Genomic DNA, 57,432 nt, shown 5'->3' on the forward strand with positions numbered 1-57,432 from the left:
TGGAGCGTGGACGTGCCGAAGGGACGGGTGTCTCACTTGCCCTGACATCCTCACGGCATATTCCCGCTCAGGCGATGACCGCGCCATCAACTGACTTACTTTATCGTGTCCCCGATCAGCCCTCGCTTGATGGCAACACCGTCGACATGGACCGGGAACGCACACAGTTTGCCGATAACAGCCTGCAATACCAGACAGGCCTGACGCTACTCGGCGGGCAAATCAAAGGCATGATGACCGTCCTGCAGGGGGGCAATTAGTAAATGGCCTTGCTGAATATTTTTGATATCGCCGGTTCGGCATTAACGGCGCAGTCCAAACGACTGAACGTGGCAGCCAGTAACCTGGCCAACGCCGATAGCGTGACCGGCCCTGACGGACAACCGTATCGCGCTAAACAGGTCGTCTTCCAGGTTGATGCTGCACCGGGTGCGGCAACGGGCGGCGTGAAAGTGGCGGACGTGGTTGAGAGCCAGGCGCCCGACAAGCTGGTTTACGAGCCAGGCAACCCGCTCGCGGATGCCAGCGGCTACGTGAAAATGCCGAACGTGGATGTGGTCGGGGAGATGGTGAACTCCATGTCCGCGTCACGCAGCTACCAGGCAAACGTCGAAGTGCTTAATACCGTGAAGAGCATGATGCTCAAAACACTCACTCTCGGCCAGTAAAGGAGACACGCATGTCCATCGCCGTAAACGTGAATGACCCGACAAATACCGGCGTCAACAGCACCAGTAGTGCAACCGGTTCCAGCTCTCTCACCGGGAGCAATGCCTCCGATTTACAGAGCAGCTTTCTGACCCTGCTGGTGGCACAGCTGAAAAATCAGGACCCGACCAATCCGATGCAGAATAACGAACTGACCACGCAGCTTGCGCAGATCAGTACCGTCAGCGGCATTGAGAAACTGAACACCACGCTCGGCTCGGTCTCCGGTCAAATCGATAACAGCCAGTCCTTGCAGGCCGCCAACCTGATCGGTCACGGGGTGATGATCCCGGGGACCACGATTCTGGCGGGCACCAGCACCACCGATGGCACGTCCACCACTACCACAACGCCGTTTGGCGTTGAGTTGCAGCAACCGGCCGACAAAGTCACCGCCACCATCAAAGACGCCAGCGGCAACGTGGTGCGCACGATTGAGATTGGCGAGCTTAAAGCGGGCGTTCATACCTTTACCTGGGATGGCAGCCTGACCGACGGCACTAAAGCGCCTAACGGCTCGTATCAGGTTGCGATTAGCGCCAGCAACGGCACCACGCAGCTGGTGGCTCAGCCGCTACAGTTTGCCCTGGTTCAGGGCGTCATCAAAGGTAGCGATGGCAACAAACTGGATTTGGGTACCTCCGGTACCACCACACTCGACGAAGTTCGGCAGATTATCTAAGCCTTCATACTTATCAGGAGTAAGTCATGGCCTTTTCTCAAGCGGTCAGCGGCCTGAATGCTGCGGCCACCAACCTGGACGTCATTGGCAACAACATCGCCAACTCCGCGACCTATGGTTTTAAATCCGGTTCTGCATCTTTTGCAGATATGTTTGCAGGCTCTAAAGTGGGCCTGGGCGTGAAGGTTGCGGGTATCACCCAGGACTTCACCGACGGGACGACCACCAACACCGGTCGTGGTCTGGATGTCGCCATCAGCCAGAACGGTTTCTTCCGTATGGTGGATGCCAACGGTTCCGTGTTCTACAGCCGCAATGGCCAATTCAAGCTGGATGAAAACCGTAACCTGGTGAACATGCAGGGGCTACAGTTAACCGGTTATCCGGTTGCCGGCACGCCGCCGACGGTGCAAACCGGTGCGAATCCGCAGGCGATCACCATCCCAACGACGCTGATGGCGGCGAAGTCCACCACCACGGCCTCTCAGCAGATCAACCTGAACTCCACCGATACCGCGCCAACCGTCGCATTCGACCCGGCCAACCCTGACTCTTACAACAAGAAAGGCACCGTGACGGTGTTTGACAGCCAGGGTAATGCGCACAACATGAACCTGTTCTATGTCAAAGACGCTACTCCAGCTAACTCCTGGAAGGTGTATTCACAGGACGGCAGCGTAGCGGGAGATGCAGCGAAACTGGCAACCACATTGGTCTTTAATGAGAGCGGTGTGTTGACCGGCGGTGGGGAAGTCGATATCGAGACCGGGGAGATCACTGGTGCAACGGCGGCAACCTTCAAAATGAGTTTCGCGAACTCCATGCAGCAGAACACCGGTGCGAACAACATCGTGGCGACGAGCCAGAACGGTTATAAGCCGGGCGATCTGGTGAGCTACCAGATCAACGATGACGGCACCGTTGTCGGTAACTACTCCAACGAACAGACCCAGGTGCTGGGCCAGATCGTGCTGGCAAACTTTGCCAACAACGAAGGCCTGAAGTCCGAAGGAGATAACGTCTGGTCCGCCACGCAGTCTTCCGGTGTTGCCCTGCTGGGTACCGCGGGTTCCGGTAACTTCGGCACGCTGACCAACGGCGCGCTTGAAGCCTCCAACGTCGATCTGAGTAAAGAGCTGGTGAACATGATTGTCGCGCAACGTAACTACCAGTCCAACGCGCAGACCATCAAAACCCAGGATCAGATCCTCAACACGCTGGTTAACCTGCGTTAAGCGGCTGACGGGAAAGCGCAATGGATCACGCAATATATACAGCGATGGGGGCTGCAAGCCAGACGCTCAATCAGCAGGCTGTTACCGCCAGCAACCTGGCGAACGCCTCCACGCCTGGTTTTCGTGCACAGCTCAACGCACTGCGTGCGGTGCCGGTAGAAGGGCTGTCATTGCCCACGCGTACGCTGGTCACCGCCTCCACGCCGGGCGCCGACATGACGCCAGGCCAGATGGATTACACCGCGCGTCCGCTGGACGTTGCCCTTCAGCAGGACGGCTGGCTGGCGGTGCAAACGGCTGACGGCGCAGAAGGGTATACCCGCAACGGTAACATTCAGGTGAGCGCCACCGGACAGTTGACGATTCAGGGGCATCCGGTGATGGGCGAAGCCGGTCCGCTGACGGTGCCGGAAGGGTCAGAGCTGACCATTGCGGCAGACGGGACGATCTCGGCGTTGAATCCGGGCGACCCGGCGAACACCGTTGCGCCTGTCGGTCGTCTGAAGCTGGTGAAAGCGGAAGGCAACGAAGTGCAGCGTGGTGATGACGGGATGTTCCGTCTGACCCAGGCGGCGCAGGCCACGCGTGGCGCCACGTTACAGGCCGACCCGACCATCCGCGTGATGTCCGGCGTGCTGGAAGGCAGTAACGTCAAACCGGTCGAAGCCATGACCGACATGATCGCCAGCGCCCGCCGCTTCGAAATGCAGATGAAAATCATCAGCAGCGTCGATGAAAACGCAGGCAAGGCTAACCAACTTCTGGCTATGAGTTAACAGGACTCCCTATGATCAGTTCTTTATGGATCGCGAAAACCGGTCTGGACGCACAGCAAACCAATATGGATGTAATTGCCAACAACCTGGCAAACGTCAGCACCAATGGTTTCAAGCGCCAGCGTGCGGTTTTCGAAGATTTGCTTTATCAAACGATTCGTCAGCCAGGGGCGCAGTCTTCTGAGCAAACCACGCTGCCGTCCGGTCTGCAAATTGGTACCGGCGTACGCCCGGTCGCCACCGAGCGTCTGCACAGCCAGGGCAACTTGTCCCAGACCAACAACAGCAAAGACGTTGCCATCAAAGGTCAGGGTTTCTTCCAGGTGCAACTGCCTGACGGGACCTCCGCCTATACTCGCGATGGTTCGTTCCAGGTGGATCAAAATGGTCAGCTGGTGACGGCGGGCGGCTTCCAGGTTCAGCCTGCGATCACCATCCCGGCGAACGCGCTGAGCATCACCATTGGCCGTGACGGTATCGTCAGCGTCACTCAGCAAGGTCAGGCCGCGCCGGTCCAGGTTGGTCAGCTCAACCTGACGACCTTCATGAACGATACCGGACTGGAAAGCATCGGTGAGAACCTCTACACCGAAACGCAGTCTTCCGGCACGCCAAATGAAAGTACCCCCGGCCTGAACGGTGCGGGGCTGCTGTACCAGGGGTATGTGGAAACCTCGAACGTTAACGTGGCGGAAGAGCTGGTGAATATGATCCAGGTCCAGCGCGCCTATGAAATTAACAGTAAAGCAGTGTCGACGACCGACCAGATGCTGCAAAAACTGACGCAACTCTAAGGTGTAGCCCGGTGCGGTAAACGTCGCACCGGCTCCCTGTTTTCGAAGATGAAGGCAATGCAAAAAAACGCGGCGTTTCGTTATCCGATCCTGACTGTTCTGGCTGTCACCCTCAGCGGGTGTGCCTGGATCCCGTCTAAACCATTGGTACAGGGTGCGACTACCGCCCAACCCGTTCCCGGCCCCTCGCCGGTGGTGAACGGCTCTATTTTCCAGACCGCGCAGCCGATTAACTACGGTTATCAGCCGCTGTTTGAAGACCGTCGTCCGCGTAACGTCGGCGATACGCTGACCATTGTGTTGCAGGAAAACGTCAGCGCGAGCAAGAGCTCGTCGGCGAACGCCAGCCGCGACGGCAAAACCAATTTTGGCTTCGACACCGTACCGCGCTATCTGCAAGGGCTGTTCGGCAACGCCCGTGCGGATGTGGAAGCCTCCGGCGGCAACACCTTTAACGGTAAAGGTGGCGCGAACGCCAGCAATACCTTCAGCGGAACGCTGACGGTAACGGTTGACCAGGTTCTGGTGAACGGCAACCTGCACGTGGTGGGCGAAAAACAGATCGCCATTAACCAGGGTACGGAATTCATTCGCTTCTCCGGTGTGGTTAACCCTCGCACTATCAGCGGCACCAACACCGTACCGTCCACACAGGTGGCGGATGCGCGCATTGAGTACGTCGGCAACGGCTACATCAACGAAGCGCAAAATATGGGCTGGCTGCAACGCTTCTTCCTTAACTTATCGCCGATGTAAGCGAGGTGACCTATGTATAAATTTCTCTTCGCCGTGGCGCTGTCGCTGGTCGCTACCGTTGCGCAGGCCGATCGCATTCGCGATCTCACCAGCGTGCAGGGCGTGCGCGAAAACTCCCTGATTGGCTACGGCCTGGTGGTGGGGCTGGATGGGACGGGTGACCAGACGACCCAGACGCCGTTCACCACCCAGAGCCTGAACAACATGCTCTCTCAGCTCGGTATTACCGTACCGGCGGGGACCAACATGCAGCTGAAAAACGTGGCGGCGGTGATGGTGACCGCGTCTTATCCGGCCTTTGCGCGTCAGGGGCAAACCATCGACGTGGTTGTCTCGTCGATGGGTAACGCCAAAAGCCTGCGCGGCGGTACGTTGTTGATGACGCCGCTGAAAGGCGTCGACAGCCAGGTGTATGCTCTGGCGCAGGGCAACATTCTGGTTGGCGGGGCAGGTGCGTCGGCGGGCGGCAGCAGCGTGCAGGTGAACCAGCTGAACGGGGGACGTATTACCAACGGCGCGATCATCGAACGTGAGCTGCCGACCCAGTTCGGCACCGGCAACACCATTAACCTGCAACTGAATAACGAAGACTTCACGATGGCGCAGCAGATTGCTGACACCATCAACCGCAGCCGGGGTTACGGCAGCGCCACCGCGCTGGATGCCCGCACCGTGCAGATCCGCACGTCAACCGGTAGCAGCAACCAGGTGCGGATGCTGGCCGATATCCAGAATATGGAAGTGAACGTGTCGGTGCAGGATGCAAAAGTCATTATCAACTCCCGTACCGGATCGGTGGTGATGAACCGCGAAGTGACGCTGGACAGCTGCGCCGTGGCGCAGGGCAATCTCTCCGTCACGGTTAACCGCTCGGCCAACGTCAGCCAGCCGGATACCCCGTTTGGTGGCGGTCAGACGGTAGTGACCCCGCAAACGCAGATAGATTTACGACAGAGCGGCGGATCGTTGCAGAGCGTGCGCTCCAGCGCCAACCTGAACAGCGTGGTGCGTGCCCTGAACGCGCTGGGTGCAACGCCAATGGATCTGATGTCCATTCTGCAATCCATGCAAAGTGCAGGCTGCCTGCGCGCTAAACTGGAAATCATCTAAATGCTGACCGATAGCAAACTGTTGACCAGTGCCGCCTGGGATGCCCAGTCGCTCAACGAGCTGAAAACCAAAGCGGGCAAGGATCCGGCGGCGAATATCCGCCCGGTTGCCCGTCAGGTGGAAGGCATGTTCGTGCAGATGATGTTGAAAAGCATGCGTGAAACCCTGCCGAAAGATGGCATGTTCAGCAGCGATTCCACACGGCTTTACACCAGCATGTACGATCAGCAGATTGCCCAGCAAATGACCGCCGGAAAGGGGCTCGGCCTGGCGGACATGATTGTGAAACAGACCGCAGCCGCTCAGGGGCTGCCACCTGAAGAGGCTCCGCCGCAGGTGCCGCTGAAGTTTGATCTGGAAAAGGTGACCAGTTATCAAAATCAGGCGCTGACCCAGATGGTGCGTAAGGCAATGCCAAAGCCGGCAGAAACGCGTGACGAGCCGCTCTCCGGCGACAGCAAAGACTTCCTGGCGCAGCTCTCCCTGCCGGCGCGTCTTGCCAGTGAAGAAAGCGGCGTGCCACACCATCTGATTCTGGCGCAGGCGGCGCTGGAGTCGGGCTGGGGGCAACGTCAGATCCGCAGGGAGAACGGCGAGCCGAGCTTCAACATCTTTGGCGTGAAGGCCACCTCCAGCTGGAAGGGGCCGACCACGGAAATTACCACCACCGAATATGAGAACGGTGCGGCAGTGAAGGTGAAAGCCAAATTCCGCGTCTACAGCTCGTATCTGGAAGCGTTGTCGGATTATGTCGGGCTGTTGAGCCGGAATCCGCGCTACACCGCCGTGACCCAGGCCACCACGCCAGAGCAGGGCGCTCAGGCATTGCAGAATGCCGGCTACGCGACCGATCCAAACTATGCACGCAAGCTGACCAGCATGATCCAACAGCTGAAATCCATGTCTGAGAAGGTCAGCAAAGCGTATAGCACAGATCTCGAAAATCTGTTCTGAAAGTTCTCAAGTCCCGGTGGAGGTTGCCGATAACCTTCATCAGGACTCGTGTCTGAACGTATAAAAGGAACCCCCATGTCCAGTTTGATTAACAGCGCCATGAGTGGCCTCAGTGCTGCGCAGTCGGCACTCAATACCGTCAGTAATAATATTTCAAGCTACAACGTGGCAGGTTATACCCGCCAGACTACCATTCTGGGCGCATCAAACAGCACCCTGACCGGCGGCGGCTGGGTGGGTAACGGGGTCTATGTCTCCGGCGTTCAGCGTGAATATGATGCATTTATTACCAACCAGCTGCGCGCGGCGCAGAACCAGAGCAGCGGCCTGACCACGCGCTACCAGCAGATGTCGAAAATTGACGACGTGCTGTCGGATACCACGAACTCGCTTTCTGCCAACCTCCAGGATTTCTTTAAAAGCCTGCAAACGCTGGTGAGTAACGCAGAAGATCCGGCTGCACGCCAGACGGTACTCGGGAAGGCAGATGGTCTGGTAAACCAGTTCAAAACTAACGATCAATATCTCCGCGATCAGGATGCGCAGGTCAATACGGCGATTTCTACCAGCGTCGATCAGATCAATAACTATGCGAAGCAGATTGCCAACCTTAACGATCAGATTTCCCGGCTGACTGGCGTAGGGGCGGGCGCATCCCCGAACGAACTGCTCGATCAGCGCGATCAGCTGGTGAGCGAACTGAACAAAATTGTCGGTGTGGACGTGACCGTACAGGACAGCGGCACCTACAACATCTCTATCGCCAACGGCTACACCCTGGTACAGGGCAGCAACGCCAGCCAGCTGGCTGCGGTGAAATCCAGCGCGGACCCTGCACGTACAACGATTGCGTATGTGGATGCCGCAGCAGGCAACGTGGAGATCTCAGAAAAACAGATCACCACGGGGTCGCTTGGGGGGCTGTTAACGTTCCGTTCTCAGGATCTGGATCAGGCGCGAAATACGCTTAACCAGATGGCGCTGGCGTTTGCGGATGCCATGAATACCCAGCACCAGGCGGGCTTTGATGCCAACGGGGACGCAGGCGGCAAGTTGTTTGATTTTGGCTCCCCGGCAGTGCTGAGTAACGGTAAGAACACCGGAAGCGCGTCCGTGACGGCAACGATGACGGACAGTACCAAGGTCCAGGCGACAAACTACAAAGTTGAGTATAACGGTACTGACTGGACCATCACCCGTCTGTCAGACAACACCAGCTTCACGGCTATGCCGGATACCAGCGGTAATCTTTCGTTTGATGGCCTCAACGTCAACATTAGCGGCTCGGCCAATAATAAAGACAGCTTTATCGTGAAGCCGGTGAATGACGTTATCGTGAATATGGACGTTGCGATCAGCGACGAATCCAAACTGGCGATGGCCTCCGCGCAAGGAAGCGGCGAAAGCGACAATACCAATGGCCAAAAGCTGCTGGATTTGCAGAGCGCCAAGCTGGTGGGGGGGAACAAAACCTTTAACGATGCTTATGCCGCGCTGGTCAGTACGGTGGGCAGCACCACGGCGTCGCTGAAAACCAGCAGCGAAACCAAAGTTAACGTTGTTACGCAGCTGACCAAACAACAGCAGTCAATCTCCGGGGTTAACCTGGATGAAGAGTATGGCAACCTGCAACGCTATCAGCAGTACTATCTGGCGAATGCGCAGGTGCTGCAAACGGCGAGCACGCTGTTTGATGCATTGATCAATATCCGCTAAGGCTGAGGCATAAAAAATGCGTATTAGTACTCAAATGATGTATGAGCAAAGCATGCGCGGCGTGACGAACTCCCAAAGCCTCTGGCTCAGCTACGGCGAGCAGATGTCTACGGGGAAGCGTATCAACCGTCCGTCTGACGATCCGATTGCCGCTTCGCAGGCCGTTGTGCTCTCTCAGGCCCAAACGCAAAATAGCCAGTATGCGCTGGCGCGCTCCTTCGCTACGACGAAAGTCTCGCTGGAAGAAAACGTGTTATCGCAAGTGACAACCGCTATCCAGGCTGCTCAGGAAAAGATTGTCAATGCGGGCAACGGTACGTTAAGTGACGATGACCGCGCTTCGCTGGCAACGAACCTGCAAGGTATTCGCGATCAGCTCATGAACCTGGCTAACAGCACGGACGGTAACGGTCGCTATATTTTTTCCGGTTACAAAACCGAAGCGGCGGCTTTCGACCAGGCTACGGGTGATTATAAGGGCGGCGGAACGCCAATCAGCCAGCAGGTTGACTCTGCGCGCACGATGCAAATCAGCCATACGGGCACTGAAGTTTTCGATAGCTTCACCAGCAATGCGAAGCCAGAGCCAGATGGTAGTACGCCGGAAACGAATTTGTTCAAGATCCTCGACTCCGCAATTGAAGCGCTGAATAAGCCGATTGGCGATGACGAAACGAAGGCTGAAGCATTTACGGCGGCTATTGATAAAGCCAACCGTGGCCTGAGCAACTCCCTCAACAACGTGCTGACCGTGCGCGCCGATCTCGGCATCAAGCTGGACGAGCTGGGCAAGCTGGACGCTCTGGGTGAAGACCGCGCGCTGGGTCAGACCCAGCAGATGAGTAACCTGGTTGACGTAGACTGGAACTCGGTGATTTCGTCCTACACCATGCAGCAGGCGGCGTTGCAAGCCTCGTATAAAGCCTTTAGCGATATGCAGGGTATGTCTTTGTTCCAGATGAACAGATAAGACTCTGACCTGTTTGACATGTCTTGAAACTGGGCATGTTTTGACTGCCCAACCCGTCCGGGTTGGGCATTTTTTTTACACACTTTCTGCCTGAGCGGACACTACCCGGGCGCTTTCAATCACTCTGATAGCCAGCGCAATGGCACCACACAGGGTTGCCAGTGCTACCACGCCCGTCCAGCCTGCCAGCGTATAGATATTGCTGCCTAATGCCGAACCCAGCGCCATTCCGATGAAAATGACGGTAAACAGCAGGGCGTTAAGGCGCCCACGGGCCTGCGGCTCAAGGCTGTAGACCAGGTTCTGGTGCGCCACGAGGCTGGACTGCAAACCGAGATCGAAACCGACCGCGGAGAGGGCAATCAGGAGCAACTGGCCGTGTACACCCAGGGCTGGCATCAGGAACATCAGGGCAAACGAGAGGGTCACCAGCGCGGCACCCAGTTGGGTCACTTTACCGGCGCCCAGCTTATCGGCCAGACCGCCTGCCAGCGGTGCGGCCAGCGCGCCTGCGGCTCCGGCAATACCAAACCCACCCGCCACGGCGCTGCCAAGGTGATACCGTTCCAGCAGCATGACCGCCAGCGTCGACCAGAACGCACTAAAAGCAATCGACAGAAAACCCTGAGCCAGCGCAGCCCGACGCAGCGCCGGGTAGCGACGCCAGAGGTGTTCCATGGAGCGCATCAGTGCCGGGTAGCTCAGCGTGGAATGAACGGCGAAGCGGGGAAGTACGGCCCACATCACCACGCCGATAAAGGCAATGCTTGCGGCGGCCAGCTGATACATCACTCGCCAGCCAAAGGCTTCACCCACCACGCCGCTCACGGTTCTGGAGAGCAAAATCCCCAGCAGCAGGCCGGTCATCACCGTGCCGACCGTTTTTCCCTGTTTGCCTTCCGGCGCGAGGATCGCTGCGGCCGGGACAATATCCTGCGCCATGGTGGCGGCCATGCCAATCAGCAGGCTGGTGAGCAGCAGGGAGTGCAGTTGTCCGGTCAGGCTACAACCCAGCAGGAACAGCGCCAGAGCTGCACTTTTTATCAGGATCAACGTTCTGCGGTCATAACGATCGCCGAGCGGGAGCAGAAACAGGATACCTAAGGCATAACCCGCCTGGGTGAGTGTCGGGACCATGCCCATGCCTTCGATGCTCAGGTGCAGGTCTGAGCCCATCAGCGGCAGCAGAGGCTGGGCATAATAGATGGATGCCACGCTGAAGCCCGCACCGAGCGCCAGCATTAAGATTACCCAGCGGCTTATGGCCCGGGTGGCAGTTGTGTTCATAAGATGTTCCTCATTCGTCGTGTGCGGCTATTTTTTATCAGTACGCCTTGCGACGGTAGCGGGCGCGGTGGTAAAACGCTTATACGTGTAGCGTATAGGTGCAAATGATATGAAACGGACTGAGCGTATAGATCGTGTAGAACTGATGCGAACCTTTGTTCGCATTGTGGAGGCGGGGTCCCTTTCTGCGGCGGCACGTCAGCTGGCAACAACCCAGGCCACGGTGAGCCGACGGTTGCAGTCGCTTGAAACCATGCTGGGCGTGCGCCTGATGCTGCGCACAACCCATACGACACGGCTGACCGATGACGGTGAACGCTGCTATCAGCATGCCAGACGGGTGATTGACAGCTGGCTGGCGCTGGAAGACGAGGTGGGGCAGACGGAAGATGAACCGGTCGGGGTGCTGAGGGTGCGCGCCCCTCACGCGTTTGGCCAGGATCAGCTACTAAAACCGTTAACCGAATTTTTGCAGCGCTATCCGCTACTCTCAATCGAATGGATGCTTAACGATCGCTCGGTTGATTTCCTCGGCGACAACCTTGACTGTGCTATTCGGGTGGGCGTGGAAGTCGATCCGGCAACCGTGTCTGTGCTACTGGCTGAAGTGCCGCGCTCGGTGGTAGCGTCACCGGCACTCCTTGCCCGTTTTCCCGCGGTTAACACGCCGGACGATCTGCAACATCTCCCCTGGATTGCCATCAGCTCTTTTTATCAACGCCATGTGGAGCTCTTCCACGAGGCAACACCCACCCCGGCGAGAGTTACCATTACGCCACGCCTGAGTACCGACAGCCTGTATGTAGCGCGCAATACGGCACTCACCGGGCTAGGCGTGGCGGTGGTATCCAGCTGGACGGTACAGGATGATATTCGGGAAGGGCGACTGGTGCATTTACTGCCAGAGTGGCAGCCAGCAGCGCTACCGGTACATCTGGTTTATCCCTGGTCACGCTATTATCCGGCGCGCTTGCGGCGTTTTCTGGAGCTGATGCGGCAGATAATGCCGGAGGTCACCGGTATGAGAAAGCCGCTGCAACAGCCATAAAAAAGCCGACCCGAAGGTCGGCTTTCAGTCTTAGCGTGCGTTATTCAACAGGCTGAGGACGAGTAGCTGGGGCAGTAGCCATGTGCGTCGCACTGTGACCACCGGCAGCACCTTTACCTTCGAAGTTGAATTCCGGACGAACCCAGTCACTATGGCGTGGTGCTTCAGGCACGTACTCAGGTGCCGGGGCACGAGTCATTGGCGCGGTAGCAATGTGAGCAGGCGCTACAGCTTCAACGATCTCAACCGGCTCAGATTTCACTTCAGGCGCTTTGACCTCTTCGACAACAGGTTCAACCTGAATCTCGACGTCCTGAACAACCTCTTCCGTCACCGTTTCGACGGCAACGTCTGCGGGCTCTTCTGCTGCGGATACAGGCTTAGCGTCTTCCGCGACTTCTTCAGCCACCACGGTATCTTCTTCGGCAATGATCTGCGGTGCGGCATCAACCGGCGCAGCAATCACTTCAGGATGGGTCGTTTCCACTTCCACAGCCTGCGGCGGCGCTGTTTCAACAACCTGCGGTTCGACCACGGTTGCCGCTTCAGTCACGACGTCTTCCACCGCGACGACCGGTGCAATCACCTCTTCGGTAACAGCCTGTTCTTCAACAGCCTGCTCCGGACGTGCAACCGGATAACGGATCCAGACTTTACCGGATGCCATCTCAGGTGACGCGCACGCCACGGTTATTGGCATTGGAGACTGGGTCGGGTAACGCTCGTCACGATAACGACGGCGACGCTGACCGCTCACGCGCAGATGGCGTGGAGAACGGCGGGAGCGACGCGGCATACCTGCGTTATCACGGTTTTCGCTGCTTTCGTCCTGCTCAACCTGATTTTCCACTACGGCTGGCAGGTCAACTTTCGCAACCTGAGTACCCGTTGTGCTTTCAACCGCTTCAACCGCGATAACGTCGTTTTCTTCGGCCTGAACAACACCCACACGTACTTTCTGGGTCAGCTGGCGCTGCTTACGACGCGGCATAACCTGAGTACGCTCTTCCTGCTCAGTGTCCTGCTGTTCTACAGGCGCTTCGCGATTCAGGTTTTTGACTTCCTGCTGAGCCTGGCGTTTGTCATCGTTACGACGACGGTTACGCTCGCGGCGAGGCTGCTGCTCGTCACGCTGTTTGCTCTTCTCGGACTCATCGCCCGCCTGCTGGCGAATCTCACGATCTTCAACGTTCTGCTGTTGCTTCTCGCGACGGTTGCGACGGTTGTCCTCGCGCTGTTCACGGCCTTCGTTGTTATCGGAACGATTATCACGGCGCTCATTACGATCGCCACGGTCGTTGCGGTCGCGACGGTTGTTCTGACGCTTACGACGGTCCTGCTGACGCTCTGGTTTCGCTTCTTTTGGCGCTTCTTTCGGCTCCTCAGGCTGAACTTCTTCGGCGGCAAACATTTTTTTCAGCGCACCGATGATGCGGCTCAGGAGACCAGGCTGCTCAGGCTGCGCTTTTGGCGCGGCAGGAGCCACTTTCTGCACAGCAGGTTTTTCCGCTGGTTTTTCCAGCGTCGCTTCTGGCGGTGCTTCCGGCATGATGAAGGTCGCTAAAGCTGGCTGCTCAGGCAGTTTACGCTCGGCAGGCTCTTCATCAGACGGCAGCGCCATTTCTTCTTCATGCAGCTTCGGCAGCAGGTAGCTGAGGGTGCTTGTCTCTTCGCCTTTGCGCACGCGCAGCACGTGATAGTGCGGGGTTTGCATCTCGTCGTTTGGCACGATGATGCAGCGAACGCCGCCCTGACGCGCTTCGATTGCGCTCACCGCTGCACGTTTTTCGTTCAGCAGGTAGGAGGCAATCGGCACTGGAACAATAGCGTGAACCTCTTTGGTGTTCTCTTTCAGCGCTTCTTCTTCAATCAGACGCAGAATAGAGAGGGAGAGAGATTCATTGTCACGAACGGTACCTGTACCGGAACAGCGCGGGCAGACGTGATGGCTGGACTCACCCAGAGACGGGCTGAGGCGCTGACGGGACATCTCCAGCAGGCCAAAGCGAGAAATATGGCTGATCTGGATACGCGCGCGATCCTGGCGCACCGCTTCACGCAGACGGTTTTCAACCGCACGCTGGTGGCGAACCGGGGTCATGTCGATGAAGTCGATAACGATCAGACCACCCAGGTCGCGCAGGCGGAGCTGGCGGGCGATTTCATCAGCGGCTTCAAGGTTGGTGTTGAAGGCGGTCTCTTCGATGTCGCCGCCGCGGGTTGCTCGCGCGGAGTTGATGTCGATGGCGGTCAACGCTTCGGTGGTATCGATAACGATAGAACCGCCGGACGGCAGACGCACTTCACGCTGGAAGGCAGACTCGATCTGGGATTCAATCTGATAATGGCTGAACAGCGGGATTTCACCGGTGTACAGTTTAATTTTGCTGGTGAAATCCGGGCGACCCAGTGCGGCGATGTGCTGGCGAGCCAGCTCAAGCACTTTCGGGTTATCAATCAGAATTTCACCGATGTCCTGACGCAGATAATCACGGAAGGCACGCACGATGACGTTGCTTTCCTGGTGGATCAGGAACGGCGCAGCACGGCTTTCTGCCGCTTTCTTGATGGCTTCCCAGTGTTTCAGGCGGAAGCTCAGGTCCCACTGCAACGCTTCGGCAGATTTGCCAACGCCTGCGGTGCGCACGATAAGGCCCATGCCGTCTGGCAGTTCAAGACTTGCCAGTGCTTCTTTCAGCTCGGTACGGTCATCGCCTTCGATACGGCGAGAGATGCCACCCGCACGCGGGTTGTTTGGCATCAATACCAGATAGCTTCCTGCCAGACTGATAAAGGTGGTCAGCGCGGCGCCTTTGTTGCCACGCTCTTCTTTATCGATCTGGACGATAACTTCCTGACCTTCACGCAGAACATCTTTGATGTTCGGACGGCCATGGGAGTTGTAGTTTGCAGGAAAATATTCGCGGGCGATTTCTTTGAGAGGAAGGAAACCGTGACGCTCAGCACCGTAATCGACAAATGCAGCTTCAAGGCTTGGTTCAATGCGGGTGATTTTGCCTTTGTAAATGTTCGCTTTTTTCTGTTCGTGTCCAGGACTTTCGATATCCAGATCGTACAGGCGCTGCCCATCCACAAGGGCGACACGCAACTCTTCTTGCTGAGTTGCGTTGATTAACATTCTTTTCATCGTAACTTACTCGTTATTCTTACATTGACGACAAAGCTGCGGGCAAGGTGACGCTTTCCGGGGTATGAACCGATGGCCTCGTGTCTATTCACGTCGCCAACCTCACGGTTGTCGCTCGCTTAAGAGGCGCAGAGTGTCGGTTGCCTGTATTTCATAGGGAAACACAGCGCAATTATCAGGGGAATTGCCTGGGAAAACTCTCCAGAGAACAATCCTTATACCGGGAAGTACTGCAACCCGCAGCCCGCTAACTGCCTGAAAGATCAATACGTCTTACGCCATTGCTGCGTGGATGATCGGTCAGACAAAATTGGTCATTCCGTCGACATCCTTACAAAACCCGGATTTAACGCGGAAAACGGATTCATTATTCCACTGCTCGCCGGGTTATAGCAAGATGACTTTTACCAATTATCACCCGGTTACTCACAGTTTCTTCACTTCAACGGGGTGATTGGTTTAATAACCACCAAATCGATTGCGCGAAAGGGGAGTGGTCCGGATAAAAGTAAATATAAGCATAGAAAAATGAGTGGCGCTAATGTCAGACGCTATTTAGAATCGCCAACCATGAAAACAGAGACTCCAGCCGTAAAAATGGTTGCCATCGCCGACGACGAGGCGGGGCAACGTATCGATAATTTTTTGCGCACCCAATTGAAGGGTGTGCCAAAAAGTATGATTTATCGCATCTTGCGTAAGGGTGAGGTGCGGGTGAACAAAAAACGTGTGAAGCCCGAGTACAAGCTCGAGGCGGGCGATGAAGTCCGCATTCCACCGGTACGTGTTGCAGAGCGTGAAGAAGAGGTCGTTTCTCCGAAGCTGCAAAAAGTCGCGGCCCTGAGCGACGTTATCCTTTATGAGGACGACCACATTCTGGTGCTGAATAAACCGTCCGGAACGGCGGTACACGGGGGGAGCGGTCTGAGCTTCGGCGTGATCGAAGGTTTACGTGCGCTGCGCCCGGAAGCGCGTTTCCTCGAACTGGTTCACCGTCTTGACCGTGATACCTCAGGCGTGCTGCTGGTGGCGAAAAAACGTTCTGCACTGCGTTCCCTGCATGAACAGCTGCGCGAAAAAGGGATGCAGAAAGATTATCTGGCGCTGGTGCGCGGCCAGTGGCAGTCCCACGTGAAAGTGGTGCAGGCGCCGCTGCTGAAAAATATTCTGCAAAGCGGTGAGCGCATTGTTCGTGTAAATCAGGAAGGGAAACCGTCTGAGACGCGATTTAAAGTAGAAGAGCGCTACGAATTCGCCACGCTGGTGCGCTGTAGTCCGGTGACGGGGCGTACTCACCAGATTCGCGTCCATACCCAGTTTGCAGGCCATCCGATTGCGTTCGACGATCGCTATGGCGATCGCGAGTTTGATAAGCAGTTGGCGGGTACGGGGCTGTCGCGTCTGTTCCTGCATGCGGCAGCGCTGAAGTTTACCCATCCTAATACCGGTGAAGTTATCCGTATTGAAGCGCCGCTGGATGAGCAGTTGAAACGCTGCCTGAAAGTTCTGCGCGGTTGATTATGTGCCGGGTGGCGCTGCGCTTACCCGGCCTACGAAATCCGTAGGCCCATGCAAGCGAAGCGCCGCTGGGCAAAAATCACATCGTCAGCGGATTACACTCTTCTCGCCTTAACATCTGGCACAGCGCAATCAGCGGCAACCCCACCAGCGTGTTGGGATCCCGCCCGTCCAGCTTGTCGAACAGTGCAATTCCCAGTCCTTCACTTTTGAAACTCCCTGCGCAGTTCAGAGGACGTTCCCGACGCACGTAATCCATAATCTCCTCCTCACTGAGATGACGGAAGTGCACATCAAATGGCTCGCACTCGGTTTGCAGATGACCGGAGGCGGAATTATAAAGCGCCAGGCCGGTATAAAAGGTCACGATACTGCCTCGCGCACGCAAAAGCTGCTGGCAGGCGTTTTCTTCCGTATGCGGTTTACCGGTGATTTCGCCGCCCAGCACACAAACCTGATCGGAGCCTATAATCAGATGAGCGGGGTAACGTACGGCCAGCGACTGTGCTTTCTCTTTCGCGAGACGGGTCACCAGATGACGCGGTGACTCGCCCGGCTGTGGCGTTTCATCCACCTCCGGCGCGGCGCATTCAAACGGGATCCCGAGCTTTTCCAGCAGCATTCGGCGATAAGGTGAAGTGGAAGCAAGGACGAGATTTGGCATATTTTTATCACCAGATATAGCGTATCGATGCCAGCCATTTTAAACTACAGGCCGCAATGTGTGCGAATAATTGGCAAAAGGCAGCTCTGGTTGCCTTTTTCTTTGACTCTATGACGTTACAAAGTTAATATGCGCGCCCTATGCAAAAGGTAAAATTACCCCTGACTCTTGATCCGGTTCGTACGGCTCAAAAACGCCTCGATTACGAAGGAATCTATTCTTCCGATCAGGCTGAGCGTATTGCCGAATCTGTAGTCAGTGTGGACAGTGATGTAGAGTGCTCCATGTCGTTCGCTATCGACAACCAGCGCCTCGCCGTTTTAACCGGTGATGCAAAGGTGACGGTAACGCTCGAATGTCAGCGCTGCGGGAAACCGTTTGTACAGCATGTTCACACAACGTATTGTTTCAGTCCGGTTCGTTCTGACGAACAGGCTGAAGCACTCCCGGAAGCGTATGAACCGATTGAGGTTAACGAATTCGGTGAAATCGATCTTCTGGCGCTGGTTGAAGATGAAGTCATCCTCTCCCTGCCAGTCGTTCCGGTGCATGATTCTGAACACTGTGAAGTGTCCGAGGCGGACATGGTCTTTGGGGAACTGCCTGATGAAGCGCAAAAACCAAATCCATTTGCCGTATTAGCCAGCTTAAAGCGTAAGTAATTGAGGAGTAAGGTCCATGGCCGTACAACAGAATAAACCAACCCGTTCCAAACGTGGCATGCGTCGTTCCCATGACGCGCTGACCGCAGTTACCAGCCTGTCTGTAGACAAGACTTCTGGTGAGAAACACCTGCGTCACCACATCACCGCTGACGGTTTCTACCGCGGCCGCAAGGTTATCACTAAGTAATCACGCGTCAGCGTGATTAGGCTTAGTGAGGAACTTCCCCGTGAAAACGGGGAGTTTACCGAACCAGGCTGCGACGATACCTTGACACGTCTAACCCTGGCGTTAGATGTCATGGGGGGAGATTTTGGCCCTACCGTGACAGTGCCTGCAGCATTGCAGGCACTGAATTCTAATTCGCAACTCACACTTCTATTAGTCGGTAATCCCGACACAATCACGCCATTACTTGCAAAAGCTGACTTTGAACAACGTTCGCGTCTGCAGATTATTCCTGCGCAGTCAGTTATTGCCAGTGATGCCCGGCCATCGCAGGCTATTCGTAATAGCCGCGGCAGCTCTATGCGAATGGCGCTGGAGCTGGTGAAAGAAGGGCGAGCGCAGGCTTGCGTCAGCGCGGGAAATACTGGCGCGCTGATGGGGCTGTCGAAATTATTGCTCAAGCCGATTGAGGGCATTGAGCGTCCGGCGCTGGTGACGGTGTTACCGCATCAGCAGAAGGGCAAAACGGTGGTGCTCGATCTGGGCGCTAACGTAGATTGTGATAGTACAATGCTGGCTCAGTTTGCCGTGATGGGGTCGGTGCTGGCAGAAGACGTGGTCGGGATTACCAATCCCCGCGTTGCGTTATTGAATATTGGTGAAGAAGAGACCAAAGGCCTGGACAGTATCCGCGACGCTGCGGAAATACTCAAACAGGTTCCCTCCATCAACTATATTGGTTATCTCGAAGCCAATGAGTTGCTGACGGGCAAAACGGATGTATTAGTGTGTGATGGCTTCACCGGAAACGTGACGTTGAAGACCATGGAAGGGGTCGTACGAATGTTCCTTTCTCTGCTGAAATCGCAGGGAGAAGGTAAAAAAAGGTCCTGGTGGCTGATTTTATTAAAGCGTTGGTTACAAAAAAGCCTGACGCGGCGATTCAGTCACCTCAACCCCGACCAGTATAATGGCGCCTGTCTGTTAGGATTGCGCGGCATCGTGATTAAGAGTCATGGCGCCGCCAATCAGCGAGCATTTACCGTCGCGATTGAACAGGCAGTGCAGGCGGTGCAGCGACAAGTCCCTCAGAGGATTGCCGCTCGCCTGGGATCTGTATTAGCTAAAAGTGACTGAGCGTACATGTATACGAAGATTTTAGGTACCGGCAGCTACCTGCCAAAACAAGTGCGTACCAACGCCGATCTTGAAAAAATGGTAGATACGTCTGACGAGTGGATTGTCACGCGCACAGGTATCCGTGAACGTCGTATCGCCGCGCCAGACGAAACTGTGTCCACCATGGGCTACGAAGCCGCTCAGCGAGCGCTTGAGATGGCTGGCATTGATAAAGAACAGATCGGGCTTATTGTGGTGGCGACAACATCTGCCACGCATGCCTTCCCAAGCGCAGCGTGCCAGGTGCAGAACATGCTCGGCATCAAAGGCTGCCCGGCATTTGATGTTGCAGCGGCGTGCGCGGGTTTCACCTATGCGCTGAGCATCGCCGATCAGTATGTTAAATCGGGTGCCGTAAAATATGCGTTGGTGATCGGTGCTGATGTGCTGGCGCGTACCTGCGATCCAACCGATCGCGGCACAATCATTATTTTTGGCGATGGCGCGGGCGCGGTGCTGCTGGGGCAGTCCGAAGAACCAGGCATCATCTCCACGCACCTGCACGCTGACGGTCGCTACGGCGAGCTGTTAACGCTGCCTAACGCCGATCGCGTTAATCCGGACAGTTCGATTTACCTGACAATGGCGGGTAATGAAGTGTTCAAGGTGGCCGTGACCGAACTCGCTCACATTGTTGATGAGACGCTGGAAGCGAACAATCTGGATCGCGCCGCACTCGACTGGCTGGTACCGCATCAGGCTAACCTGCGTATTATCAGCGCGACGGCGAAGAAGTTGGGCATGTCTATGGATAACGTTGTGGTGACGCTTGATCGCCACGGCAACACCTCTGCGGCATCGGTACCGTGCGCATTTGACGAAGCGGTACGCGATGGACGAATTAAACGGGGCCAACTGGTCTTGCTTGAAGCCTTTGGTGGCGGGTTCACCTGGGGTTCCGCGCTGGTTCGTTTCTAGGATAAGGATTAAAAAATGACGCAATTTGCTTTTGTGTTCCCGGGACAGGGCTCACAAACTGTTGGGATGTTGTCTGAAATGGCAGCAAACTATCCGGTTATTGAAGAGACTTTCCGTGAAGCTTCTGACGCGCTGGGTTATGATCTGTGGGCGCTGACCCAGCAGGGCCCAGCTGAAGAGCTGAACAAAACCTGGCAGACTCAACCGGCACTGTTGGCAGCCTCCGTCGCATTGTGGCGCGTATGGCAGCAGCAGGGCGGCAAAACGCCGGCGCTGATGGCGGGTCATAGCCTGGGTGAATACTCTGCGCTGGTCTGCGCAGGGGTGATTGCCTTCGCTGACGCGGTCCGTCTGGTTGAATTGCGTGGTAAGTTTATGCAGGAAGCGGTGCCAGAAGGCACGGGCGGCATGTCTGCCATCATCGGTCTGGATGATGCTTCTATTGCTAAAGCCTGTGAAGAATCTGCTGAAGGTCAGGTCGTTTCTCCGGTAAACTTTAACTCGCCAGGCCAGGTAGTTATCGCGGGTCATAAAGAAGCGGTTGAGCGTGCAGGCGCTGCCTGTAAAGCTGCGGGTGCAAAACGTGCACTGCCGCTGCCGGTGAGCGTGCCGTCTCACTGTGCGCTGATGAAGCCCGCTGCCGATAAACTGGCGGTTGAGCTGGAAAAAATGACCTTTAACGCACCGACGATTTCCGTTGTGAATAACGTCGATGTGAAGTGCGAAACCGCGCCGGAGGCTATCCGTAACGCGCTGGTTCGCCAGCTCTACAGCCCAGTTCAGTGGACCAAAACCGTTGAATTTATGGCGTCTCAGGGCGTTGAACATCTGTATGAAGTCGGTCCAGGTAAGGTACTTACCGGTCTGACAAAACGTATTGTAGACACCCTGACTGCCTCGGCGATTAACGAGCCGGAAGCAATGAAAGCGGCACTCTCGCAATAAAAGAGGAATACCATGAGTTTTGAAGGAAAAATTGCCCTGGTGACCGGCGCAAGCCGCGGTATCGGGCGTGCTATTGCTGAAACACTGGTTGCGCGCGGCGCGACGGTGATCGGGACTGCGACCAGCGAGAATGGCGCACAGGCCATCAGCGAGTATCTGGGTGCGAACGGCAAAGGTCTGGTACTGAATGTGACTGAACCAGCATCTATCGAATCTGTTCTGGAAAATATTCGCGCAGAGTTTGGCGAAGTGGATATTCTGGTCAATAATGCCGGGATCACTCGCGACAACCTGTTGATGCGAATGAAAGATGATGAGTGGAACGATATTATCGAAACCAACCTGTCATCGGTATTCCGTCTGTCAAAAGCGGTAATGCGCGCTATGATGAAAAAGCGTCATGGACGTATTATCACTGTAGGTTCTGTGGTTGGTACCATGGGAAATGCTGGTCAGGCTAACTACGCTGCGGCGAAAGCAGGTCTGATCGGTTTCAGTAAGTCGCTGGCGCGCGAAGTCGCGTCCCGCGGAATTACTGTAAACGTTGTTGCTCCGGGCTTTATTGAAACGGACATGACGCGTGCGCTGACCGATGATCAGCGTGCGGGTACGCTGGCGGCAGTTCCAGCGGGTCGTCTTGGCGACCCTAAAGAAATCGCCAGCGCGGTTGCATTTTTAGCCTCTGACGAAGCGGGTTACATCACTGGTGAAACCCTCCACGTCAACGGCGGGATGTACATGGTTTAATCACGATCGAAAATATTTGCGTTATTTGGGCAAATGGCCTCAAAATAACGTAAAATCGTGGTAAGACCTGCCGGGATTTAGTTGCAAATTTTTCAACATTTTATACACTACGAAAACCATCGCGAAAGCGAGTTTTGATAGGAAATTTAAGAGTATGAGCACTATCGAAGAACGCGTTAAGAAAATTATCGGCGAACAGCTGGGCGTTAAGCAGGAAGAAGTTGTGAACTCCGCTTCCTTTGTTGAAGACCTGGGCGCAGATTCTCTTGACACCGTTGAGCTGGTAATGGCTCTGGAAGAAGAGTTTGATACTGAGATTCCGGACGAAGAAGCTGAGAAAATCACCACCGTTCAGGCTGCCATTGATTACATCAACGGTCACCAGGCGTAAGTGAACATCTCCAGGCGGTCATTCGACCGCCTGAGTTTTATCTTTTGTAGTCCCACGAATCTCTTTTTTTATCCCTCCCTGGAGGACAAACGTGTCTAAGCGTCGTGTAGTTGTGACCGGACTTGGCATGTTGTCTCCTGTCGGCAATACCGTAGAGTCCACCTGGAAAGCTCTCCTTGCCGGTCAGAGCGGCATCAGCCTAATCGACCATTTCGATACTAGCGCCTATGCAACGAAATTTGCTGGCTTAGTAAAGGATTTTAACTGTGAAGAGATCATCTCGCGCAAAGAACAGCGCAAGATGGATGCCTTCATTCAATATGGAATTGTCGCTGGCGTTCAGGCCATGCAGGATTCTGGCCTTGAGATTACGGAAGAGAACGCTACCCGTATCGGCGCTGCTATCGGCTCCGGGATTGGCGGTCTTGGCCTGATCGAGGAAAACCATACATCTCTGGTGAATGGCGGCCCGCGTAAAATCAGCCCGTTCTTCGTTCCGTCTACGATTGTAAACATGGTGGCAGGTCACCTGACCATTATGTTCGGCCTGCGTGGCCCAAGCATCTCAATCGCGACAGCCTGTACGTCTGGCGTGCATAACATCGGCCAGGCCGCGCGTATCATCGCGTACGGCGATGCAGATGCTATGGTTGCGGGCGGTGCTGAAAAAGCCAGTACCCCGCTGGGCGTCGGTGGCTTCGGTGCAGCGCGTGCGCTCTCTACCCGAAACGATAATCCTCAGGCGGCGAGCCGTCCGTGGGATAAAGACCGTGATGGTTTCGTGCTGGGTGACGGTGCAGGCATGATCGTACTGGAAGAGTACGAACACGCGAAAAAACGTGGCGCGAAAATTTATGCTGAAGTTGTTGGCTTTGGCATGAGCAGCGATGCTTACCACATGACGTCTCCTCCAGAGAACGGCGCAGGTGCTGCTCTGGCGATGGAAAACGCCATCCGTGATGCGGGCATTACGCCGGCACAGATTGGCTACGTTAACGCGCACGGGACATCTACCCCTGCGGGCGATAAAGCAGAAGCGCAGGCGGTTAAGTCTATCTTCGGCGAATCTGCCAGCCGTGTACTGGTGAGCTCCACGAAATCCATGACCGGTCACCTCCTGGGTGCGGCGGGTGCAGTAGAATCAATCTACTCTATTCTCGCGCTGCGCGATCAGGCTGTACCGCCAACCATCAACCTGGATAATCCAGATGAAGGTTGCGATCTGGACTTCGTTCCCCACGAAGCGCGCCAGGTTAGCGGTATGGAGTACACCCTGTGTAACTCCTTCGGCTTCGGTGGGACTAACGGTTCTCTGATCTTCAAAAAGGTCTGAGTCTGGTTAGTCGCTGACGATAATAAAGGTCCGCTTGCCGGGCCTTTTTTATTAGGTGATATCCCCTTGTCCGGCTAACCACATCCTGCCAGACTGAGCCTCCATGCATAAGGAGCCACTATGTTTTTAATTAATGGCCTTGAGCAAGAAATGCTGCCGGCAAGCGACAGGGCGACCCAGTTTGGCGATGGCTGTTTCACGACCGCGCGTATTCTCGACGGTGGCGTGTGCCTGCTCGGGGCCCATATCCTTCGTTTACAAAAAGCCTGTGAAGCATTACTGATCCCCTTCTCGCAGTGGGACATTCTTGAAAGTGAAATGCGTCGGCTGGCGTCAGAGAAAGCAAGCGGCGTCCTGAAAGTCATTATCAGCCGCGGCAGCGGTGGTCGGGGCTATAGCGGTTCTGCCTGCCAGCATCCTGCGCGGATCCTTTCCGTTTCAGATTATCCTTGCCATTACGCGCACTGGCGTGAAGAGGGCGTAGTCCTGGCGCTTAGCCCGGTACGTCTGGGGCGAAACCCGATGCTCGCTGGCATAAAACATCTTAACCGTCTTGAACAGGTGCTTATTCGTACTCATCTTGAGCAGACGGAGGCCGGGGAGGCGCTGGTTCTTGACAGCGAAGGGTACATTACGGAATGCTGTGCGGCTAATTTACTCTGGCGGAAGGGCAGTGACGTATTCACGCCTTCGCTGGAGCAGGCCGGAGTCAACGGCATTATGCGGCAGTTTTGTTTGCAACAGCTGGCACGCGCAGGCTTTCGCGTTGTCGAAGTTAACGCTAAGGAAGAGGCGCTGCTGGCTGCCGAAGAAGTTGTTATCTGCAATGCGCTGATGCCCGTTGTCCCCGTTCGCGCTTATGACCGCAAGTGCTGGTCATCCCGCGAGCTGTTCCAGTTTCTGGCCCCGTTATGTGAGCAAACCAGGTAGTCATGAAGAAAATGTTACGCTTTGTCCTCCTTCTTATCGTTGCGTTCGGAATCGCTGGCGGAGCGGGAGTGTGGAAAGTCCGTCAGCTGGCTGAAAGTCAGATCCTGATTAAAGACGAGACGATTTTTACCCTGAAAGCGGGGACCGGGCGGCAGGCGCTTGGTCAGCAGCTGTATGACGACAAAATTATCAATCGTCCACGCGTATTCCAGTGGCTGCTGCGTATTCAGCCGGACCTGTCCCATTTCAAGGCCGGTACCTATCGTTTCACCCCTGGCATGACCGTGCGCGAGATGCTGCAACTGCTGGAGAGTGGTAAAGAAGCCCAGTTCCCATTGCGTTTTGTGGAAGGTATGCGTCTGAGCGATTATCTCAGGCAACTGCGTGACGCGCCGTACATCAAGCATACGCTGAAAGATGACCGCTACCAGACCGTGGCAGACGCCTTAAAATTCGAACATCCCGAGTGGGTGGAAGGCTGGTTCTGGCCCGATACGTGGATGTATACGGCAGGCACGACGGATGTGGCAATTCTGAAGCGAGCGCACAACAAAATGGTCGCGGCGGTAGACGCTGCCTGGAAAGGGCGAGCAGAGGGCCTGCCTTATCAAGATCAAAACCAGTTCATGACGATGGCCTCGATCATCGAGAAAGAGACGGCCGTTGCTGCCGAACGTGACCAGGTTGCCTCGGTGTTTATTAACCGTCTGCGCATCGGCATGCGTTTGCAAACCGATCCTACCGTCATCTACGGCATGGGCGAAAACTACAACGGCAGGATTTCCAGAAAAGATCTGGAAACGCCAACGGCGTATAATACCTACGTGATTAGCGGCCTGCCGCCTGGACCGATTGCGACGCCAAGTGAAGCATCATTGAAGGCCGCCGCGCACCCGGCCAAAACGCCGTATCTCTATTTTGTGGCTGACGGAAAAGGGGGGCATACGTTCAATACCAACCTGGCCAGCCACAATCGCTCCGTTCAGGACTATCTGAAGGCACTTAAGGAAAAAAATGCGCAGTAAATACATTGTCATTGAGGGACTCGAAGGGGCGGGCAAAACCACCGCCCGTAACGTGGTGGTGGATACGCTGAAATCTCTTGGCGTCGCCGACATGGTCTTCACCCGCGAGCCGGGCGGTACGCAGCTGGCGGAAAAACTGCGCAGCCTGGTTCTGGATATCAAATCCGTTGGCGATGAAGTTATTACCGACAAAGCGGAAGTGCTGATGTTCTATGCGGCGCGCGTTCAGCTGGTGGAGACGGTGATCAAACCCGCTCTGGCAGAAGGCAAATGGGTGATTGGCGATCGCCACGATCTCTCAACCCAGGCGTATCAGGGCGGTGGACGGGGTATCGATCAGGCCATGCTGGCTACGCTTCGCGACGCGGTTCTGGGCGATTTCCGTCCTGACCTGACGCTATATCTGGACGTGACCCCTGAGGTGGGCCTGAAGCGCGCCCGTGCCCGCGGCGAACTGGACCGCATCGAACAGGAGTCTTTTGATTTCTTTAACCGCACCCGTGCGTGTTATCTGGAACTGGCCGGGCAGGACAAGACCATTCGTACCATCGATGCGACGCAATCCCTTGAAGACGTTACATGTGATATTCAGCAGACCGTTACGCAGTGGCTACAGGAGCAGCAGGCATGAAATGGTATCCATGGTTGCGCCCACACTTTGAACAGCTGATCGGCAGCTATCAGGTTGGTCGGGGGCATCATGCGTTACTGATCCAGGCGCTGCCGGGAATGGGTGATGATGCGTTGATTTACGCCATCACCCGCTTTCTGATGTGCCAACAGCCGGAAGGACATAAAAGCTGCGGTAAGTGCCGGGGTTGCCAGCTCATGCAGGCGGGCACGCATCCTGACTATTACACCCTCGAACCTGAGAAGGGCAAAAATACGCTCGGTATCGACGCGGTGCGTGAGGTCAGTGAGAAACTGTACGAATATGCGCGTCTGGGGGGGGCGAAAGTGGTGTGGCTGAAAGACGCCGCGCTGCTCACGGAAGCCGCAGCCAACGCGCTGTTAAAAACCCTGGAAGAGCCGCCAGAAAACACCTGGTTTTTCCTCTCCTGCCGCGAGCCGGAACGCTTGCTGGCGACGCTGCGCAGTCGCTGCCGTCTTCACCACCTTGCTGTCCCTCAGGAATCCTGGGCACTCGCCTGGCTTGAGCGGGAAGTGACAGCGTCACAAGACGCGGCGCTCTCAGCGTTGCGCCTGTGCAGCGGTGCGCCTGCGGCTGCGCTGGCCTTATTACAGCCCGAGGTGTGGTCTCAGCGTGAAACGCTGTGCCGTGCGGTTGAATCAGCCCTCGACAGCCATGACTGGCTGAGCGTGCTGCCAGCGCTGAACAGCGATCAGGCTCCGGAACGGCTGCACTGGCTGGCCGCGCTGCTGCTAGATGCGCTCAAAATTCAGCAGGGGGCTACGCTTCTGACTAACCCTGACGTGTGGGCGCTGGTCACCACGCTGGCGAATCGCCTGTCAGGGCAGTCGCTGCACGCTATCCTTCATGATATCTGCCAGAGTCGTGAACAACTTTTGACGGTAACCGGTCTCAATCGCGAGCTTTTACTGACTGACCAGTTACTGCGTATCGAACACTACCTGCAACCGGGCGTCATACCGCCGGTTTCCCACCTCTGAGAGAGACATTATGTTTTTAGTCGACTCACACTGCCATCTCGATGGCCTGGATTATCAATCCCTGCATAAAAATGTAGACGACGTGCTGGCGAAAGCCGCCGCGCGCGATGTGAAATTTTGCCTGGCCGTGGCAACCACGTTGCCGGGTTACCGCTCCATGCGTGAACTGGTAGGCGAGCGCGATAATGTCGTCTTCTCCTGCGGCGTGCATCCGCTGAATCAGGATGAAGCGTACGACGTTGAGGATTTACGCCGTCTTGCCGCAGAAGAGGGCGTAGTGGCGATGGGCGAGACCGGCCTGGACTATTTCTACACTCCGGAAACGAAACCTCGCCAGCAGGAATCCTTCCGTAACCACATCCGCATTGGCCGGGAACTGAATAAGCCGGTTATCGTTCACACCCGAGATGCGCGCGCCGACACGCTGGGTATCCTGCGGGAAGAAAAGGTGACGGATTGCGGTGGCGTACTACACTGTTTCACAGAAGACAGAGAAACGGCGGGTAAGCTGCTTGATTTGGGCTTTTATATCTCGTTCTCGGGGATTGTCACGTTCCGTAATGCTGAGCAACTGCGTGATGCGGCGCGCTATGTTCCGCTGGATCGTATTCTGGTGGAAACCGATTCCCCGTACCTGGCGCCGGTGCCTCATCGTGGCAAAGAGAACCAGCCAGCGATGACCCGGGATGTCGCTGAGTATATGGCCGTTCTGAAAGGTGTCAGTATTGAAGAACTGGCTCGCGTGACAACGGAAAACTTCGCCAGCCTCTTCCATATTGACCCCGCCCGCCTGCAATCTGTCTGATACACCTGTTATTTTTAGGCTCGTAATTAATAAGTAAAGCGAGTAAAGTTCACCGCCTCATTCGGGGCGGTGATGGCGTTTTTAGACACATCCAGACATGCTTTATGTAAATATCTGCAAGTTTTTTGGCCGTCTTGAACTGAAACGTGATAGCCGTCAAACAAACTCAGAGGGAATTATTTTACTCTGTGTAATAAATAAAGGGCGCTTAGATGTCCTGTCCACGGCGCGGTACTCCCCCCGGGCCAATGCGTGAAAACGTAAAAAAAAGCACAAATACTCAGGAGCACTCTCAATTATGTTTAAGAATGCATTTGCTAACCTGCAAAAGGTCGGTAAATCGCTGATGCTGCCAGTATCCGTACTGCCTATCGCAGGTATCCTGCTGGGTGTCGGTTCTGCAAACTTCAGCTGGCTGCCAGCCGTAGTTTCCCACGTGATGGCCGAAGCAGGCGGTTCTGTTTTTGCTAACATGCCGCTGATCTTCGCTATCGGTGTTGCTCTGGGCTTCACCAATAACGACGGTGTTTCCGCTCTGGCGTCCGTTGTTGCTTACGGCATCATGGTGAAAACCATGGCTGTGGTTGCGCCGCTGGTACTGCATTTACCTGCTGAAGAGATTGCCGCTAAGCACCTGGCGGACACCGGTGTTCTCGGTGGTATCATCTCCGGTGCGATTGCAGCGTATATGTTTAACCGCTTCTATCGCATCAAGCTGCCTGAGTATCTGGGCTTCTTCGCGGGTAAACGTTTTGTGCCGATCATTTCTGGTCTGGCCGCGATTTTCACCGGTGTGGTCCTGTCCTTCATCTGGCCACCAATCGGTACGGCAATCCAGACCTTCTCTCAGTGGGCAGCTTACCAGAACCCGGTTGTGGCGTTCGGTATCTACGGCTTCATTGAGCGCTGCCTGGTACCATTTGGTCTGCACCACATCTGGAACGTTCCATTCCAGATGCAGATTGGTGAATACACCAACGCAGCAGGTCAGGTGTTCCACGGCGACATCCCACGCTACATGGCGGGCGACCCAACGGCAGGTAAACTGTCTGGTGGCTTCCTGTTCAAAATGTACGGTCTGCCGGCCGCTGCAATTGCTATCTGGCACTCTGCTAAACCAGAGAACCGTGCAAAAGTGGGCGGTATCATGATCTCCGCAGCGCTGACCTCGTTCCTGACCGGTATCACCGAGCCGATCGAGTTCTCCTTCATGTTCGTTGCGCCGATCCTGTACATCATCCACGCGGTACTGGCAGGTCTGGCATTCCCAATCTGTATCCTGCTGGGTATGCGTGACGGTACGTCCTTCTCTCACGGCCTGATCGACTTCATCGTTCTGTCCGGTAACAGCAGCAAGCTGTGGCTGTTCCCAATCGTGGGTGCGGGCTACGCAGTGGTGTACTACACCGTCTTCCGCGTGCTGATCAAAGCACTGGACCTGAAAACGCCGGGTCGTGAAGATGCAACGGAAGACAGCAAAGCCGGTGTGACCAGCGAAATGGCACCTGCTCTGGTTGCTGCTTTCGGCGGTAAAGAGAACATCACTAACCTGGACGCGTGTATCACTCGTCTGCGTGTGAGCGTTGCCGACGTTGCGAAAGTCGACCAGCCGGGTCTGAAAAAACTGGGCGCAGCAGGCGTCGTTGTTGCAGGTTCTGGTGTTCAGGCAATCTTCGGAACGAAATCCGATAACCTGAAAACCGAAATGGATGAGTACATCCGCAACAACTAAGCTGTGATCTGGGGAGACTAAGGCAGCCGATTGGCTGCCTTTTTTATTATTGCGGTTTGTGGTGCCGGGTGGCGGCTGCGCCTAACCCGGCCTACGTGATGGGTAGGCCCGGTAAGCGCAGCGCCACCGGGCTTAATACTCAGAAGTCGTAGCTCGCGCTCACCGAAACGTTCAGTGGCGCGCCATACACTACATACGATCCGACGTAGTCGTAATACTCTTTGTCGAACAGGTTGTTGACGTTAGCCTGAACAGCAAAGTCTTTGGTGACCTGATAGCGACTGAACAGGTTCACCAGCCCATAGCTGCCTTGCTCCGCGCGGGAACGTCCTGCCGGACCGCCTTCCACGTCCGTCCACACTTTGTTCTGCCAGTTTACGCCACCGCCCACGGTCAGTTCCGGCAGCATTGGCAGTTGATAACGGGTGAACAGCTTCATGGTTGTGCGCGGCTGATCGGAGCTGACAGCGTTGCCATTCTTATCTTCTGCAATGTAACGCGTCGTGCCAAAGGTCAGCTGCCAGTTATCGGTCAGTGCACCGTTGAGCTCAAACTCGACCCCTTTGCTGACCACCCCGTCCAGCGATTCATAAATCGACTCACCGCTCGGCATGTAGGTATACGTGTTGCTGGCCACGTTATCCTGCTCAATGCGGAAAATCGCCAACGAGGTGGTGAGGCGGGTATTAAACCAGTCTGCCTTCACCCCGGCTTCGTAGCTTTTACCCGTGGTAGGGTCGAGATAACGTCCACTGGCATTGCGCTTATCCTGCGGCTGGAAGATAGAGGTATAGCTGACGTAGGTCGACCAGTCCTCATTGATGTCATACACCAGGCCGGCATACGGCGTGACATCATCTTTGGTGCTTTCCAGACGTGTATTCGGCGAACCAGCGGGGTTATAGCGAATGTTGTATTGGGTGTAACGCGCCCCCAGGATCAGATGCAACGGATCGGCGAGTGAGAAACGCGCAGAGGAATAGGCTGAAGACTGGCGAATATCATCCTTGCTGTAGAGTTTCCACGGCGTCCACTGCGGATCGGCAATGTTCCCGTTCCAGTTCTTAAAGTTGCCGACATCAACCATGCCGTATACTGCATCCGGCATGGTGTTGTCGTAATGGTTACGCTGACGGCTAAAGCTGCCGCCGAACATCATCTCGTGCTGACGGCCAAAGAGATCGAAGCCGCCGCGCAGGAAGGCATCGACCGCATCCTGTTTACGTTCCCCGCGGTTCCAGCCGCCGTAACCCACCAGGCCTGCGCCGGTCTCTTTATCCGGATAACCGGACATATACATCAGCTTAGAGTCAAAGTTGGTTTCAGCATGCATGCCGTTGATGTGCGCTTCCCAGCCATTATCGAAACGCTGGGTCAGGTTAGCGAAGATGCGGGTGCTGTCTTTATCTGAATAGGCCCAGTCAGGCGCGACGGTCTGGCTGCGATTGTAGTTGGTCTTACTTCCGTCGCTGTACCAGGTCGGCAGCCCGCCCCAGGTTGGGTCGGCGGTATGGCTTTCCTGATACTCATACCCTACCGAGAGGGTCGTGCTGTCGGTAACATCTGCATCCATCACGCCGTAGAGGAATTTCTTCCGGTAGTGGTAGTTATCCACGAAGCTGTCGTTGTCCTGATAACCCGTGATCAGACGACCCCGTACCTTACCTGATTCCACTAGCGGCGCCTGGAGATCCAGCACGTAACGCTGCTTGTCCCAGCTGCCGTAGCTGGCGGAAACGTTGCCTTTAAATTCCTGGCTGTCCGCATGCTTGCGCACCATATTAACGTACGCCGCCGGGTTGCCCGTCCCGGACATCAGGCCTGTGGCGCCGCGGACCACTTCAATGCGGTCATAAATTGCGGTATCGGCGGCGGTATCACCAAAGTTCCACACTTCACTGATGGACGTTGGAAGGTCGTCATAGGCGTAGTTGCTGACGAAAAATCCGCGTGAGTAAAATACGGTACGATCGCTGTCCTGCACCTGCGCCGTAATGCCCGTGGTGTTCGTCAGCACCTGGCCGATGGATTGCAGATTCTGGTCAGCCATACGTTGCTGACTGATAACGCTGACGGACTGTGGGATGTCGCGGGGAACCAGCAACAGTTTGGTGCCGGTGGTGGTGGTTTTTACGCTGTAATCCTGATCCTGGCTGGCAGAAAGATCCTGTGTGTTATCAAAACCCCCATCAACGACGACGGTATCTTCGGCTGTTGAAGCAGCGAAAGCGGTGGTTGGCGTCAATGCCATAGCAATGCAGGCGGCCAGCAACGAAGGTGTTGCGGCAGGCTGACGTTGCCCATCCCTGGTGTGATTAATGAAAGACATCATCAAACCCTTAGTGAATGGTGAAGGTAGTGCGCGACAGTCCCGCTAGCACGGGCTGACGTCGTTTTCTATGTTAAAAATGCGCATGAAAATGCAAATGCGAAATATACGCATTGTGATTAACGCTGTAAACAGATGTTTCGGGATGAACTGAAATCAGGTTTCAGAAAAGAAATGTCCTAAAGCGATGCCTCTTCACCCAGATGGGCGATAATCAGGAAAGAAATAACGGGAGAAGGTTGAAAGGACAGGAGAAACTCGCTCATACTCTTGTGTTGTGTCACACAGTAAAACAGACAATGTGTGTTAACAACGGACGCACGACGCCAGATTAAACTTAAAAGGAAAAGGTCATGGCTGAAGAAACGATTTTCAGTAAAATTATCCGCCGCGAAATTCCGTCGGATATTGTCTATCAGGATGAACTGGTCACGGCTTTCCGCGACATTTCTCCCCAGGCGCCGACGCACATCCTTATTATTCCTAATATTCTGATTCCGACCGTCAATGACGTTAAAACCGAGCATGAAGTGGCGCTGGGCCGTATGCTTACGGTGGCCGCGAAAATTGCTGAGCAGGAAGGGATTGCTGAAGATGGATACCGTTTGATCATGAACTGTAATCGCCATGGCGGCCAGGAAGTCTATCATATTCATATGCATCTTCTGGGTGGACGTCCACTGGGACCGATGCTGGCACATAAAGGTCTTTAATATGTTAACTGGGCGTATTGCAGCGCTGATCGTGACGCTGGTTATGGTTGGGTGCAGCGCGCGTCCCGCCATCCCGGTCAGTGAAGAACAGACGCTGGTGATGGAGTCCTCAGTGCTTGCTGCGGGCATCACGGCGGAAAATCCTTCGTTGACCATAAGCGAAATCCAGTCTTCTGCCTCCTCTACGCTCTATAACGAAAGGCAAGAGCCAGTGACGGTGCATTATCGCTTCTACTGGTATGACGTGAGAGGTCTTGAGATGCACCCGCTTGAGGCGCCGCGTAGCGTGACGGTCCCGGCAAGATCGTCGGTCACGCTCTACGGCAGCGCCAGCTATCTGGGTGCACATAAGGTGAGACTTTATCTTTATTTGTAAGGAGTGAACCTTGATTAAAACAATGAGCCGTTATGCGCTCCTGAGTGCGTTCGCACTCTTTCTGGCAGGCTGTGTGACGCGAATGGAAGAACCTGCACCGGTGGATCAGGCGAAGCCGGGAACGGAACAGCCGACCACACCGGCGCAACCTGTTCCAACCGTGCCGTCTGTACCGACTATTCCTGCGCAGCCTGGCCCGATCGAACATCCGGACGATACCGCGCAGCCTGCGCCGCGAGTGCGGCACTATGACTGGAACGGAGCGATGCAGCCGATGGTGGGCAAAATGTTGCAGGCACAGGGCGTTACGCCTGGCAGTGTGCTGCTGGTAGACAGCGTGAACAACCGTACAAACGGTTCCCTGAATGCGGGAGAAGCGACGGAAACCCTGCGCAACGCGCTGGCAAACAACGGTAAATTTACGCTGGTCTCAGCCCAGCAGCTCGCGGTCGCCAAGCAACAGCTTGGTCTGTCGCCTCAGGACAGCCTGGGTTCGCGCAGTAAAGCGATTGGTATCGCCCGCAACGTTGGTGCGCAGTATGTCCTTTATTCTAACGCGACAGGCAACGTGAACACGCCGTCGTTGCAGATGCAGTTAATGCTGGTTCAAACCGGCGAAATTATCTGGTCAGGTAAAGGTGCCGTTACGCAACAATAAGCGCACGCGTCAGGATGTCCAGACGCGTTATTTCCCCCAGTACCGTGTTATCGCGCCGCAAGCCCCCGTCGGGCTTGGCGGCGCGAGTTGCATTATTGAGCGTGGCGACCATCGGCTGGTATTACGTCAGCATCACGATGCCGCCGCGCCTGCCGCCCATTTTCGTCGCCAGTTCCGCGCCCTGAAGCGCCTTCCCGCCGACCTTGCCCCGAAACCTCATCTCTTTATCAGGGACTGGATGGCGGTGGCGTTTATTGCGGGTGAGATCAAAAGCGAGCTTCCCGATACGCCCACGCTGGCAGCCATGCTGTATCATCTGCATCGACAGCCGCGTCTGGGCTGGCGGGTGACGTTACTTCCATTACTGGATAGCTATTGGCAGCAGGCTGCGCCTGGACGACGCACGCCCTTCTGGCTGGCGCAGCTTAAGCGGCTGCGTAAAGCGGGAGAGCCGAAGGCGTTACGTCTGGCGCCGCTGCATATGGATGTCCATGCGGGGAATATCGTTCATACCACGGCGGGCGAGAAACTTATAGACTGGGAATATGCCGGGGACGGTGACGTGGCGCTTGAACTCGCTGCGGTCTGGATGCCTGATGAGGCTTCGCGCGTGCAGCTGATAACCGCCTATGCCCGAAACGCCAACATAAATGTACTCACCCTTGCGCGGCAGGTCGCGCGCTGGCGTCCGTGGGTGCTGATGCTGATGGCGGGATGGTTTGAAATGCGCCTTCAGCAGACAGATGACGAACAATTTATTGCGCTGGCAAATGATGCCTGGCGTCAGTTACAAACGAAAGGATAAGAGAGGTTGGTGTGGGTCCAGTAATGTTGGATGTTGAAGGGTTTGAGCTTGATGCGGAAGAGCGCGAAATTCTGGCGCACCCGCTGGTAGGGGGGCTGATTCTTTTCACCCGCAATTATCACGATCCGGCGCAGTTGCGCGAGCTGGTTCGCCAGATCCGCGCGGCGTCACGCAATCGCCTGGTGGTGGCCGTCGACCAGGAAGGTGGACGCGTGCAGCGTTTCCGCGAAGGGTTTACCCGTTTACCCGCCGCACAATCTTTTGCTGCGCTGCTGGGTGCTGAAGAGGGCGGTCAACTGGCGCAGGACGCAGGCTGGCTGATGGCCAGCGAGATGATCGCCATGGATATCGATATCAGCTTCGCCCCGGTGCTGGACGTAGGACACATTAGTGCGGCAATTGGTGAGCGTTCGTATCATGACGATCCACGTATCGCGCTGGCAATGGCGACGCGCTTCATTGACGGTATGCACGATGCGGGCATGAAAACCACCGGCAAACATTTCCCTGGCCACGGGGCGGTGACGGCGGATTCCCATAAAGAAACCCCGCGCGATCCGCGCCCGGAAGCAGACATTCGCGCTAAAGATATGTCTGTTTTCCGCTCGCTGATTACCGATAACAAGCTGGACGCTATTATGCCTGCGCACGTCATCTACAGTGACGTTGATCCGCGTCCGGCCAGCGGCTCTCCGCACTGGCTTAAAACCGTGCTGCGTCAGGAGTTGGGCTTCAATGGCGTTATTTTCTCTGACGATTTATCCATGGAAGGGGCGGCGATCATGGGAAGCTATGCCGAACGTGGGCAGGCTTCGCTGGATGCAGGTTGCGATATGATCCTCGTCTGCAATAATCGTAAAGGGGCGGTGAGCGTGCTGGATAACCTGTCGCCGATCAATGCTGAACGTGTTACACAATTGTATCATAAAGGTTCATTTAGTCGTCAGGAGCTGATGGACTCGGCGCGCTGGAAAACGGTAAACGCCCGGCTTGAAGCCCTGAACGAGCGCTGGCAGGCACATAAAGCAGCCCTTTAATTCATCCCGGAAGGCGTAGCGTGGTGAGACGATGATCATTTATTTACACGGTTTTGACTCAAACAGTCCTGGTAATCATGAGAAAGTGCTGCAATTGCAGTTTATCGATCCGGATGTCCGGCTGATCAGTTACAGCACGCGTCATCCGAAACATGACATGCAGCATCTGCTTAAAGAAGTGGACAAAATGTTGCAGCTCAATATCGACGATCGTCCGCTGATCTGCGGCGTGGGGTTGGGGGGATACTGGGCAGAGCGCATCGGTTTTTTATGCGATATCCGACAGGTCATTTTTAATCCTAACCTGTTTCCAAACGAAAACATGGAAGGCAAGATTGACCGTCCGGAAGAGTACGCCGATATCGCAACAAAATGCGTGAGCAATTTCCGCGAAAAGAACCGCGACCGGTGTCTGGCGATCCTCTCCCGCAACGATGAAGCGCTGGACAGCTCCCGCGCTGCCGAACTTCTGCATCATTACTACGAAATTGTCTGGGACGAAGAGCAGACCCACAAGTTCAAAAATATTTCCCCGCACTTGCAGCGTATTAAGGCCTTTAAAACGCTGGGCTGAACTCCCTGAACCTGACAAAGGCCCGGTACGTGAAAGCGTGCCGGGCCTCTTTTTTGTCAGAGTTGTCTACTTTTAAACCATCAAAACTTGATACATATCAATTTTGGTATGACCAATGCGCCTGACGTGCTATTCTCAATGAATCTGAATGGTTTCAGCGCAGTAACCTGTTGTTAATTAAGGGTTATTTATATAACTTTTAATTAACAATTGGTTAATAATTTGAGGGGGTCACGTTGACTACGCCATTGAAAAAGATAGTGATTGTCGGCGGTGGTGCTGGCGGACTGGAGCTGGCGACGCAGCTGGGTAAGAAACTGGGTCGCGGTAAGAAAGCCAAAATCACGCTGGTGGATCGTAACCACAGCCATCTGTGGAAGCCGTTACTGCACGAAGTGGCGACTGGGTCGCTGGATGAGGGCGTGGATGCGCTCAGCTATCTGGCACATGCGCGTAACCACCACTTCCAGTTCCAGCTGGGTTCGGTGGTGGACATCAACCGTGAAAACAAAACCATCACGCTGGCTGAGCTGCGTGATGATAAAGGCGAGCTGCTGGTTCCTGAGCGCAAGCTGGCCTATGACACGCTGGTGATGGCCCTGGGCAGTACGTCCAATGATTTCAACACCCCAGGCGTAAAAGAGCACTGTATCTTCCTGGATAACCCGCATCAGGCGCGTCGTTTCCATCAGGAGATGCTTAACCTGTTCCTGAAGTACACCAACAACATGGGTGCTAACGGCAAGGTTAACATTGCTATCGTGGGCGGCGGCGCAACGGGCGTTGAATTATCGGCGGAGTTGCACAATGCGGTCAAACAGCTGCACAGCTATGGCTACAAAGGGCTGACTAATGAAGCGCTGAATGTGACGCTGGTGGAAGCAGGTGAACGTATTCTGCCTGCGCTGCCGCCGCGTATTTCCGGCGCGGCGCACAACGAGCTGACCAAACTGGGCGTGCGCGTGCTGACCCAGACCATGGTGACCAGCGCGGATGAGGGCGGACTGCATACCAAAGACGGCGAATACATCCAGGCCGACCTGATGGTCTGGGCTGCGGGGATCAAAGCGCCTGATTTCATGAAAGATATCGGTGGGCTGGAGACAAACCGCATTAACCAGCTGGTGACAGAGCCGACGCTGCAAACCACGCGCGATCCGGACATCTTCGCTATCGGCGACTGTGCCTCCTGTGCACGTCCGGAAGGCGGGTTTGTACCGCCTCGCGCTCAGGCCGCGCACCAGATGGCAAGCCTCGTGCTGCATAACATCCTGGCGCAGATGAAAGGCAAACCGATGAAAGCCTATGTCTACAAAGACCACGGCTCTCTGGTGTCGCTCTCAAACTTCTCCACCGTGGGCAGCCTGATGGGCAACCTGATGCGCGGCTCCATGATGGTGGAAGGGCGCATCGCCCGCTTCGTGTACATTTCTCTGTACCGTATGCACCAGATTGCGCTGCACGGCTACTTCAAAACCGGCCTGATGATGCTGGTCGGCCGCATCAACCGCGTTATCCGCCCACGCCTGAAGCTGCACTAATTTCTCCCTCCCTCCGGGCTCTCCGGAGGGAGTTCTTAGCACATCATGCTGTGCATTTCGCTCCTGACGCTTAAGAGTTCTCTTAAACAGACGCTATCCCAGCTCATCCCCCGGTTTTTTGATCCTTTATCTTATTGGCGAAGCGTTTATTGCGCTGCAAAATTGCTACCAATTGCAACAAAGGAGGAAGTCCCGTGAATAAATCAATGTTGGCGGGTATAGGGATTGGCGTCGCAGCTGCGTTAGGTGTGGCTGCCGTTGCCAGTCTGAACGTACTTGATCGTGGCCCGCAGTATGCGCAGGTTGTTTCCGCTACACCGATCAAAGAGACGGTCAAGACGCCTCGTCAGGAGTGCCGTAATGTTTCTGTCACCCATCGTCGTCCGATTCAGGATGAAAACCGTATCGCTGGCTCCGTACTGGGCGCGGTTGCTGGTGGGGTGATTGGTCATCAGTTTGGTGGTGGCCGTGGTAAGGATGTCGCGACGGTAGTTGGTGCGCTGGGTGGCGGTTATGCCGGTAACCAGGTGCAGGGCGCGATGCAGGAAAATGATACCTACACCACAACGCAGCAGCGCTGTAAAACCGTGTATGACAAGTCTGAAAAAATGTTGGGCTACGACGTAACCTACAAAATTGGCGATCAGCAGGGCAAAATCCGCATGGATAAAGATCCTGGTACGCAGATCCCTCTCGACAGCAATGGTCAGCTGATACTGAATAACAAAGTGTAAAAAAGATGTTCTCTGAACTTAGCTCCTCATGCGCTCAGGCTGAGGAGCTTTTTTTTGCGTCAGAGTTTAAGAAGTTCAGGCCACAGGCGCAGCGTTGTTTGCGTAATCCCCTGCAGTTTTTCCAGCGTCGCGCCTTCACGGGCGCTGATGGACATCCCCTGTAGAATACAGCTCAGATACTGGGCCAGCTCCTGCGGACGGCAATGCGCCGGAATTTCACCGCGCTGCTGGCGTTGAGCCAGAAACGTGCTGAGCGTCTCCTCCTGCATCGCATGGCGCGATTTGACCGTGTTGGCAATCTCTTTCGACGATGCCGCGAGGGTCGCGGAGGTGTTGATCATAAAACAGCCCGCGGGCGTGTCTTTACTGGTAAAGCAGGTTGCGACTGCGCAGAAATAATCCTGCAATGCCTGCTCAACCGTTTTTTCTTCACAGAATAGCTGGGCTTCGTGTTTTGCCGCGAAGCGCGAGATGTATCTGTCCAGAACGGCCCGGAATAAGCCTTCTTTGTTGGTGAACTCTGCGTACAGGGTAGGGGCTTTCGCGCCCGTTGCTTCCACCAGGTCGGAGAGCGACGTGGCTTCATACCCATGCTGCCAGAAGAGCGTCATGGCCTTATCGAGCGCCGCATCCCTGTCGAACACTTTTGGTCGGCCACGGCTTTTCTTTGCGCAACGCGTGACATCGGTTGTCATGTGCCGTTGGTCCTCTGTTGTTTTGTTGAATAGTCATTATAAAAATAAACGTCTGCGACGACCAGCGGTGATTTCTTAAAAATAATTTAATTTTATCTTTATGAAATATAAGGAAAATGAAATTAATTTAACGACCATTATAAAAATGGGTTGACGTGTGACCTGGATCACATCTATCATTTACCTATCGATCGTTAACTAAATAACTAACGACCACTACATCATCTGCCCAAAGGTATAAAATCATGAAAAACGTTAAAACCCTCATCGCTGCCGCCGTTCTGAGTTCACTCTCTTTCGCAAGCTTCGCTGCTGTTGAAGTGCAATCCACTCCAGCAGACCAGCAGAAAGTCGGTACCATCTCTGCCACTGCCGGGACTAACCTCGGCTCTCTGGAAGATCAGCTGGCACAAAAAGCTGACGAAATGGGTGCGAAATCATTCCGCATCACCTCTGTGACCGGTCCTAACACCCTGCACGGTACCGCAGTTATCTACAAATAAGCGTAACGCAACCCTCCGTTATGCCACTGCAAATAAAAACGCCCTGCTAATGCAGGGCGTTTGTCGTTATTACCGTTCTACATTGACTGCTGAGCAACCTCATGATGCCGCGTGACATCGGTTGGCATCCCCGAGCGCGCTTCCATCGCCCGCTCCATCACTGCGCCATCGGTGTTTGCATTCGTTTTAAAGCTCACCATCGAGGCATTCAGATTAATCGGCAGCGTCTGCGGATCGTCATTAATGTTTTTCGATAGCGGCTGGTGGATCTCAACCAGACGGACGCCACCCGGCTCTTCAGACACTTTAATCGGCGTATTGATGATATTCACTTTCGTGCCAGGGGCGATCACGCGGTAGAGCGTTTTGATGTCGTCATCGCGCAGGCGAATGCAGCCGGAGCTGACGCGCATCCCGATCCCAAAATCCGCATTCGTTCCGTGCAGAAGATAAACCCCACCGTAGGCCGCCAGGCGAATTGCATGGTGCCCCATCGGATTATCCGGGCCCGCGGGAACCACGGCAGGGAGATCGATACCCTGTGCCTTATAGCGGGCGCGGATGTTTGCCGTCGGAGTCCAGGTTGGATTAGCGCGCTTGTCGGAGACGGTGGTCACCATGGTCGGCGTGAGCGTATCGCCTCCCAGCTGGCCGATGCCGATAGGGTAGACGGTTACTTCATTTTTCCCCGGCGGGTAATAGTAAAGACGCAGCTCGGCGAGGTTTATCACAATCCCCTGACGCGGCGCGTCCGGCAGGATGGTTTGCAGCGGAATCGTCAGTACGCTGCCCGCCCGGGGCACATAGGGATCTACGCCCGGGTTGGCCTGCAACAGCGCCAGGAACCCGACGTTATATTTTTTAGCAATCGCTTCCAGCGAACCGCCATCGTTTTCAACCACGTGAAAGCGGTTTTCACCTACGACGTTGCTGCCGGCGGGCGGAAGAGGCCAGGTATTGGCGCGAGCAGGGAGCGCGACGGTAACCGTCGCGGCCAGCGCAACCAGAGTTAACCAGCGGGTAAAACGCGAAGAAATCATCATTATCATAATCCATACAAATGATAAGGTTATTGTTTTATAAGGCGTTAATGATAATTATGGCGAATGTATGGTCGGGAAGATCGGGCGAAGTGCAAAGAGTTTGTAAATTGTCCCCCACCAGCCGGGCGCTGGGGGGGAAACCGTTATGCGATGGCGTTCTCTTCCAATTGACGCATAAAGTTACGCACCCAGTCCATGCGGATTTTACGTTCCGTCAGATCCTGAGTAAATTTCAGACGCGTCGGGCCATCAAGACGGAAATGCTGCGGCTGTTTTTGCAGAAGGCCAATCAGCCACATCGGATCGACGTGGTTCTTCTCGGCAAACTCAATTACGCCGCCTTTCTCGTTGCCTTCAAGCTTGCGAATGCCCAGCTTCTGCGCCTGCTGACGCAGGCGGGCAATATCCAGCAGGTTGCGCGCCGCATCGGGCAATATCCCAAAACGGTCAATCAGTTCGACTTTAATCTCTTCCAGCTCGCCTTCGCTTTTCGCGCTGGCAATGCGTTTGTAGAACGACAGACGGGTATTCACGTCAGGAATAAAATCATCCGGCAACAGGGAAGGCATGCGCAGTTCCACTTCGGTCTGCTGGCTGGTGAGATCTTCCAGAGACGGTTCACGTCCGGCTTTAAGCGCGTCGACGGCATTTTCCAGCAGCTCCATATACAGAGAAAAACCGATGGTTTCCATGGAGCCGCTCTGGTCTTCACCCAACAACTCACCGGCGCCGCGGATCTCCAGGTCGTGCGTCGCCAGCGCAAAACCAGCACCCAGATCTTCCAGCGAGGCGATAGCTTCCAGACGCTTTTGCGCGTCGGTGGTCATCGCCTTCGGATGCGGCGTCAGCAGCCACGCGTAGGCCTGATGGTGCGAACGCCCGACGCGCCCGCGCAGCTGATGCAGCTGGGCCAGGCCGAAGTGATCCGCGCGTTCGATGATGATGGTGTTCGCCGTCGGAATGTCGATCCCGGTCTCAATGATGGTGGTACATACCAGCACGTTGAAACGCTGGTGGTGGAAGTCGTTCATCACCCGCTCCAGCTCGCGCTCGCGCATCTGGCCGTGACCAATGGCGATGCGCGCTTCCGGCACCAGCTCTGCCAGCCTGTCGGCGGCTTTCTGAATGTTTTCAACGTCGTTATACAGGTAATATACCTGGCCGCCGCGCAGCACTTCACGCAGGATCGCCTCGCGAACCACCAGATTGTCGTACTCGCGAACAAAGGTTTTCACCGCCAGACGGCGCGCCGGCGGGGTGGCAATAATCGACAGATCGCGCATGCCGCTCATCGCCATATTCAGGGTGCGCGGGATCGGCGTGGCGGTCAGGGTCAGAATGTCGACGTCGGCGCGCATCGCTTTGATGCGCTCTTTGTGGCGCACCCCAAAGCGGTGCTCTTCATCGACGATCAGCAGCCCCAGATCTTTCCACTTCACGTCGCTTTGCAGCAGCTTGTGGGTGCCGATCAGAATGTCAATTTTGCCTTCGCTTGCCTGTTCCAGGATTTGCGTCTGCTCTTTGGCGCTGCGGAAACGCGACAGCATCTCAATGCGTACCGGCCAGTTGGCGAAGCGGTCGCGGAAGTTGTCGAAGTGCTGCTGGGCGAGGAGGGTAGTCGGCACCAGCACCGCCACCTGCTTGTTGTTTTCCACCGCCAGGAAAGCGGCACGCATTGCTACCTCGGTTTTACCGAAGCCCACGTCGCCGCAGACTAAGCGATCCATCGCCAGCGGCTGGCACATGTCGCTCAGCACGGCATTTATGGCCTGAGCCTGATCCGGCGTAGTTTCAAACGGGAAGCTGTCGCAGAACAGCTGGTACTGCTCTTTATCATGCTTAAACGCATAACCCTCTTTGGCCGCACGCTGGGCGTAAATGTCCAGCAGCTCGGCGGCCACGTCGCGCACTTTTTCCGCCGCCTTCTGCCGCGCGCGTGACCAGGCGTCGCCGCCCAGCTTATGCAGCGGCGCGTTATCTTCCGCGCCACCGGCGTAGCGGCTGATAAGGTGCAGGGACGACACTGGCACGTACAGTTTGGCGTCGTTCGCGTAGGTCAGCATCAGGTATTCACCTTTGATGCCGCCTGCTTCGAGGGTGGTCATTCCCTGATAGCGACCCACACCGTGTTCCAGGTGAACGATCGGCTGACCGGGGTGCAGTTCGGCCAGGTTGCGGATCAGGGTGTCCGGGTTGATGGTGCGACGGCTGTCCTGACGACGGCGCGCCACGCGCTCGCCCAGCAGGTCGCTTTCACAAATCAAGGCCAGGTTATTGAGCGTATCAATAAATCCGTGTTCGGCGGAGCCGATCATCAGGTAACGACCATTTCCGGTCGCTTCGCTCAGGCGATGAATGCGCTTCGGTGCAACTTTGATCCGCCCTAGTAGTTCGCCCAGCGCTTCACGACGACCCTCACTCTCAACGGAGAACACCACTGGCCCGGTGAAGGAATCAAGAAACTTGCGCAGGTTATCGAGCGGGGATTTCTGCTGCGCCTGGACGGCCAGATCGGGCAGCGTCCGGAACGCGAGATTGGTGTTCGCCGCCTTATCGGCAAGCGAATCGGTTTTGAGCTGCATACGCGGCCAGCGTTTTAGCTCGGCGTTGAGCTCGTCGGTACGCAGCCACAGCATTTCCGGCGGCAGCAGCGGACGCATCGGGTCAACGCCCCGGTTTTCAAAGCGGGCGCGCGTTTCGCTTTCAAAGCGGCTGGCGCTGGCGTCGATATCCCCGGTGTTAACAATCAGCGTATTGGCCGGGAAGTAGCTGAACAGCGCCGGCAGCGGTTCGTTAAAGAACAGGGGCTGCCAGTACTCGATCCCCGCCGGAAGGGTGCCTTTGCTGACCTGCTGGTAGATATGTTCGGCATCACGTTTCACGTCGAACCTGTCGCGCCACTGGCTGCGGAACAGTTCGATGGCGGTTTTATCCGTCGGGAACTCATGGGCGGGCAGCAGATTAATGGAGTCCACTTCCTCCAGCGTGCGCTGGGTGTCGGCGTCGAACACGCGCAGGCTGTCGATCTCATCATCGAAGAAATCCAGACGATACGGCTGGTCGCTGCCCATTGGATAGAGATCCAGCAGCGCACCGCGCGTCGCGTATTCGCCGTGCTCCATCACCTGATCGACATGACGGTAACCGGCTCCGTCAAGCTGCACGCGCAGGGCATCGCGCGACAGGCGCTGGCCTTTTTTCATCACCAGCGCATGGCCGTGCAAATAGCTGTGCGGACAGACGCGCTGCATCAGGGTATTCACCGGCACAATCAGCACGCCGCGCTGCATGGTGGGGAGCTGATACAGCGTCGACAGGCGTGAGGAGATGATCTCCTGGTGCGGAGAGAAACTGTCGTAGGGAAGCGTTTCCCAGTCGGCCAGGCTGAATACCAGACTGTCGGTGAACTGACGAATTTCGTCGTGCAGGCGCAGGGCGTTTTGCATGTCCGGGGCAACCAGCACCACCGGCCCCGGATGGCGCTCGGCAATTTCCGCCACCAGCGTAGCGCAGGCCGCGCCTGTCAGTTCGCCCAGCTGGCGTTGGTCACCTGCTTTTACAGGCAAGGAAAAACGATAGTGTTCAGGCATGGCTATGTCAGGGTCTCTTGGGGATATACCAACAGTATTGGGGCATATCACTGATACGCAATGTCTTTATTATCCTCGATCGTTATGCATAAGCAAATCGTAACCGCACAAGAGGAAAAGTGCCCCCGGATGGGGGCAGGGTAGGTTAGCGGCTGGCGAGCTGTGGCGTAAGCCGTGCGGGAGGGGAGAAGAAAAGGTCGCCAAAGAGGGCGGTCGAGAGCTTACGTGCGCCCAGTCCAACCAGCGTGCAGACGAGCAGGCTGACGAACGGATAGACCAGAATCAGCGTTAACTCCGCCCAGATCGGCCAGTACGCCGCATTCATTTCACGAATCAGGAGCAGGCTAAACGCCTCAATTAAAATGCGGTGGGTGGTATAAATCGCGATGGTGTTTGAACCGATAACGTTCAGCAGATTATTGGGATGAACGGCATAACGCTGCTCGAAGCTGTAAAAGAGCTTCATGATGACCACGATCGACAGCAGTGAGAGCGGCAGAGGAACATTAGCAAACCACAGCACTACCGACACCGCGCCAGAGGCGATAAGTACCAGCCAGCTGCGGCGCAAATTCATCCCTTTCATCCACGTCATCAACTGCGCGCCGTACCATGCGCCGAGGCTGTAGTAGATCATGTTGCGCACCACGCTGTTCATTCCCCACCACGGTAAAGGCAGGAAGTTAATGGCGATGCTTGCCAGCGCCAGAAGCCCCAGCATCGGCAGTTTCCAGCGGCTCAGCAGTTTACAGAGCGTGAAGTAGACTACTAAGGCGTACAAGTACCACAGGCTGGTGCTGGCCGTGAGCATTCCCAGTACAAACCCTGAAACGGAATCGGCGTAGGCCGCATTGGATGCTGTCGCCAGTTCACGCTCGGGGGCGAGCCAGGCATTCAGATGGGTCAGCGCCTGCCATTGCAGGACGCCCCACAGGGCCAGCACCCAGACAATGCTCCAGATCCGCTTGTCGAGACTGGTGCGCCAGTTCACCTCGTCAATATATCGACGAATCAAATAGCCGGAGATGAAGAAAAACACCGGCATACGGAACGGTGCGAGGTAAAGATTAAAGTAGACCCAGCATTTGGCGAGCAGGCCCGATAACGGATGCTGTAGCCCGTCCAGGTGAGGATAAAAGGTGATCACCGAGTGGTAAATCACCACCAGGCAGATGCACAGCCCTTTTATCTGGTTAATCCATAATGCTTTTTGTTTCATTGTGCGTGACGACCTTGTTGCCATAAACGAAAGGTCGATTGTTGTAAAATGAAACCCCGATGTAACGGGTAACAGTCTGTATCAGGACGATTTTCGGAAAAGGTGGAGGCTGTCTGGCGGAAGTTCAGTCAGTAGCATGATGATTTATCTGAATTTTTCGGAAAAATGATTACCGAATCTTACGGTTTCAGTCATTTACGCTTAGCGGATTCGCTTATATACTCGTGGGTCTGCTATCAGCAAACAGACGGATTTCATGTATCAACCTGTCGCACTCTTCATAGGCTTACGTTACATGCGTGGGCGCGCCGCGGACCGCTTCGGTCGCTTTGTCTCCTGGCTTTCGACTATTGGCATTACGCTTGGCGTGATGGCTCTGGTGACGGTGCTTTCCGTCATGAACGGCTTCGAGCGCGAGCTGCAAAACAATATCCTGGGGCTGATGCCGCAGGCCGTTCTCTCTTCCACTCAGGGCTCCGTTAACCCGCAACAGCTGCCGGAAAGCGCGGTGAAGTTACAGGGTGTCACGCGCGTTGCGCCCCTCACGACGGGCGATGTGGTGCTGCAAAGCGCCCGTAGCGTGGCGGTCGGGGTGATGCTGGGTATCGATCCGGCGCAAAAAGATCCGCTGACGCCGTTCCTGGTCAATGTGAAACAAACCGACCTGGAAGCGGGTAAATACAACGTCATCCTCGGTGAGCAGCTTGCCGGGCAGCTCGGGGTCAACCGTGGCGATCAACTGCGCGTGATGGTGCCCTCAGCCAGTCAGTTTACGCCGATGGGGCGTCTGCCAAGCCAGCGCCTGTTCAACGTGATTGGCACGTTTGCGGCGAACAGCGAAGTCGATGGTTACCAGATGCTGGTTAACATTCAGGACGCCTCGCGTCTGATGCGCTACCCGGCGGGAAATATCACCGGCTGGCGTCTGTGGCTTGATGCGCCGCTGAAGGTGGATACCCTTAGCCAGCAGACGCTACCGGAAGGAACGAAATGGCAGGACTGGCGCGACCGCAAAGGCGAACTGTTCCAGGCCGTGCGCATGGAGAAAAACATGATGGGGCTGCTGCTGAGCCTGATCGTGGCCGTTGCCGCGTTTAATATCATCACCTCGCTCGGGCTGATGGTGATGGAGAAGCAAGGCGAAGTCGCCATTCTGCAAACCCAGGGGCTGACGCCGCGCCAGATCATGGCGGTATTTATGGTCCAGGGTGCCAGCGCTGGCATCATCGGCGCGCTGCTCGGCGCGGCGCTGGGTGCGCTGCTCGCCAGCCAGCTCAACAATCTCATGCCGATTATCGGCGCGCTGCTTGATGGTGCGGCGCTGCCGGTGGCTATCGAGCCGCTCCAGGTGGTCGGTATTGCGCTGGCCGCGATGGCTATTGCGCTGCTCTCTACGCTTTATCCTTCCTGGCGGGCTGCCGCCACTCAACCCGCTGAGGCTTTACGTTATGAATAAGATCCTGTTGCAGTGCGACAACCTGTCCAAACGCTATCAGGAAGGCGCTGTGCAGACCGACGTGCTGCACAATGTGAGCTTTAGCGTGGGTGAAGGCGAGATGATGGCGATTGTTGGCAGCTCCGGCTCCGGCAAAAGTACGCTGCTGCACCTGCTGGGCGGGCTGGACACGCCAACCGAAGGCGATGTGATCTTTTCCGGGCAGCCGCTGAGTAAAATGTCGTCTACGGCGAAAGCCGAGCTGCGTAACCGTGAGCTGGGTTTTATCTATCAGTTCCACCATCTGCTGCCGGACTTTACGGCGCTGGAAAACGTCGCAATGCCGCTGCTGATTGGTAAAAAGAAACCCGCGGAAATTAATGCCCGCGCCAGCGACATGCTAAACGCGGTAGGGCTGGGTCATCGCGGGAATCATCGTCCGTCTGAGCTTTCCGGCGGCGAGCGTCAGCGTGTGGCCATCGCCCGTGCGCTGGTCAACAACCCGCGCCTGGTGCTGGCGGATGAACCGACAGGTAACCTCGATGCGCGTAACGCAGACAGCATTTTCCAGCTTCTCGGCGAACTGAACGCCGCGCAGGGAACCGCGTTTCTGGTGGTCACGCACGATTTGCAGCTGGCTAAGCGGATGGGCCGTCAGCTGGAAATGCGCGACGGTCGTCTGAATGCAGAACTGACGCTGATGGGAGCGGAGTAATGGCTTCACCGTTATCGTTACTCATTGGGTTACGCTTTAGCCGCGGTCGTCGCCGGAGCGGGATGGTTTCCCTTATCTCCGTGATCTCCACCATCGGTATCGCCCTGGGCGTGGCGGTTCTAATCGTGGGCTTAAGCGCCATGAATGGCTTTGAGCGCGAACTGAATAACCGCATTCTGGCCGTTGTACCTCACGGTGAAATCGAGCCGGTTAACCAGCCGTGGTCCAGCTGGCGTGATGCCCTTAACAAAGTGGAAAAGGTACCCGGCATTGCGGCGGCTGCACCTTACATCAACTTTACCGGGCTGGTAGAGAGCGGGGTAAACCTGCGCGCCATTCAGGTGAAAGGGGTGAATCCACGTCAGGAGGAGCGTCTGAGCGCGCTGCCTCGCTATGTGCAAAATGGTGCATGGGCAAACTTTAAGGCTGGCGAACAGCAGATCATCATGGGCAAAGGCGTTGCCGATGCACTGAAGGTGAAGCAGGGCGACTGGGTCTCGATCATGATCCCGAACGCCAGCGCTGATCACAAATTGCAGCAGCCTAAGCGCGTGCGTCTGCACGTCACCGGTATTTTGCAGCTGAGCGGCCAGCTCGATCACAGCTTCGCGATGGTGCCGCTGGAAGATGCGCGCCAGTATCTGGATATGAGCGACAGCGTGACGGGCATTGCCATTAAGGTTAACGACGTTTTCAACGCCAATACACTGGTGCGTGACGCTGGCAGCGTGACCAATAACTATGTCTACATCAAAAGCTGGATCGGCACTTACGGGTATATGTACCGTGATATCCAGATGATCCGCGCGATTATGTATCTGGCGATGGTGCTGGTGATTGGCGTGGCGTGCTTTAATATCGTCTCGACGCTGGTCATGGCCGTTAAGGACAAGAGCGGCGACATTGCCGTGCTGCGTACCTTAGGGGCGAAAGACGGTCTTATTCGCGCCATCTTCGTCTGGTACGGTTTGCTGGCGGGGCTGTTTGGTAGCCTCTGCGGCGTGGTCATCGGCGTGGTGGTGTCTCTTCAGCTGACGCCGATTATCAATGGGATTGAGGCGCTTATCGGCCATCAATTCCTGTCAGGCGATATCTATTTTATTGACTTCCTGCCGTCTGAACTGCACTGGCTGGACGTCATTTATGTGCTGGTTACAGCACTTTTACTGAGTCTGCTGGCAAGCTGGTATCCGGCGCGTCGCGCAAGCCGAATTGATCCGGCGAGGGTATTAAGTGGCCAGTAATTTCGTCATGGTTTAGCGGTCTTTTGGCCGCTGAATCAAACAGAGGAATGCATCATGTATTACGGATTTGATATTGGCGGCACCAAGATTGCGCTCGGCGTGTTCGATAAAGACCTTAAGCTACAATGGGAAACCCGCGTGCCTACGCCGCGCGATAGCTACGATGAATTTTTAACCGCCATTGCCGCGCTGGTGGCGCAGGCGGATGAACGCTTTGGCGTCAAAGGCAGCGTCGGCATTGGTATACCGGGTATGCCCGAAACCGACGACGGCACGCTGTATGCCGCCAACGTTCCTGCTGCCAGCGGCAAACCGCTGCGTGCCGATCTTTCTGCTCTCCTTGAGCGCGACGTGCGCTTAGACAACGATGCCAACTGTTTTGCTCTCTCAGAGGCCTGGGACGACGAGTTTCGTCGCTATCCGTTGGTGATGGGGCTGATCCTCGGAACGGGCGTCGGTGGCGGGATTGTCATTAACGGTAAGCCCATTACCGGGCGCAGCTACATTACCGGAGAATTTGGTCATATCCGTCTGCCAGTGGATGCGCTGGACGTCGTTGGTCGTGATTTCCCGCTTACCCGCTGCGGCTGTGGTCAGCACGGCTGCATTGAGAGTTACCTTTCAGGGCGCGGGTTTGCATGGCTTTATGAACACTTCTATCATCAGAAACTTGAGGCCCCTCAAATCATTACGCTGTGGGAGCAGGGAGACGCGCAGGCGCGTGAGCACGTTGAGCGCTATCTTGATTTGCTGGCGGTGTGTCTGGGGAATATCCTGACCATCGTCGACCCGGATCTGCTGGTGATCGGGGGAGGGCTGTCAAATTTCACTGCGATTACGGAACAGCTGTCCGGGCGTTTGCCCCGACATTTATTGCCGGTCGCCCGCGTGCCGCGCATTGAGCGTGCGCGACACGGGGACGCAGGAGGCATGCGCGGAGCCGCATTCCTTCATCTCACCGATTAGTTTACGAGGTTACTATGCTGTCGCGTCGCCAGGGTCGACTCAGCCGTTTTCGCAAAAATAAACGCCGCTTACGTGAACGCCTGCGTCAGCGGATCTTTTTCAGAGACAGGATGATGCCAGAAGCGATGGATAAACCCAGAGTGGTGGTGTTGACCGGGGCGGGGATCTCCGCCGAATCCGGTATTCAGACCTTCCGCGCGGCGGACGGGCTGTGGGAAGAACACCGAGTAGAAGATGTGGCGACGCCGGAAGGTTTCGCCCGCGATCCGGCGCTGGTTCAGGCGTTTTACAACGCCCGTCGTCGCCAGCTTCAGCAGCCGGAGATTGCGCCAAACGCGGCGCACCTGGCGCTGGCAAAGCTGGAGGAGGCGCTGGGGGATCGTTTTCTGCTGGTGACGCAAAACATCGACAATCTTCACGAAAGAGCCGGAAACCACAACATCATTCACATGCACGGCGAACTGCTCAAGGTGCGGTGCGCATGGAGTGGGCAGGTGCTGGAGTGGAAAGAGGACGTGCTGGACGAAGACCGCTGCCACTGCTGTCAGTTCCCTTCGCGTCTGCGTCCCCATGTGGTCTGGTTTGGCGAAATGCCGCTGGGAATGGATGAGATCTACAGCGCCCTGGCCATGGCGGACGTCTTTATCGCCATTGGTACCTCAGGGCATGTCTATCCGGCGGCGGGGTTTGTTCACGAAGCGCGACTGCAAGGTGCCCATACGGTGGAGCTTAATCTGGAGCCAAGCCAGGTCGGGAGTGAGTTTGAAGAGAAGCATTACGGTCTGGCCAGCGAGGTGGTGCCAGCCTTTGTGGATAAACTCCTGAAGGGGCTGTAAGGGTAACGGGCGACCTTGCGTCGCCCGTTGTGCATTAACGGCCTGCTTTTAGCTTCTGATAATACTCTTCATACAGGCGGCTCGCGTCACCGACGTCGTTCTGCCATTCCCCTTTGCTGATGGTTTCAGCGTCCGGATAAAGCGATTTATCATTCGCCACTTCAGGACTTAACAGCTTCCGCGCGGCCAGGTTTGGTGTCGGGTAACCAATAGTTTCCGCCACCTGTTTTGCCACATCCGGGCGCAGCAGGAAGTTAATCAGCTTCAGGGCGCCATCGACGTTTTTCGCATTAGCCGGGATCGCGAGGCTGTCCATCCAGAAGATGCCGCCCTCTTTCGGCCAGACCACCTCCAGCGGCGTACCGGCCTGACGCGCCACAAACGCAGAGCCGTTCCAGACCATCCCCAGATTCACTTCACCTTCCATATACGGGTTAGCCGGGTTATCCGAGTTGAACGCTGCCACGTTTGGCATCAGCTTTTTCAGTTCGTTATACGCCGCTTCGATCTCTTTCGGATCGGTGGTGTTGCCGGAGTAGCCGAGTTTACGCAGCGCAATCTGGAACACTTCGCGCGCATCATCGGTTAACAGCAGGCTGCTTTTGTATTCCGGCTTCCACAGGTCAGCCCAGGATGAAACCGTTTTTGGATCAACGGCATCGCTGTTGACGCCAATTGCCGTCGCGCCCCAGATGTACGGAATGGAATAATCGTTGTTCGGGTCGAACGGCTTGTTTAGCATCTCAGGATCGAGGTTTGAAAAATTGGTTAGCTTCGTTTTATCGATCTTCTGGATCATGCCTTCTTTGCGCATCTTGTCGACGAAATAGGTCGACGGCACCACCAGGTCATACGCGCCATCTTTATAGGTTTTGAGCTTGGCGTACATGGTTTCATTCGACTCGTAGGTCGAATAGATCACCTTGATGCCCGTCTCTTTGGTGAACTGCTCCAGCAGGCCCGGCGGCACATACTCGGTCCAGTTGTAGAAATAGAGCGTTTTGCTGTCATCAGCATGCGCGGCACCCATTCCGAGCACCAGTGCCGCAGCGGCAAGCATTTTTTTCATTTCTGTGTCCCCTGAGATTTTGTTTTATCACGAGCAATAACCTGGCTGGCAATCACCAGAACCAGCGATAACACCAACAGAATAGTCGCCAGCGCGTTCACTTCGGGTGAAACACCGACTTTCACCATTGAGTAGATCTTCAACGGCAGAATTTCGTAGCTCGGCCCGGTGACGAAGGAGGACACGACCACGTCGTCCATCGACAGGGTAAAGCTGAGCAGCCATCCGGCTGCCACGGCAGGCATCGCCAGCGGCAGGATGATTTTGCGAAGAATGGTCATCTCGCTGGCACCCAGATCCTTCGCCGCTTCCAGCATGCGTACGTCGAATCCTTTCAGTCGCGCGTAGACGGTTACCACCACAAACGGCAGGCAGAAGGTGATATGCGAAAACAGCAGCGACCAGAAACCGAGCTGGACGCCCAGCAGCATAAACAGCACCAGCAGTGAAATGGCCATCACGATGTCCGGGGACATCATCACCACAAACAGCATACCGCTGACGAACGGCTTACCGCGAAAACGGTAGCGGTACAGCGCCACGGCGGTCAGCGAGCCAATCAGCGTCGCGAAGGTGGCAGAGAATACCGCCATCGTCAGCGAGTGCTGAGCGGCCTGTAGCAGGCTGTCATTGTTCATCAGCAGGCCATACCATTTGGTGGTAAACCCTTGCCAGTTGATCCCGAAGCGTGAACTGTTAAAGGAGTTCACGATCAAAATGATTATCGGAATATAAAGATACGCATAAATGGCGGTCATAAAACCGCCGCGAAGCAGTCGACCGATCATTCCAGCTCCACCTTCTTATTCAGCAGGCGTGAGGCACGCCAGTAAACCAGCAGCATCAGCCCCATTACCACCGTCAGCGTAATGCTGGTGGCCGAGCCGAACGGCCAGTCGCGGATGTTCAGGAACTGGCTCTTGATCACGTTGCCGATCAGCAGGTTTTTCGCCCCGCCCATCAGGTCCGACACGTAGAACAGGCCCATCGCAGGCAACATGACCAGCAGACATCCGGCAATAATGCCCGGCATGGTCAGCGGGATAATGATGCGGATAAAGGTTTGCAGCTTGCTGGCCCCCAGGTCTCTCGCGGCTTCCAGAAGTGGTTTATCAAGCTTTTCAATGCTTGAGTAAAGCGGCATCACCATAAACGGCAGCAGGATATAGACCAGGCCGACGATCACCGCGCTCGGAGTGAACATAATGCGGATCGGCGTATCAATAACCCCAAGCCACAGCAGAAACTCGTTCAGATAACCTTTGGTGCTGAGGAAGATTTTCAGCCCGTAGATGCGGATTAACGAGTTGGTCCAGAATGGCACAATCAGTAAAAACAGCAGCAGCGGACGCACTTTTTGCGGCAGGCGAGCCAGGAACCACGCGAACGGATACCCCAGCACCAGACAGGCAACGGTGGCAATCAGCGCCATATTGAGCGAGTGCAGCAGCACGTCAAAGTAGAGCGGATCGAGCAGGCGTGCGTAGTTGTCCAGCGTAAAGACCATCGCGACGAAGTTCGCGTCGTCGCGGGTCAGGAAGCTGGTTACGATGATCATCAGGTTGGGAAGAAAGACAAACAACACAAGCCAACCGACGATCGTGGCAATCACCACATTCTGGAACTTACTTGTGTTCTTCATCAGCCAGTACAACCTCCCAGCTTTCTACCCAGTTGATTACCATCTTCTGATCCAGCGAGTGGTCGAAGTCCGGATCGTCCTCGTTGAAGAACTCACTAACCATCACCATTTTGCCGTTTTCCAGTTCCACAACGGATTCGAGGGTCATCCCTTTGTAGTTGCGTTCGCGAACGTAACCGATCAGACCTTCGGCGTCAGCCGTGTCGTGGATCTCATCGACGCGAAGATCTTCCGGGCGCAGCAGAACGTTGAGCCTTTGTCCCTTTTCCACGGCAAAGTTCACCGTGATGTTGCATTCGCGGCCTTCCACGTTGGCGCGCACGCGCTGCTCGTCCAGACGCTCAATCACCGTGGCGTTGAAAATATTGATTTCGCCAATGAAGCTGGCGACGAACAGGTTTTTCGGCTCCTCGTAAATTTCACGCGGTGTGCCGTCCTGCTCAATCTTGCCCTCACGCATCACCACGATACGGTCTGACATAGTCAGGGCTTCTTCCTGATCGTGAGTGACAAACACGAACGTGATGCCGAGCTTACGCTGAAGCGCTTTCAGCTCGTTCTGCATCTGCTTGCGCAGTTTGTAGTCCAGCGCGGAGAGGGATTCATCCAGCAGGAGCAGGCGTGGTTTGTTGACCACGGCGCGGGCAATAGCCACACGCTGCTGCTGACCACCAGAAAGTTGATGCGGCTTGCGCTGGGCGAATGCCTCCAGCTGCACCATGCGCAGGGCTTCGGTAACGCGCGGCGGGATCTCGCTGGCGGGTGTTTTTTGCATCCGCAGGCCAAACGCCACGTTCTCAAACACGGTCATGTGCGGGAACAGGGCATAGCTCTGAAAGACGGTATTGACGTGGCGATCTTCGGCAGGGACCTGGGTAATGTCCTGGTTCTCAAGATGGATATGGCCGTTATCGACGCTTTCCAGCCCGGCAATAAGGCGCAGGACGGTGGTTTTGCCGCAGCCGGAGGGGCCAAGCAGCGTGAGAAACTCACCGTCATTGATGGTCAGATTAAGATCGGAAATGACATCTTTGCCATCGAAACTTTTACGAATTCGTTCCAGTTGCACCAGCGGTGAAAGGGAACGGGGTTGTGTATTCAATTTTCGCGCTGTCCCATATAGACGCCTCAGGCAGCAGACTGAAGCGGGGTTTGTGTGTAACCACCTTGGTGACTCGTAATGAGGGCGGACATTCTACGGCAAACCCATTGAATCGCCAATCCTTCTCACTTATTCATAAGCTACATTTATTAACGCAGAACGATATAAACGTAAAAAGTTCTCGTTTGCGGGATAAAAGTGACCTGACGCAATATTTGCGTTTTGCTGCTTAATGATAATGTTGTCACAAAAAGTGAGGGTGACTGCATGGATAAACTACTTGAGCGTTTCTTACATTACGTTTCGCTGGATACCCAATCTAAGCCGGGGGTCCGACAGGTGCCAAGCACCGAAGGCCAGTGGAAGCTGCTAAATCTGCTGAAAGAGCAGCTGGAGGCCATGGGGCTGGTTGATGTCACGCTCAGTGAAAAAGGGACCGTGATGGGAACGCTGCCGGCCAACGTTGAGGGAGATATCCCGGCGATTGGCTTTATTTCTCATGTCGATACCTCACCTGATTTTAGCGGTAAACACGTTAATCCGCAGATTGTTGAAAACTACCGCGGCGGAGATATTGCGCTGGGCATTGGCGACGAAGTGCTGTCGCCGGTGATGTTCCCGGTACTGCATCAGCTGCTGGGGCAGACGTTAATCACCACCGACGGCAAAACCTTGCTGGGGGCCGATGACAAAGCGGGTATCGCCGAGATCATGACGGCGCTGGCGGTGCTGAAGGGCAAAAATATCCCACATGGCGATATCCGCGTGGCCTTCACGCCGGATGAAGAGGTAGGAAAAGGCGCGAAACATTTTGACGTTGAGGCGTTTAACGCTCAGTGGGCCTACACCGTCGACGGTGGCGGCGTGGGTGAACTTGAGTATGAAAACTTTAACGCGGCATCGGTGACGATCAAAATCGTCGGGAATAACGTGCACCCGGGCTCTGCGAAAGGGGTGATGGTGAATGCGCTGTCGCTGGCTGCGCGTATTCATGCGGAAGTTCCTGCCGAAGAGAGCCCGGAGATGACGGAAGGGTATGAGGGTTTTTATCATCTGACCAGCATCAAGGGGAACGTGGACAGCGCGCAGATGCACTATATCGTCCGCGATTTTGACCGCAAAGCCTTTGAAGCGCGCAAGCGTAAGATGATGGAGATCGCGAAAAAGGTCGGCAAGGGGCTGCACCCGGATTGCTATATTGAGCTCATCATCGAAGACAGCTATTACAATATGCGCGAGAAGGTGATGGAGCATCCGCACATTCTTGATATCGCCCAGCAGGCGATGCGCGATTGTGATATCGAGCCGGTGATGAAACCGATCCGTGGTGGAACCGATGGTTCGCAGCTGTCATTTATGGGCCTGCCGTGCCCGAACCTGTTTACCGGTGGATATAACTACCACGGCAAGCATGAGTTCGTGACGCTGGAAGGGATGGAAAAAGCGGTGCAGGTGATTGTGCGGATAGCAGAGTTAACCGCGAAGCGGTAAGAAAATGCCCGGTGGCGCTGCGCTTACCGGGCCTACAGTAAAGGCTTTTGTAGGCCGGGTAAGGCGTAGCCGCCACCCGGCACATGAACAGGGAGTTCAAATGTCAAACTACCGCCGCCACTACATCCCCGGTGGGACCTGGTTTTTCACCGTCAATCTGCAAAACCGCCAGAGCGATTTACTTACCCGCTACATCGACAGCCTGCGTTCCGCTACCGCCACGGTTAAGCATGCGAAGCCCTTCACCATTAACGCCTGGGTTATCCTGCCTGAACATATGCACTGTATCTGGACCTTACCGGAAGGGGACAGTGACTTTTCAGCGCGCTGGCGCGACATCAAAAAAATGTTTAGCCGCAACATTGAGATGCGCCACGTCTGGCAACCGCGTTTCTGGGAACACACCATTCGCAATGAACAGGATTACCGGCGGCATATGGATTACGTCTACATCAATCCGCTGAAGCATGGCTATGTCGGGAAAGTCGTCGACTGGCCCTATTCAACGTTTCATCGGGACGTGCGGGAGGGGTTATATCCGGCAGACTGGGCGGGTGAGATTGAGGATTTTGCGGCGGGGGAGCGGAAGTAAAAAAAGCCCGGTGGCGCATCGCTTACCGGGCCTGCGGGAACGGCTTTTGTAGGCCGGGTAAGGCGTAGCCGCCACCCGGCAAACATCATGACTCAGTCCTCAAAAAACCAGTACCCGCTGTTAACCAGCGCGGCCAGCATGGCGAGGAAGGAGGGATCGTCCAGCGCGTCGCCAAAGGTATCCGCAGACAGCACCATATGGCTGGCAATCGCTTCCAGTGCCGGACGGTGTGGAGAGTCCAGGCGCTCGCCGTTGACGAATACCTCTTCGCCAATGCGTAGTACGCGTAATCCGCCCAGACGAACCAGCTTATCGCCCTGCTGGAGGGCATCATAAATTTCATCTGCCTGATACGGCGGCTCTGGCGGTGCGACGTCCAGTTCGTGACGCGACTGGCTGATAAACTCGCCAAACCACTGTCTGAAGTGCTCCGGTTCGTTGATCAGATCCAGCATCATACCGCGCAGCTTATCCAGCTCCTCTGGCAGAATATCGGCCGGGTGCTCACGCGCCGGAACATCCGGATCGCTGTAACGATGGCTGCCCAGCTCGCGCTGTAAAACATAGTCAGCGAATCCGCTGATCATCTCGCGGCCGCTTGGCGCGCGGAAACCAACCGAATAGTTTAGCGAGTTTTCAAGGGAATAACCTTCATGCGGGAAGCCTGGCGGGATATACAGAATGTCGCC

Annotated in this window: 56 protein-coding genes (2 of these 56 cut by a window edge); 43 read left to right on the top strand and 13 right to left on the bottom strand. The window is 55.6% G+C overall.

Annotation, left to right across the window (positions count from 1 at the left end; translation table 11 throughout):
* The 11 genes from flgB to flgL all read left to right on the top strand — a co-directional run.
* Positions 1 to 260, top strand: the 3' portion of a protein-coding gene (flgB, locus tag ACNQ0T_RS08170) for a flagellar basal body rod protein FlgB (protein ID WP_022647724.1). Its footprint begins 157 nt before the window's first position; the window shows 260 of its 417 coding nt (coding positions 158–417); the start codon falls outside the window, past its left edge; the stop codon is at positions 258 to 260.
* A 3-nt stretch (positions 261 to 263) separates the two neighbouring features.
* Positions 264 to 668 (top strand): flagellar basal body rod protein FlgC, encoded by a 405-nt coding sequence (flgC, locus tag ACNQ0T_RS08175; RefSeq protein WP_003857997.1) that lies wholly within the window; start codon positions 264 to 266, stop codon positions 666 to 668.
* 11 nt (positions 669 to 679) lie between these two features.
* Entirely contained in the window at positions 680 to 1,390 is a 711-nt protein-coding gene (flgD, locus tag ACNQ0T_RS08180) for a flagellar hook assembly protein FlgD (protein ID WP_003857994.1), read from the top strand.
* A gap of 26 nt (positions 1,391 to 1,416) precedes the next feature.
* Positions 1,417 to 2,625 carry a flagellar hook protein FlgE gene (gene flgE, locus ACNQ0T_RS08185; protein WP_045622627.1) on the top strand — a complete coding sequence of 403 codons (1,209 nt, stop codon included), beginning with the start codon at positions 1,417 to 1,419 and terminating at the stop codon, positions 2,623 to 2,625.
* Between the two features lie 20 nt (positions 2,626 to 2,645).
* Positions 2,646 to 3,401, top strand: coding sequence for a flagellar basal body rod protein FlgF (locus ACNQ0T_RS08190; protein WP_022647727.1), 756 nt, complete (start codon positions 2,646 to 2,648; stop codon positions 3,399 to 3,401).
* 11 nt (positions 3,402 to 3,412) lie between these two features.
* Positions 3,413 to 4,195 carry a flagellar basal-body rod protein FlgG gene (flgG, locus tag ACNQ0T_RS08195; RefSeq protein ID WP_000625853.1) on the top strand — a complete coding sequence of 261 codons (783 nt, stop codon included), beginning with the start codon at positions 3,413 to 3,415 and terminating at the stop codon, positions 4,193 to 4,195.
* Positions 4,196 to 4,252: 57 nt separating this feature from the next.
* Positions 4,253 to 4,951, top strand: coding sequence for a flagellar basal body L-ring protein FlgH (gene flgH / locus ACNQ0T_RS08200; RefSeq protein WP_023299788.1), 699 nt, complete (start codon positions 4,253 to 4,255; stop codon positions 4,949 to 4,951).
* A gap of 12 nt (positions 4,952 to 4,963) precedes the next feature.
* Positions 4,964 to 6,061 carry a flagellar basal body P-ring protein FlgI gene (locus ACNQ0T_RS08205; RefSeq protein WP_022647728.1) on the top strand — a complete coding sequence of 366 codons (1,098 nt, stop codon included), beginning with the start codon at positions 4,964 to 4,966 and terminating at the stop codon, positions 6,059 to 6,061.
* Positions 6,062 to 7,015, top strand: coding sequence for a flagellar assembly peptidoglycan hydrolase FlgJ (gene flgJ, locus ACNQ0T_RS08210; protein WP_063147631.1), 954 nt, complete (start codon positions 6,062 to 6,064; stop codon positions 7,013 to 7,015). It begins immediately after the preceding gene.
* A 75-nt stretch (positions 7,016 to 7,090) separates the two neighbouring features.
* Positions 7,091 to 8,731, top strand: a complete 1,641-nt coding sequence (flgK, locus tag ACNQ0T_RS08215; protein ID WP_038415826.1) for a flagellar hook-associated protein FlgK — start codon at positions 7,091 to 7,093, stop codon at positions 8,729 to 8,731.
* A 16-nt stretch (positions 8,732 to 8,747) separates the two neighbouring features.
* Positions 8,748 to 9,701 (top strand): flagellar hook-associated protein FlgL, encoded by a 954-nt coding sequence (gene flgL / locus ACNQ0T_RS08220; protein WP_032624480.1) that lies wholly within the window; start codon positions 8,748 to 8,750, stop codon positions 9,699 to 9,701.
* A 75-nt stretch (positions 9,702 to 9,776) separates the two neighbouring features.
* Here flgL and ACNQ0T_RS08225 read toward each other — a convergent pair whose 3' ends face one another.
* On the bottom strand, positions 9,777 to 10,988 hold the full coding sequence (locus tag ACNQ0T_RS08225; protein WP_063163641.1) for an MFS transporter: 1,212 nt from the start codon (positions 10,986 to 10,988) through the stop codon (positions 9,777 to 9,779).
* A 109-nt stretch (positions 10,989 to 11,097) separates the two neighbouring features.
* Between ACNQ0T_RS08225 and ACNQ0T_RS08230 the strand changes: the two genes are divergently transcribed.
* A complete protein-coding gene (locus ACNQ0T_RS08230) occupies positions 11,098 to 12,036 on the top strand; it encodes a LysR family transcriptional regulator (RefSeq protein ID WP_023299793.1) in 939 nt (312 codons plus the stop codon).
* 40 nt (positions 12,037 to 12,076) lie between these two features.
* Here ACNQ0T_RS08230 and rne read toward each other — a convergent pair whose 3' ends face one another.
* A complete protein-coding gene (gene rne / locus ACNQ0T_RS08235; protein WP_048966504.1) occupies positions 12,077 to 15,184 on the bottom strand; it encodes a ribonuclease E in 3,108 nt (1,035 codons plus the stop codon).
* Positions 15,185 to 15,754: 570 nt separating this feature from the next.
* On the opposite strand from rne, the gene rluC reads away from it, so the two are divergent.
* Positions 15,755 to 16,702: a 23S rRNA pseudouridine(955/2504/2580) synthase RluC gene (rluC, locus tag ACNQ0T_RS08240; RefSeq protein ID WP_003857970.1), complete on the top strand. Its 948-nt coding sequence runs from the start codon at positions 15,755 to 15,757 to the stop codon at positions 16,700 to 16,702.
* Positions 16,703 to 16,781: 79 nt separating this feature from the next.
* On the opposite strand, the gene ACNQ0T_RS08245 is transcribed toward rluC, so the two are convergent.
* Positions 16,782 to 17,366: a Maf family protein gene (locus ACNQ0T_RS08245; RefSeq protein ID WP_032624478.1), complete on the bottom strand. Its 585-nt coding sequence runs from the start codon at positions 17,364 to 17,366 to the stop codon at positions 16,782 to 16,784.
* Positions 17,367 to 17,506: 140 nt separating this feature from the next.
* Between ACNQ0T_RS08245 and yceD the strand changes: the two genes are divergently transcribed.
* The 14 genes from yceD (at position 17,507) to ptsG (ending at position 29,834) form a co-directional block, all read left to right on the top strand.
* On the top strand, positions 17,507 to 18,028 hold the full coding sequence (gene yceD / locus ACNQ0T_RS08250) for a 23S rRNA accumulation protein YceD (RefSeq protein WP_003857966.1): 522 nt from the start codon (positions 17,507 to 17,509) through the stop codon (positions 18,026 to 18,028).
* A 16-nt stretch (positions 18,029 to 18,044) separates the two neighbouring features.
* The gene (gene rpmF / locus ACNQ0T_RS08255; RefSeq protein WP_003857964.1) at positions 18,045 to 18,218 is read left to right on the top strand and encodes a 50S ribosomal protein L32; all 174 of its coding nucleotides are present in this window, start codon (positions 18,045 to 18,047) and stop codon (positions 18,216 to 18,218) included.
* Between the two features lie 81 nt (positions 18,219 to 18,299).
* Complete coding sequence (plsX, locus tag ACNQ0T_RS08260) at positions 18,300 to 19,334, top strand: phosphate acyltransferase PlsX (protein WP_152811225.1); 1,035 nt, start codon at positions 18,300 to 18,302, stop codon at positions 19,332 to 19,334.
* A gap of 6 nt (positions 19,335 to 19,340) precedes the next feature.
* The gene (locus ACNQ0T_RS08265) at positions 19,341 to 20,294 is read left to right on the top strand and encodes a beta-ketoacyl-ACP synthase III (RefSeq protein ID WP_003857960.1); all 954 of its coding nucleotides are present in this window, start codon (positions 19,341 to 19,343) and stop codon (positions 20,292 to 20,294) included.
* A 15-nt stretch (positions 20,295 to 20,309) separates the two neighbouring features.
* Complete coding sequence (gene fabD / locus ACNQ0T_RS08270; protein WP_022647738.1) at positions 20,310 to 21,239, top strand: ACP S-malonyltransferase; 930 nt, start codon at positions 20,310 to 20,312, stop codon at positions 21,237 to 21,239.
* Between the two features lie 12 nt (positions 21,240 to 21,251).
* The gene (gene fabG / locus ACNQ0T_RS08275) at positions 21,252 to 21,986 is read left to right on the top strand and encodes a 3-oxoacyl-ACP reductase FabG (RefSeq protein WP_022647739.1); all 735 of its coding nucleotides are present in this window, start codon (positions 21,252 to 21,254) and stop codon (positions 21,984 to 21,986) included.
* A 154-nt stretch (positions 21,987 to 22,140) separates the two neighbouring features.
* The gene (gene acpP / locus ACNQ0T_RS08280; RefSeq protein ID WP_003857954.1) at positions 22,141 to 22,377 is read left to right on the top strand and encodes an acyl carrier protein; all 237 of its coding nucleotides are present in this window, start codon (positions 22,141 to 22,143) and stop codon (positions 22,375 to 22,377) included.
* Between the two features lie 91 nt (positions 22,378 to 22,468).
* Positions 22,469 to 23,710 (top strand): beta-ketoacyl-ACP synthase II, encoded by a 1,242-nt coding sequence (gene fabF, locus ACNQ0T_RS08285; RefSeq protein ID WP_022647740.1) that lies wholly within the window; start codon positions 22,469 to 22,471, stop codon positions 23,708 to 23,710.
* 120 nt (positions 23,711 to 23,830) lie between these two features.
* On the top strand, positions 23,831 to 24,640 hold the full coding sequence (gene pabC, locus ACNQ0T_RS08290) for an aminodeoxychorismate lyase (protein ID WP_417929873.1): 810 nt from the start codon (positions 23,831 to 23,833) through the stop codon (positions 24,638 to 24,640).
* A 2-nt stretch (positions 24,641 to 24,642) separates the two neighbouring features.
* The gene (gene yceG / locus ACNQ0T_RS08295) at positions 24,643 to 25,665 is read left to right on the top strand and encodes a cell division protein YceG (protein WP_038415832.1); all 1,023 of its coding nucleotides are present in this window, start codon (positions 24,643 to 24,645) and stop codon (positions 25,663 to 25,665) included.
* Positions 25,655 to 26,296: a dTMP kinase gene (gene tmk, locus ACNQ0T_RS08300; protein WP_417929875.1), complete on the top strand. Its 642-nt coding sequence runs from the start codon at positions 25,655 to 25,657 to the stop codon at positions 26,294 to 26,296. Before yceG ends, tmk begins: the two co-directional genes overlap by 11 nt.
* Positions 26,293 to 27,297, top strand: coding sequence for a DNA polymerase III subunit delta' (holB, locus tag ACNQ0T_RS08305; RefSeq protein WP_165715749.1), 1,005 nt, complete (start codon positions 26,293 to 26,295; stop codon positions 27,295 to 27,297). The genes tmk and holB overlap by 4 nt, the downstream gene beginning before the upstream one ends.
* A gap of 10 nt (positions 27,298 to 27,307) precedes the next feature.
* Positions 27,308 to 28,102 (top strand): metal-dependent hydrolase, encoded by a 795-nt coding sequence (locus tag ACNQ0T_RS08310; protein WP_023299800.1) that lies wholly within the window; start codon positions 27,308 to 27,310, stop codon positions 28,100 to 28,102.
* 298 nt (positions 28,103 to 28,400) lie between these two features.
* The gene (gene ptsG, locus ACNQ0T_RS08315) at positions 28,401 to 29,834 is read left to right on the top strand and encodes a PTS glucose transporter subunit IIBC (protein WP_006809245.1); all 1,434 of its coding nucleotides are present in this window, start codon (positions 28,401 to 28,403) and stop codon (positions 29,832 to 29,834) included.
* A 139-nt stretch (positions 29,835 to 29,973) separates the two neighbouring features.
* Here the strand turns inward: ptsG and fhuE are convergent, their stop codons facing one another.
* Entirely contained in the window at positions 29,974 to 32,163 is a 2,190-nt protein-coding gene (gene fhuE / locus ACNQ0T_RS08320) for a ferric-rhodotorulic acid/ferric-coprogen receptor FhuE (protein WP_417929964.1), read from the bottom strand.
* A 353-nt stretch (positions 32,164 to 32,516) separates the two neighbouring features.
* Here fhuE and hinT point away from each other — a divergent pair, with 353 nt between their 5' ends.
* The 8 genes from hinT to ACNQ0T_RS08360 all read left to right on the top strand — a co-directional run bounded on the left by hinT (position 32,517) and on the right by ACNQ0T_RS08360 (position 38,601).
* The gene (hinT, locus tag ACNQ0T_RS08325) at positions 32,517 to 32,876 is read left to right on the top strand and encodes a purine nucleoside phosphoramidase (RefSeq protein ID WP_006809243.1); all 360 of its coding nucleotides are present in this window, start codon (positions 32,517 to 32,519) and stop codon (positions 32,874 to 32,876) included.
* A 1-nt stretch (position 32,877) separates the two neighbouring features.
* On the top strand, positions 32,878 to 33,252 hold the full coding sequence (locus tag ACNQ0T_RS08330) for a YcfL family protein (RefSeq protein ID WP_022647747.1): 375 nt from the start codon (positions 32,878 to 32,880) through the stop codon (positions 33,250 to 33,252).
* Positions 33,253 to 33,265: 13 nt separating this feature from the next.
* On the top strand, positions 33,266 to 33,910 hold the full coding sequence (gene lpoB / locus ACNQ0T_RS08335; protein ID WP_417929965.1) for a penicillin-binding protein activator LpoB: 645 nt from the start codon (positions 33,266 to 33,268) through the stop codon (positions 33,908 to 33,910).
* A complete protein-coding gene (thiK, locus tag ACNQ0T_RS08340) occupies positions 33,891 to 34,715 on the top strand; it encodes a thiamine kinase (RefSeq protein ID WP_063147626.1) in 825 nt (274 codons plus the stop codon). Before lpoB ends, thiK begins: the two co-directional genes overlap by 20 nt.
* Before the next feature lie 11 nt (positions 34,716 to 34,726).
* Entirely contained in the window at positions 34,727 to 35,752 is a 1,026-nt protein-coding gene (gene nagZ, locus ACNQ0T_RS08345; RefSeq protein ID WP_022647749.1) for a beta-N-acetylhexosaminidase, read from the top strand.
* A 31-nt stretch (positions 35,753 to 35,783) separates the two neighbouring features.
* Positions 35,784 to 36,326 carry an alpha/beta hydrolase YcfP gene (ycfP, locus tag ACNQ0T_RS08350; protein ID WP_022647750.1) on the top strand — a complete coding sequence of 181 codons (543 nt, stop codon included), beginning with the start codon at positions 35,784 to 35,786 and terminating at the stop codon, positions 36,324 to 36,326.
* 236 nt (positions 36,327 to 36,562) lie between these two features.
* Positions 36,563 to 37,867, top strand: a complete 1,305-nt coding sequence (locus tag ACNQ0T_RS08355; RefSeq protein WP_017693633.1) for an NAD(P)/FAD-dependent oxidoreductase — start codon at positions 36,563 to 36,565, stop codon at positions 37,865 to 37,867.
* Between the two features lie 194 nt (positions 37,868 to 38,061).
* Positions 38,062 to 38,601: a glycine zipper 2TM domain-containing protein gene (locus ACNQ0T_RS08360; RefSeq protein WP_417929878.1), complete on the top strand. Its 540-nt coding sequence runs from the start codon at positions 38,062 to 38,064 to the stop codon at positions 38,599 to 38,601.
* 59 nt (positions 38,602 to 38,660) lie between these two features.
* On the opposite strand, the gene comR is transcribed toward ACNQ0T_RS08360, so the two are convergent.
* Complete coding sequence (gene comR, locus ACNQ0T_RS08365; RefSeq protein ID WP_022647753.1) at positions 38,661 to 39,296, bottom strand: TetR family copper-responsive transcriptional repressor ComR; 636 nt, start codon at positions 39,294 to 39,296, stop codon at positions 38,661 to 38,663.
* A gap of 245 nt (positions 39,297 to 39,541) precedes the next feature.
* Here comR and bhsA point away from each other — a divergent pair, with 245 nt between their 5' ends.
* Complete coding sequence (gene bhsA / locus ACNQ0T_RS08370) at positions 39,542 to 39,799, top strand: multiple stress resistance protein BhsA (RefSeq protein ID WP_006809234.1); 258 nt, start codon at positions 39,542 to 39,544, stop codon at positions 39,797 to 39,799.
* A 77-nt stretch (positions 39,800 to 39,876) separates the two neighbouring features.
* Here the strand turns inward: bhsA and ldtC are convergent, their stop codons facing one another.
* From ldtC to ACNQ0T_RS08385, 3 genes are all read right to left on the bottom strand, one after another.
* Positions 39,877 to 40,842, bottom strand: coding sequence for a L,D-transpeptidase LdtC (gene ldtC, locus ACNQ0T_RS08375; RefSeq protein WP_417929879.1), 966 nt, complete (start codon positions 40,840 to 40,842; stop codon positions 39,877 to 39,879).
* Positions 40,843 to 40,985: 143 nt separating this feature from the next.
* Positions 40,986 to 44,432 (bottom strand): transcription-repair coupling factor, encoded by a 3,447-nt coding sequence (mfd, locus tag ACNQ0T_RS08380; protein WP_032624473.1) that lies wholly within the window; start codon positions 44,430 to 44,432, stop codon positions 40,986 to 40,988.
* A 145-nt stretch (positions 44,433 to 44,577) separates the two neighbouring features.
* Positions 44,578 to 45,651, bottom strand: a complete 1,074-nt coding sequence (locus tag ACNQ0T_RS08385) for an acyltransferase family protein (RefSeq protein WP_022647756.1) — start codon at positions 45,649 to 45,651, stop codon at positions 44,578 to 44,580.
* A gap of 256 nt (positions 45,652 to 45,907) precedes the next feature.
* Here ACNQ0T_RS08385 and lolC point away from each other — a divergent pair, with 256 nt between their 5' ends.
* From lolC to cobB, 5 genes are read left to right on the top strand one after another with little or no spacing between them, the layout of a single operon-like run.
* Positions 45,908 to 47,107, top strand: a complete 1,200-nt coding sequence (lolC, locus tag ACNQ0T_RS08390) for a lipoprotein-releasing ABC transporter permease subunit LolC (protein ID WP_017384712.1) — start codon at positions 45,908 to 45,910, stop codon at positions 47,105 to 47,107.
* A complete protein-coding gene (gene lolD, locus ACNQ0T_RS08395; protein ID WP_032624471.1) occupies positions 47,100 to 47,801 on the top strand; it encodes a lipoprotein-releasing ABC transporter ATP-binding protein LolD in 702 nt (233 codons plus the stop codon). Before lolC ends, lolD begins: the two co-directional genes overlap by 8 nt.
* Complete coding sequence (lolE, locus tag ACNQ0T_RS08400; RefSeq protein ID WP_022647758.1) at positions 47,801 to 49,045, top strand: lipoprotein-releasing ABC transporter permease subunit LolE; 1,245 nt, start codon at positions 47,801 to 47,803, stop codon at positions 49,043 to 49,045. Before lolD ends, lolE begins: the two co-directional genes overlap by 1 nt.
* Positions 49,046 to 49,099: 54 nt before the next feature.
* Positions 49,100 to 50,011: an N-acetylglucosamine kinase gene (nagK, locus tag ACNQ0T_RS08405; RefSeq protein ID WP_023299807.1), complete on the top strand. Its 912-nt coding sequence runs from the start codon at positions 49,100 to 49,102 to the stop codon at positions 50,009 to 50,011.
* Positions 50,012 to 50,025: 14 nt separating this feature from the next.
* Positions 50,026 to 50,847, top strand: coding sequence for a Sir2 family NAD+-dependent deacetylase (gene cobB, locus ACNQ0T_RS08410; RefSeq protein WP_022647760.1), 822 nt, complete (start codon positions 50,026 to 50,028; stop codon positions 50,845 to 50,847).
* 34 nt (positions 50,848 to 50,881) lie between these two features.
* Here cobB and potD read toward each other — a convergent pair whose 3' ends face one another.
* From potD to potA, 4 genes are read right to left on the bottom strand one after another with little or no spacing between them, the layout of a single operon-like run.
* Positions 50,882 to 51,916 carry a spermidine/putrescine ABC transporter substrate-binding protein PotD gene (potD, locus tag ACNQ0T_RS08415; protein WP_022647761.1) on the bottom strand — a complete coding sequence of 345 codons (1,035 nt, stop codon included), beginning with the start codon at positions 51,914 to 51,916 and terminating at the stop codon, positions 50,882 to 50,884.
* Complete coding sequence (potC, locus tag ACNQ0T_RS08420) at positions 51,913 to 52,704, bottom strand: spermidine/putrescine ABC transporter permease PotC (RefSeq protein WP_015570805.1); 792 nt, start codon at positions 52,702 to 52,704, stop codon at positions 51,913 to 51,915. Before potC ends, potD begins: the two co-directional genes overlap by 4 nt.
* Complete coding sequence (gene potB / locus ACNQ0T_RS08425) at positions 52,701 to 53,558, bottom strand: spermidine/putrescine ABC transporter permease PotB (RefSeq protein ID WP_022647763.1); 858 nt, start codon at positions 53,556 to 53,558, stop codon at positions 52,701 to 52,703. Before potB ends, potC begins: the two co-directional genes overlap by 4 nt.
* The gene (gene potA / locus ACNQ0T_RS08430) at positions 53,542 to 54,690 is read right to left on the bottom strand and encodes a spermidine/putrescine ABC transporter ATP-binding protein PotA (RefSeq protein ID WP_163385517.1); all 1,149 of its coding nucleotides are present in this window, start codon (positions 54,688 to 54,690) and stop codon (positions 53,542 to 53,544) included. Before potA ends, potB begins: the two co-directional genes overlap by 17 nt.
* Positions 54,691 to 54,927: 237 nt before the next feature.
* On the opposite strand from potA, the gene pepT reads away from it, so the two are divergent.
* Together pepT and ACNQ0T_RS08440 are read left to right on the top strand one after the other, a co-directional pair.
* Positions 54,928 to 56,151 carry a peptidase T gene (gene pepT, locus ACNQ0T_RS08435; RefSeq protein ID WP_032624465.1) on the top strand — a complete coding sequence of 408 codons (1,224 nt, stop codon included), beginning with the start codon at positions 54,928 to 54,930 and terminating at the stop codon, positions 56,149 to 56,151.
* A gap of 100 nt (positions 56,152 to 56,251) precedes the next feature.
* Positions 56,252 to 56,743, top strand: coding sequence for an REP-associated tyrosine transposase (locus ACNQ0T_RS08440; protein WP_023305882.1), 492 nt, complete (start codon positions 56,252 to 56,254; stop codon positions 56,741 to 56,743).
* Positions 56,744 to 56,835: 92 nt separating this feature from the next.
* On the opposite strand, the gene ACNQ0T_RS08445 is transcribed toward ACNQ0T_RS08440, so the two are convergent.
* Positions 56,836 to 57,432: the 3' portion of a cupin domain-containing protein gene (locus tag ACNQ0T_RS08445; RefSeq protein ID WP_022647767.1), read on the bottom strand. 525 nt of this gene lie beyond the right edge of the window; only the last 597 of its 1,122 coding nucleotides appear in the window; the start codon falls outside the window, past its right edge; the stop codon is at positions 56,836 to 56,838.

The organism is Enterobacter cloacae complex sp.6700776 (assembly GCF_048284255.1).
Taxonomy (GTDB): domain Bacteria; phylum Pseudomonadota; class Gammaproteobacteria; order Enterobacterales; family Enterobacteriaceae; genus Enterobacter; species Enterobacter intestinihominis.

Coding starts and splice junctions, on each gene's coding strand:
- flgC (WP_003857997.1), top strand. CDS start 264: ATGGCCTTGCTGAATATTTTTGATATCGCCGGTTCGGCATTAACGGCG.
- flgD (WP_003857994.1), top strand. CDS start 680: ATGTCCATCGCCGTAAACGTGAATGACCCGACAAATACCGGCGTCAAC.
- flgE (WP_045622627.1), top strand. CDS start 1,417: ATGGCCTTTTCTCAAGCGGTCAGCGGCCTGAATGCTGCGGCCACCAAC.
- ACNQ0T_RS08190 (WP_022647727.1), top strand. CDS start 2,646: ATGGATCACGCAATATATACAGCGATGGGGGCTGCAAGCCAGACGCTC.
- flgG (WP_000625853.1), top strand. CDS start 3,413: ATGATCAGTTCTTTATGGATCGCGAAAACCGGTCTGGACGCACAGCAA.
- flgH (WP_023299788.1), top strand. CDS start 4,253: ATGCAAAAAAACGCGGCGTTTCGTTATCCGATCCTGACTGTTCTGGCT.
- ACNQ0T_RS08205 (WP_022647728.1), top strand. CDS start 4,964: ATGTATAAATTTCTCTTCGCCGTGGCGCTGTCGCTGGTCGCTACCGTT.
- flgJ (WP_063147631.1), top strand. CDS start 6,062: ATGCTGACCGATAGCAAACTGTTGACCAGTGCCGCCTGGGATGCCCAG.
- flgK (WP_038415826.1), top strand. CDS start 7,091: ATGTCCAGTTTGATTAACAGCGCCATGAGTGGCCTCAGTGCTGCGCAG.
- flgL (WP_032624480.1), top strand. CDS start 8,748: ATGCGTATTAGTACTCAAATGATGTATGAGCAAAGCATGCGCGGCGTG.
- ACNQ0T_RS08225 (WP_063163641.1), bottom strand. CDS start 10,988: ATGAACACAACTGCCACCCGGGCCATAAGCCGCTGGGTAATCTTAATG.
- ACNQ0T_RS08230 (WP_023299793.1), top strand. CDS start 11,098: ATGAAACGGACTGAGCGTATAGATCGTGTAGAACTGATGCGAACCTTT.
- rne (WP_048966504.1), bottom strand. CDS start 15,184: ATGAAAAGAATGTTAATCAACGCAACTCAGCAAGAAGAGTTGCGTGTC.
- rluC (WP_003857970.1), top strand. CDS start 15,755: ATGAAAACAGAGACTCCAGCCGTAAAAATGGTTGCCATCGCCGACGAC.
- ACNQ0T_RS08245 (WP_032624478.1), bottom strand. CDS start 17,366: ATGCCAAATCTCGTCCTTGCTTCCACTTCACCTTATCGCCGAATGCTG.
- yceD (WP_003857966.1), top strand. CDS start 17,507: ATGCAAAAGGTAAAATTACCCCTGACTCTTGATCCGGTTCGTACGGCT.
- rpmF (WP_003857964.1), top strand. CDS start 18,045: ATGGCCGTACAACAGAATAAACCAACCCGTTCCAAACGTGGCATGCGT.
- ACNQ0T_RS08265 (WP_003857960.1), top strand. CDS start 19,341: ATGTATACGAAGATTTTAGGTACCGGCAGCTACCTGCCAAAACAAGTG.
- fabD (WP_022647738.1), top strand. CDS start 20,310: ATGACGCAATTTGCTTTTGTGTTCCCGGGACAGGGCTCACAAACTGTT.
- fabG (WP_022647739.1), top strand. CDS start 21,252: ATGAGTTTTGAAGGAAAAATTGCCCTGGTGACCGGCGCAAGCCGCGGT.
- acpP (WP_003857954.1), top strand. CDS start 22,141: ATGAGCACTATCGAAGAACGCGTTAAGAAAATTATCGGCGAACAGCTG.
- pabC (WP_417929873.1), top strand. CDS start 23,831: ATGTTTTTAATTAATGGCCTTGAGCAAGAAATGCTGCCGGCAAGCGAC.
- yceG (WP_038415832.1), top strand. CDS start 24,643: ATGAAGAAAATGTTACGCTTTGTCCTCCTTCTTATCGTTGCGTTCGGA.
- tmk (WP_417929875.1), top strand. CDS start 25,655: ATGCGCAGTAAATACATTGTCATTGAGGGACTCGAAGGGGCGGGCAAA.
- holB (WP_165715749.1), top strand. CDS start 26,293: ATGAAATGGTATCCATGGTTGCGCCCACACTTTGAACAGCTGATCGGC.
- ACNQ0T_RS08310 (WP_023299800.1), top strand. CDS start 27,308: ATGTTTTTAGTCGACTCACACTGCCATCTCGATGGCCTGGATTATCAA.
- ptsG (WP_006809245.1), top strand. CDS start 28,401: ATGTTTAAGAATGCATTTGCTAACCTGCAAAAGGTCGGTAAATCGCTG.
- fhuE (WP_417929964.1), bottom strand. CDS start 32,163: ATGTCTTTCATTAATCACACCAGGGATGGGCAACGTCAGCCTGCCGCA.
- hinT (WP_006809243.1), top strand. CDS start 32,517: ATGGCTGAAGAAACGATTTTCAGTAAAATTATCCGCCGCGAAATTCCG.
- ACNQ0T_RS08330 (WP_022647747.1), top strand. CDS start 32,878: ATGTTAACTGGGCGTATTGCAGCGCTGATCGTGACGCTGGTTATGGTT.
- ycfP (WP_022647750.1), top strand. CDS start 35,784: ATGATCATTTATTTACACGGTTTTGACTCAAACAGTCCTGGTAATCAT.
- comR (WP_022647753.1), bottom strand. CDS start 39,296: ATGACAACCGATGTCACGCGTTGCGCAAAGAAAAGCCGTGGCCGACCA.
- bhsA (WP_006809234.1), top strand. CDS start 39,542: ATGAAAAACGTTAAAACCCTCATCGCTGCCGCCGTTCTGAGTTCACTC.
- ldtC (WP_417929879.1), bottom strand. CDS start 40,842: ATGATGATTTCTTCGCGTTTTACCCGCTGGTTAACTCTGGTTGCGCTG.
- mfd (WP_032624473.1), bottom strand. CDS start 44,432: ATGCCTGAACACTATCGTTTTTCCTTGCCTGTAAAAGCAGGTGACCAA.
- ACNQ0T_RS08385 (WP_022647756.1), bottom strand. CDS start 45,651: ATGAAACAAAAAGCATTATGGATTAACCAGATAAAAGGGCTGTGCATC.
- lolC (WP_017384712.1), top strand. CDS start 45,908: ATGTATCAACCTGTCGCACTCTTCATAGGCTTACGTTACATGCGTGGG.
- lolD (WP_032624471.1), top strand. CDS start 47,100: ATGAATAAGATCCTGTTGCAGTGCGACAACCTGTCCAAACGCTATCAG.
- lolE (WP_022647758.1), top strand. CDS start 47,801: ATGGCTTCACCGTTATCGTTACTCATTGGGTTACGCTTTAGCCGCGGT.
- nagK (WP_023299807.1), top strand. CDS start 49,100: ATGTATTACGGATTTGATATTGGCGGCACCAAGATTGCGCTCGGCGTG.
- cobB (WP_022647760.1), top strand. CDS start 50,026: ATGCTGTCGCGTCGCCAGGGTCGACTCAGCCGTTTTCGCAAAAATAAA.
- potD (WP_022647761.1), bottom strand. CDS start 51,916: ATGAAAAAAATGCTTGCCGCTGCGGCACTGGTGCTCGGAATGGGTGCC.
- potC (WP_015570805.1), bottom strand. CDS start 52,704: ATGATCGGTCGACTGCTTCGCGGCGGTTTTATGACCGCCATTTATGCG.
- potB (WP_022647763.1), bottom strand. CDS start 53,558: ATGAAGAACACAAGTAAGTTCCAGAATGTGGTGATTGCCACGATCGTC.
- pepT (WP_032624465.1), top strand. CDS start 54,928: ATGGATAAACTACTTGAGCGTTTCTTACATTACGTTTCGCTGGATACC.
- ACNQ0T_RS08440 (WP_023305882.1), top strand. CDS start 56,252: ATGTCAAACTACCGCCGCCACTACATCCCCGGTGGGACCTGGTTTTTC.